This is a genomic window from Actinoplanes subtropicus, assembly GCF_000721705.1.
Classification (GTDB): domain Bacteria; phylum Actinomycetota; class Actinomycetes; order Mycobacteriales; family Micromonosporaceae; genus Actinoplanes; species Actinoplanes subtropicus.
Genome location: NZ_JOJL01000002.1, coordinates 516,197 through 572,628, shown reverse-complemented (window position 1 = coordinate 572,628; position 56,432 = coordinate 516,197). Strand labels below are relative to the sequence as shown.

Annotated in this window: 55 protein-coding genes and 1 pseudogene (1 of these 56 cut by a window edge); 30 read left to right on the top strand and 26 right to left on the bottom strand. The window is 69.2% G+C overall.

The window, feature by feature from the left end:
• From IH26_RS53145 to IH26_RS0104580, 6 genes are all read left to right on the top strand, one after another.
• Positions 1-546: the 3' portion of an alpha/beta fold hydrolase gene (locus IH26_RS53145; protein WP_211268573.1), read on the top strand. It extends 273 nt beyond the left edge of the window; only the last 546 of its 819 coding nucleotides appear in the window; its start codon lies off the left edge, out of view; the stop codon is at positions 544-546.
• Positions 543-2,093: an FAD-dependent monooxygenase gene (locus tag IH26_RS0104600; RefSeq protein WP_030434829.1), complete on the top strand. Its 1,551-nt coding sequence runs from the start codon at positions 543-545 to the stop codon at positions 2,091-2,093. Before IH26_RS53145 ends, IH26_RS0104600 begins: the two co-directional genes overlap by 4 nt.
• On the top strand, positions 2,090-3,514 hold the full coding sequence (locus IH26_RS0104595; RefSeq protein ID WP_051807502.1) for an amidohydrolase family protein: 1,425 nt from the start codon (positions 2,090-2,092) through the stop codon (positions 3,512-3,514). The genes IH26_RS0104600 and IH26_RS0104595 overlap by 4 nt, the downstream gene beginning before the upstream one ends.
• Before the next feature lie 270 nt (positions 3,515-3,784).
• Positions 3,785-4,705 (top strand): ATP-binding cassette domain-containing protein, encoded by a 921-nt coding sequence (locus IH26_RS0104590; protein WP_030434827.1) that lies wholly within the window; start codon positions 3,785-3,787, stop codon positions 4,703-4,705.
• Entirely contained in the window at positions 4,702-5,517 is an 816-nt protein-coding gene (locus tag IH26_RS0104585) for an ABC transporter permease (RefSeq protein ID WP_030434826.1), read from the top strand. The genes IH26_RS0104590 and IH26_RS0104585 overlap by 4 nt, the downstream gene beginning before the upstream one ends.
• A 358-nt stretch (positions 5,518-5,875) precedes the next feature.
• The gene (locus tag IH26_RS0104580) at positions 5,876-6,352 is read left to right on the top strand and encodes a 3-keto-5-aminohexanoate cleavage protein (protein WP_030434825.1); all 477 of its coding nucleotides are present in this window, start codon (positions 5,876-5,878) and stop codon (positions 6,350-6,352) included.
• A 244-nt stretch (positions 6,353-6,596) separates the two neighbouring features.
• Here the strand turns inward: IH26_RS0104580 and IH26_RS0104575 are convergent, their stop codons facing one another.
• From IH26_RS0104575 to IH26_RS0104530, 10 genes are all read right to left on the bottom strand, one after another.
• A complete protein-coding gene (locus tag IH26_RS0104575; protein WP_030434824.1) occupies positions 6,597-9,836 on the bottom strand; it encodes an efflux RND transporter permease subunit in 3,240 nt (1,079 codons plus the stop codon).
• A gap of 91 nt (positions 9,837-9,927) precedes the next feature.
• Positions 9,928-10,635 (bottom strand): response regulator, encoded by a 708-nt coding sequence (locus IH26_RS0104570; protein ID WP_051807500.1) that lies wholly within the window; start codon positions 10,633-10,635, stop codon positions 9,928-9,930.
• Complete coding sequence (locus IH26_RS0104565; RefSeq protein ID WP_030434822.1) at positions 10,632-11,828, bottom strand: sensor histidine kinase; 1,197 nt, start codon at positions 11,826-11,828, stop codon at positions 10,632-10,634. Before IH26_RS0104565 ends, IH26_RS0104570 begins: the two co-directional genes overlap by 4 nt.
• A gap of 122 nt (positions 11,829-11,950) precedes the next feature.
• Entirely contained in the window at positions 11,951-13,435 is a 1,485-nt protein-coding gene (locus IH26_RS0104560) for a carotenoid oxygenase family protein (protein ID WP_034213469.1), read from the bottom strand.
• Between the two features lie 18 nt (positions 13,436-13,453).
• Positions 13,454-14,917 carry an aldehyde dehydrogenase family protein gene (locus IH26_RS0104555; protein ID WP_030434820.1) on the bottom strand — a complete coding sequence of 488 codons (1,464 nt, stop codon included), beginning with the start codon at positions 14,915-14,917 and terminating at the stop codon, positions 13,454-13,456.
• On the bottom strand, positions 14,914-15,711 hold the full coding sequence (locus IH26_RS0104550) for an SDR family NAD(P)-dependent oxidoreductase (RefSeq protein ID WP_034213466.1): 798 nt from the start codon (positions 15,709-15,711) through the stop codon (positions 14,914-14,916). Before IH26_RS0104550 ends, IH26_RS0104555 begins: the two co-directional genes overlap by 4 nt.
• Positions 15,708-16,679, bottom strand: a complete 972-nt coding sequence (locus tag IH26_RS0104545; protein ID WP_030434818.1) for a branched-chain amino acid ABC transporter permease — start codon at positions 16,677-16,679, stop codon at positions 15,708-15,710. Before IH26_RS0104545 ends, IH26_RS0104550 begins: the two co-directional genes overlap by 4 nt.
• On the bottom strand, positions 16,676-17,539 hold the full coding sequence (locus IH26_RS0104540) for a branched-chain amino acid ABC transporter permease (protein WP_030434817.1): 864 nt from the start codon (positions 17,537-17,539) through the stop codon (positions 16,676-16,678). Before IH26_RS0104540 ends, IH26_RS0104545 begins: the two co-directional genes overlap by 4 nt.
• On the bottom strand, positions 17,539-18,720 hold the full coding sequence (locus tag IH26_RS0104535; protein WP_084598610.1) for an ABC transporter substrate-binding protein: 1,182 nt from the start codon (positions 18,718-18,720) through the stop codon (positions 17,539-17,541). Before IH26_RS0104535 ends, IH26_RS0104540 begins: the two co-directional genes overlap by 1 nt.
• A gap of 13 nt (positions 18,721-18,733) precedes the next feature.
• A complete protein-coding gene (locus tag IH26_RS0104530; protein ID WP_063763643.1) occupies positions 18,734-20,212 on the bottom strand; it encodes an ATP-binding cassette domain-containing protein in 1,479 nt (492 codons plus the stop codon).
• A 108-nt stretch (positions 20,213-20,320) separates the two neighbouring features.
• Between IH26_RS0104530 and IH26_RS0104525 the strand changes: the two genes are divergently transcribed.
• The 6 genes from IH26_RS0104525 to IH26_RS0104500 are packed head-to-tail and all read left to right on the top strand — an operon-like array spanning position 20,321 to position 25,393.
• Entirely contained in the window at positions 20,321-21,082 is a 762-nt protein-coding gene (locus IH26_RS0104525) for an SDR family NAD(P)-dependent oxidoreductase (RefSeq protein ID WP_063763642.1), read from the top strand.
• Positions 21,069-21,638 carry a hypothetical protein gene (locus IH26_RS0104520; protein ID WP_211268572.1) on the top strand — a complete coding sequence of 190 codons (570 nt, stop codon included), beginning with the start codon at positions 21,069-21,071 and terminating at the stop codon, positions 21,636-21,638. Before IH26_RS0104525 ends, IH26_RS0104520 begins: the two co-directional genes overlap by 14 nt.
• Before the next feature lie 15 nt (positions 21,639-21,653).
• Positions 21,654-22,148 (top strand): VOC family protein, encoded by a 495-nt coding sequence (locus tag IH26_RS0104515; RefSeq protein WP_030434812.1) that lies wholly within the window; start codon positions 21,654-21,656, stop codon positions 22,146-22,148.
• Positions 22,030-23,763 (top strand): bifunctional 3-(3-hydroxy-phenyl)propionate/3-hydroxycinnamic acid hydroxylase, encoded by a 1,734-nt coding sequence (locus IH26_RS0104510; RefSeq protein ID WP_425394362.1) that lies wholly within the window; start codon positions 22,030-22,032, stop codon positions 23,761-23,763. The genes IH26_RS0104515 and IH26_RS0104510 overlap by 119 nt, the downstream gene beginning before the upstream one ends.
• Positions 23,760-24,593 carry a fumarylacetoacetate hydrolase family protein gene (locus tag IH26_RS0104505; RefSeq protein WP_030434810.1) on the top strand — a complete coding sequence of 278 codons (834 nt, stop codon included), beginning with the start codon at positions 23,760-23,762 and terminating at the stop codon, positions 24,591-24,593. Before IH26_RS0104510 ends, IH26_RS0104505 begins: the two co-directional genes overlap by 4 nt.
• Before the next feature lie 17 nt (positions 24,594-24,610).
• Positions 24,611-25,393, top strand: coding sequence for an IclR family transcriptional regulator (locus IH26_RS0104500; protein ID WP_030434809.1), 783 nt, complete (start codon positions 24,611-24,613; stop codon positions 25,391-25,393).
• A 7-nt stretch (positions 25,394-25,400) separates the two neighbouring features.
• On the opposite strand, the gene IH26_RS0104495 is transcribed toward IH26_RS0104500, so the two are convergent.
• Positions 25,401-26,993: an MDR family MFS transporter gene (locus IH26_RS0104495; protein WP_051807490.1), complete on the bottom strand. Its 1,593-nt coding sequence runs from the start codon at positions 26,991-26,993 to the stop codon at positions 25,401-25,403.
• Positions 26,994-27,110: 117 nt separating this feature from the next.
• Complete coding sequence (locus IH26_RS57005; protein WP_157437045.1) at positions 27,111-27,632, bottom strand: hypothetical protein; 522 nt, start codon at positions 27,630-27,632, stop codon at positions 27,111-27,113.
• A 266-nt stretch (positions 27,633-27,898) separates the two neighbouring features.
• Here IH26_RS57005 and IH26_RS57000 point away from each other — a divergent pair, with 266 nt between their 5' ends.
• The 7 genes from IH26_RS57000 to IH26_RS0104455 all read left to right on the top strand — a co-directional run bounded on the left by IH26_RS57000 (position 27,899) and on the right by IH26_RS0104455 (position 35,205).
• Positions 27,899-29,149, top strand: coding sequence for an efflux RND transporter periplasmic adaptor subunit (locus tag IH26_RS57000; RefSeq protein WP_169789715.1), 1,251 nt, complete (start codon positions 27,899-27,901; stop codon positions 29,147-29,149).
• Positions 29,139-29,861: a response regulator transcription factor gene (locus tag IH26_RS0104480; protein WP_030434805.1), complete on the top strand. Its 723-nt coding sequence runs from the start codon at positions 29,139-29,141 to the stop codon at positions 29,859-29,861. Before IH26_RS57000 ends, IH26_RS0104480 begins: the two co-directional genes overlap by 11 nt.
• Positions 29,851-31,395: a sensor histidine kinase gene (locus IH26_RS53140; RefSeq protein ID WP_051807482.1), complete on the top strand. Its 1,545-nt coding sequence runs from the start codon at positions 29,851-29,853 to the stop codon at positions 31,393-31,395. Before IH26_RS0104480 ends, IH26_RS53140 begins: the two co-directional genes overlap by 11 nt.
• 216 nt (positions 31,396-31,611) lie before the next feature.
• On the top strand, positions 31,612-32,634 hold the full coding sequence (locus IH26_RS0104470) for an efflux RND transporter periplasmic adaptor subunit (protein WP_245664902.1): 1,023 nt from the start codon (positions 31,612-31,614) through the stop codon (positions 32,632-32,634).
• Positions 32,635-32,645: 11 nt separating this feature from the next.
• Positions 32,646-33,377, top strand: a complete 732-nt coding sequence (locus IH26_RS0104465; protein WP_030434803.1) for an ABC transporter ATP-binding protein — start codon at positions 32,646-32,648, stop codon at positions 33,375-33,377.
• Positions 33,374-34,603: an ABC transporter permease gene (locus IH26_RS0104460; RefSeq protein WP_030434802.1), complete on the top strand. Its 1,230-nt coding sequence runs from the start codon at positions 33,374-33,376 to the stop codon at positions 34,601-34,603. Before IH26_RS0104465 ends, IH26_RS0104460 begins: the two co-directional genes overlap by 4 nt.
• Before the next feature lie 8 nt (positions 34,604-34,611).
• On the top strand, positions 34,612-35,205 hold the full coding sequence (locus IH26_RS0104455; RefSeq protein WP_034213463.1) for a hypothetical protein: 594 nt from the start codon (positions 34,612-34,614) through the stop codon (positions 35,203-35,205).
• A gap of 9 nt (positions 35,206-35,214) precedes the next feature.
• On the opposite strand, the gene IH26_RS0104450 is transcribed toward IH26_RS0104455, so the two are convergent.
• The 3 genes from IH26_RS0104450 to IH26_RS0104440 form a co-directional block, all read right to left on the bottom strand.
• Positions 35,215-36,651 (bottom strand): HAMP domain-containing sensor histidine kinase, encoded by a 1,437-nt coding sequence (locus IH26_RS0104450; protein WP_211268571.1) that lies wholly within the window; start codon positions 36,649-36,651, stop codon positions 35,215-35,217.
• Between the two features lie 89 nt (positions 36,652-36,740).
• Complete coding sequence (locus tag IH26_RS0104445; protein ID WP_211268570.1) at positions 36,741-37,508, bottom strand: response regulator transcription factor; 768 nt, start codon at positions 37,506-37,508, stop codon at positions 36,741-36,743.
• Between the two features lie 238 nt (positions 37,509-37,746).
• The gene (locus tag IH26_RS0104440) at positions 37,747-38,424 is read right to left on the bottom strand and encodes a TetR/AcrR family transcriptional regulator (RefSeq protein WP_030434798.1); all 678 of its coding nucleotides are present in this window, start codon (positions 38,422-38,424) and stop codon (positions 37,747-37,749) included.
• Positions 38,425-38,611: 187 nt separating this feature from the next.
• Between IH26_RS0104440 and IH26_RS55475 the strand changes: the two genes are divergently transcribed.
• Together IH26_RS55475 and IH26_RS61160 are read left to right on the top strand one after the other, a co-directional pair.
• The gene (locus tag IH26_RS55475) at positions 38,612-39,652 is read left to right on the top strand and encodes a GGDEF domain-containing protein (protein ID WP_084598608.1); all 1,041 of its coding nucleotides are present in this window, start codon (positions 38,612-38,614) and stop codon (positions 39,650-39,652) included.
• A 317-nt stretch (positions 39,653-39,969) separates the two neighbouring features.
• A complete protein-coding gene (locus IH26_RS61160) occupies positions 39,970-40,278 on the top strand; it encodes an ISAzo13-like element transposase-related protein (RefSeq protein WP_281179685.1) in 309 nt (102 codons plus the stop codon).
• Between the two features lie 188 nt (positions 40,279-40,466).
• On the opposite strand, the gene IH26_RS59525 is transcribed toward IH26_RS61160, so the two are convergent.
• The 4 genes from IH26_RS59525 to IH26_RS61980 all read right to left on the bottom strand — a co-directional run bounded on the left by IH26_RS59525 (position 40,467) and on the right by IH26_RS61980 (position 42,635).
• Positions 40,467-40,643 (bottom strand): Rieske (2Fe-2S) protein, encoded by a 177-nt coding sequence (locus IH26_RS59525; protein ID WP_157437044.1) that lies wholly within the window; start codon positions 40,641-40,643, stop codon positions 40,467-40,469.
• 22 nt (positions 40,644-40,665) lie between these two features.
• Positions 40,666-41,013, bottom strand: a complete 348-nt coding sequence (locus IH26_RS0104420; protein WP_051807478.1) for a hypothetical protein — start codon at positions 41,011-41,013, stop codon at positions 40,666-40,668.
• The gene (locus IH26_RS55470) at positions 41,013-42,221 is read right to left on the bottom strand and encodes an aromatic ring-hydroxylating oxygenase subunit alpha (protein ID WP_051807476.1); all 1,209 of its coding nucleotides are present in this window, start codon (positions 42,219-42,221) and stop codon (positions 41,013-41,015) included. The genes IH26_RS0104420 and IH26_RS55470 overlap by 1 nt, the downstream gene beginning before the upstream one ends.
• A gap of 201 nt (positions 42,222-42,422) precedes the next feature.
• Positions 42,423-42,635 carry a hypothetical protein gene (locus tag IH26_RS61980; RefSeq protein WP_211268569.1) on the bottom strand — a complete coding sequence of 71 codons (213 nt, stop codon included), beginning with the start codon at positions 42,633-42,635 and terminating at the stop codon, positions 42,423-42,425.
• 140 nt (positions 42,636-42,775) lie between these two features.
• On the opposite strand from IH26_RS61980, the gene IH26_RS64425 reads away from it, so the two are divergent.
• Positions 42,776-43,405 (top strand): IclR family transcriptional regulator domain-containing protein, encoded by a 630-nt coding sequence (locus IH26_RS64425; RefSeq protein WP_211268568.1) that lies wholly within the window; start codon positions 42,776-42,778, stop codon positions 43,403-43,405.
• Here the strand turns inward: IH26_RS64425 and IH26_RS0104405 are convergent.
• Positions 43,347-44,270: an alpha/beta hydrolase gene (locus IH26_RS0104405; protein WP_211268567.1), complete on the bottom strand. Its 924-nt coding sequence runs from the start codon at positions 44,268-44,270 to the stop codon at positions 43,347-43,349. The genes IH26_RS64425 and IH26_RS0104405 overlap by 59 nt on opposite strands.
• A gap of 711 nt (positions 44,271-44,981) precedes the next feature.
• Between IH26_RS0104405 and IH26_RS57565 the strand changes: the two genes are divergently transcribed.
• The gene (locus IH26_RS57565) at positions 44,982-45,215 is read left to right on the top strand and encodes an Lsr2 family DNA-binding protein (RefSeq protein ID WP_425394361.1); all 234 of its coding nucleotides are present in this window, start codon (positions 44,982-44,984) and stop codon (positions 45,213-45,215) included.
• 203 nt (positions 45,216-45,418) lie between these two features.
• Positions 45,419-45,598 (top strand): annotated as a pseudogene (locus IH26_RS62635) (hypothetical protein); the annotation flags it as partial.
• 104 nt (positions 45,599-45,702) lie between these two features.
• On the opposite strand, the gene IH26_RS0104400 reads toward IH26_RS62635, so the two are convergent.
• On the bottom strand, positions 45,703-46,383 hold the full coding sequence (locus IH26_RS0104400) for a TetR/AcrR family transcriptional regulator (RefSeq protein ID WP_030434792.1): 681 nt from the start codon (positions 46,381-46,383) through the stop codon (positions 45,703-45,705).
• A gap of 143 nt (positions 46,384-46,526) precedes the next feature.
• Between IH26_RS0104400 and IH26_RS0104395 the strand changes: the two genes are divergently transcribed.
• Complete coding sequence (locus IH26_RS0104395) at positions 46,527-48,029, top strand: MFS transporter (protein WP_030434791.1); 1,503 nt, start codon at positions 46,527-46,529, stop codon at positions 48,027-48,029.
• A gap of 173 nt (positions 48,030-48,202) precedes the next feature.
• On the opposite strand, the gene IH26_RS59515 is transcribed toward IH26_RS0104395, so the two are convergent.
• Positions 48,203-48,454: a hypothetical protein gene (locus IH26_RS59515; protein WP_157437043.1), complete on the bottom strand. Its 252-nt coding sequence runs from the start codon at positions 48,452-48,454 to the stop codon at positions 48,203-48,205.
• A gap of 331 nt (positions 48,455-48,785) precedes the next feature.
• On the opposite strand from IH26_RS59515, the gene IH26_RS0104390 reads away from it, so the two are divergent.
• Positions 48,786-50,228, top strand: coding sequence for a carotenoid oxygenase family protein (locus tag IH26_RS0104390; RefSeq protein WP_030434790.1), 1,443 nt, complete (start codon positions 48,786-48,788; stop codon positions 50,226-50,228).
• A 423-nt stretch (positions 50,229-50,651) separates the two neighbouring features.
• Here the strand turns inward: IH26_RS0104390 and IH26_RS0104385 are convergent, their stop codons facing one another.
• Positions 50,652-51,113: a MarR family winged helix-turn-helix transcriptional regulator gene (locus IH26_RS0104385; protein ID WP_169789714.1), complete on the bottom strand. Its 462-nt coding sequence runs from the start codon at positions 51,111-51,113 to the stop codon at positions 50,652-50,654.
• Positions 51,114-51,279: 166 nt separating this feature from the next.
• Here IH26_RS0104385 and IH26_RS59510 point away from each other — a divergent pair, with 166 nt between their 5' ends.
• From IH26_RS59510 to IH26_RS55460, 3 genes are all read left to right on the top strand, one after another.
• A complete protein-coding gene (locus IH26_RS59510) occupies positions 51,280-51,429 on the top strand; it encodes a hypothetical protein (protein WP_157437042.1) in 150 nt (49 codons plus the stop codon).
• Positions 51,430-51,515: 86 nt separating this feature from the next.
• Complete coding sequence (locus IH26_RS0104375; protein WP_211268566.1) at positions 51,516-51,908, top strand: DUF6069 family protein; 393 nt, start codon at positions 51,516-51,518, stop codon at positions 51,906-51,908.
• A 511-nt stretch (positions 51,909-52,419) separates the two neighbouring features.
• On the top strand, positions 52,420-52,653 hold the full coding sequence (locus IH26_RS55460; RefSeq protein WP_051807471.1) for a TetR/AcrR family transcriptional regulator: 234 nt from the start codon (positions 52,420-52,422) through the stop codon (positions 52,651-52,653).
• Positions 52,654-52,888: 235 nt separating this feature from the next.
• On the opposite strand, the gene IH26_RS0104360 is transcribed toward IH26_RS55460, so the two are convergent.
• The 3 genes from IH26_RS0104360 to IH26_RS0104350 are packed head-to-tail and all read right to left on the bottom strand — an operon-like array spanning position 52,889 to position 55,837.
• Complete coding sequence (locus tag IH26_RS0104360; protein WP_030434786.1) at positions 52,889-54,088, bottom strand: cytochrome P450; 1,200 nt, start codon at positions 54,086-54,088, stop codon at positions 52,889-52,891.
• 9 nt (positions 54,089-54,097) lie between these two features.
• The gene (locus IH26_RS0104355; protein ID WP_051807469.1) at positions 54,098-55,054 is read right to left on the bottom strand and encodes a PDR/VanB family oxidoreductase; all 957 of its coding nucleotides are present in this window, start codon (positions 55,052-55,054) and stop codon (positions 54,098-54,100) included.
• A gap of 48 nt (positions 55,055-55,102) precedes the next feature.
• Positions 55,103-55,837, bottom strand: coding sequence for an IclR family transcriptional regulator (locus tag IH26_RS0104350; protein ID WP_030434784.1), 735 nt, complete (start codon positions 55,835-55,837; stop codon positions 55,103-55,105).
• Positions 55,838-55,961: 124 nt separating this feature from the next.
• Between IH26_RS0104350 and IH26_RS0104345 the strand changes: the two genes are divergently transcribed.
• A complete protein-coding gene (locus IH26_RS0104345) occupies positions 55,962-56,174 on the top strand; it encodes a hypothetical protein (RefSeq protein WP_030434783.1) in 213 nt (70 codons plus the stop codon).
• Positions 56,175-56,432 lie beyond the last annotated feature (258 nt).

The window sequence follows — 56,432 nt, the reverse complement described above, 5'->3', positions numbered from 1 at the left end:
TCCTTGGGCGCCGTCGTGGCCATGGCCCATCTCGGCCGGCGCCCGTCCGCCGCCAGGACACTGACCCTGATCGCGCCCGCCGGCCTGGCCGAGCGACCCGCATTGCCCGCCTGGCCACTGCGCCACGACCGCGTCGCCCGCGCGGTGGGCAGGCGGTTAGGGCACCGAATGCTCCGTCAACACCTCGGCCACAACGTTCGCGACCCGCATCAGGCCGAGCAGCTCGCCGCGATGGTTCTGGACGCCTATCGGTTCGAAGGCTCGATGTACGCCTTGCTGGCCACGTTGCGCGACCTCCGGATGGCCGGCCGCACCGACCTATACCAACAAGCCCGCGGCTCCGAACTGCCCACCATGCTGGCCTGGGGCAGCGAGGACCAGGTCATACCGGCCGACCAACTCGAACTCGCGCGCACGCTGCTCGAACCCGAGGTCTTCCACCTCATCGACCAGAGCGGCCACATGGCCCCGTTCGAACGCCCCCGCGAGGTAGCCGACCTGTTCGTCGCGTTCGCAGCATCCCACCCGGAGAGGATCGGCCCATGACGCAGGAAACCGTCGACGTCCTGATCGCCGGCGCCGGCCCGACCGGCTCGGCACTCGCGATCGACCTGGCCCGCCGTGGACTGACCGTCCGCATCGTCGACAAGGCCGCGCACCCCTTCGACGGCTCCCGCGCCAAGGGACTGCAACCGCGCACCCTGGAGGTTCTCGACGACCTGGGCGCGCTCGACGAGATCCTCGCCGGCAGCGGCGACTACCCCTTGCTCGGGATCCATCTGGGCCCCGTCACTGTGCCGTGGCGGATGTTCCGTCACCGCGATCGCAGCCCGGACGTACCGCTCCCGAACACCCGGCTGATCCCGCAGTACCGCACCGACCGGGCCCTGCACAACCGGCTCGCCCAGCTCGGCCAACAGGTCCAGTTCGGCCACGAGCTCACCGGGCTGACCCAGGACGCCACCTCGGTCACGGCCACCGTCACCACGCCCGCCGGCACCGAACAGATCACCGCCCGCTACCTCGTCGGCGCCGAAGGTGGAGCCAGCACCGTCCGCAAACTCCTCGGAATCCCGTTCATCGGCAGCACCGACGAGCAGGACCGGCTGCTCATCGTCGACGCCGTCACCACCGGCCTGTCCCGCGACCGCTGGCACGTCTGGCCCGCGGCCCGCGGCCGGTTCGTCGGGGCCTGCCCTCTGCCACACAGCGACCTTTTCCAATGGATGGTCCGCCTCGCGCCCGGCGAGGACGCCCCCGACGGCGAGGCCCCGATCAACCGACGGATCCAGGCGCACATCCGAAACTCCCGGGTCCGGCTGCGCGAATTGCAATGGCGCTCGGTATTCCGGCCCAACATCCGCCTCGCCGAGGCCTACCGCAGCGGGCGGGTGTTCATCGCCGGCGACGCCGCGCACGTGCACACCCCGGCCGGCGCACAGGGCCTGAACACCGGCATCCAGGACGCCTACAACCTCGGCTGGAAACTCGCCCAGGTCCTGGCCGGCGCCGACGAGCACCTGCTGGACAGCTACGAAGCCGAACGGCAACCCATCGCCGCGAACGTGCTCGGCCTGTCCACCAAGAAATACCAGGGCATCGCCAAACTCGACCCGTCGAGCCTGCGCCGCGGCAAGGACGAACAACAACTGTCCCTCAGCTACTTCGGCGGGCCCCTGGCCCCGGCCACCCCACCGGCCACCACCACCCTGCGCGCCGGCGACCGCGCTCCCGACGCCGAACTGCGCGACACCACTGGCCGGACCGTACGACTGTTCGACACGTTCCGAGGGCCGCACTTCACCGCGATCGCGTACGGAACCAGCGCCGCCACAGCCCTGGACCGACTCCGGTGGCCGAACTCCGGGGCCGGCCTCACCCGGATCGTGATCGACGGCACCGCACACGCCGACCACACCCTCACCGACACCGCCGGCACCTTCCGCCGCGGCTACGGCCTGACCCAGGACGCCCTGCTGATCATCCGTCCCGACGGCTACCTCGCCCAGATCGCCACCGCCGACGTCGCCGACGCAGCCGCCGCGGCGATCAGCCCGATGACACCATCGGAACAGCCGAGGACACACGCATGAGCCGGACGCTGCTACGCGGCGCGCAGGTGATCACCATGGGCCGGCACCGGCCCGACAGCGAGCACGCCGACCTCCTCATCGACGGCGACACGATCGCCGGGATCGGTCAGAACCTCGGCCCCGTCGACGAGACCATCGACCTCACCGGGCGCATCATCATCCCCGGCCTGGTCAACGCACATCTGCACACCTGGCAAGCCGCATTGCGCGGCGTCGGCGCGGATTGGACACTCGCCGAATACCTCGCCAACATCCACTACGGCATCGCCCGGCACTACCGGCTCGACGACATGCACATCGGTACCCTCGCCGGCGCGCTCAACCAGATCAACTGTGGCACCACCACCCTCGGCGACTGGTGCCACAACAATCCCACGCCCGCACACACCGATGCCGCGATCACCGGGCTGCTTGACTCCGGAATCCGGGCGGTCTTCCTGCACGGCACCCCGTACGGCAACCGGGGCACGACCCACGCCGTGGAAGAAGTCGACCGGCTGCTCAACGGGCCAGCCCACGCGCAGCCCTTGATCACCGTCGGCATGGCGATCCGCGGGCCACAGTTGTCACGGCCTGAAGTCGTGGTCCGCGACATGCGCGCCGCACAGCAGCGCGGCCTGGTCGTCTCCACGCATCAGAGCATGGGAGGCCCCGAGGACGGCTGGGAGGCGGCGCACGCCGCCGGGCTGATCGGGCCGTTGACCAACGTCGTACACGGCTCCGGCCTGCCCGACGACCGGATCCGGGCCCTCACCGACGCCGGCGCCAGCTTCACCTCCACACCCGAGAACGAACTCGGCCAAGGCCACGGCACGCCCGTCACCGCACAGCTACTTCCGCTCGGTGCCGCGCCCTCTCTCGGCACCGACACCGATGCCGTCCTGCCCGGCGACATGCTCACCGCCGCCCGCATCGCCCTGGCCCACCAACGTGGTCTCGACCACGACCGCCACCGCACCAGAACCGGCGCCTTCTCGATGACCGCGACCGTCACGAGCAAACAAGCGCTGAGCTGGGCAACCGTCGAAGGAGCACGCGCGCTCGGGCTCGCCGACCGAGTCGGGCGCATCGAACCGGGCATGCAAGCCGATCTTGCCGTCATCGACATCCGCGCCCTGAACCTGTGGCCCGGTCCTGACCCGAGCGCCGCCGCACTGCACGCCGGTGTCGGCAACATCGAATCAGTCATGATCGCCGGACGATGGCGCAAACGCGAACACGGCCTGCTCGATGCCCACACCGACATGGTGCAAGAAAGACTCCAGCAGTCGAGCGAGCGCCTGCTGCACCGACTCCGCCAGCCCGGACCGCTGCCCGGTTTGCGGCAACGCGTCGTCGGGCTCGTCGTGCGCCACCGCCTACTCCACCAAGGACGTTCGGCACACTCAGCCACCATCCACGGCGGCAATCAGGAGCTCTGAATCGGACCAGCTCCACATGGGCACCGGCGGACCCACCGACCCCGCCGGTACCTTCCGCCGCGCGTACGGCCTGGCCGGAGACACCGTGCTGCTCATCCGCCCCGACGGACACCTCGGCCACATCAGCAACCACGACCTACCCGGCACCATCCGGACCGAAGCCCTCGTCCGGGTCGAGTATCCGCGGGGCCTGGCTACCGCAACGGTGGTAGCCAGACTGTCTGCACGTGGACGACGCGGGAGATGCCCGCCGTTGCCGATAGTTGATGCATGATCGAAGTACAGGAACTCACCAAGCGATACGGCGACAAGACCGCGGTCGACGGGCTCACCTTCACCGTCAAGCCGGGCATCGTGACCGGATTCCTCGGCCCGAACGGCGCGGGCAAGTCCACCACCATGCGCATGATCCTCGGCCTCGACCGGCCGACCTCGGGCACCGCCACCGTCAACGGCCGTCCCTTCGCCGACCACCCCGACCCGCTGTATCAGGCCGGCGCCCTGCTCGACGCCAAGGCCGTACACACCGGCCGCTCCGCCTACCACCACCTGCTCGCCCTCGCCGCCACCACCGGCGTGCCCTCCGCCCGGGTCAACGAAGTGATCGACCTCGTCGGACTACGCCAGGTCGCCCGCAAGCGGGTCGGCGGCTTCTCCCTCGGCATGGGCCAGCGCCTCGGCATCGCCTCCGCCCTGCTCGCCGACCCGCAGATCGTCATCCTCGACGAACCGACCAACGGCCTCGACCCCGAGGGCGTGCTCTGGATCCGCAACCTGATGCGCGACCTCGCCGCCCGGGGCCGGACCGTCTTCGTCTCCTCCCACCTGATGAGCGAGATGGCGCTGACCGCCGAACACCTCATCGTCATCGGCAAGGGCCGGCTGATCGCCGACGTCTCGATGAACGAATTCATCGACCAGGCCGCCCGCGACAGCGTCCGCGTCCGCTCCCCCCACACCAGCCAACTGCGCAGCCTGGTCTCCGGACCCGACGTGACGACCCTCAGCGCCGAACCCGGCGTCCTCGAGATCACCGGCCGGCCCGCCGCCGAGATCGGCGAGATCGCCGCCCGCGCCGGAATCACGCTGCACGAACTGACCACCGTGCGGCCCTCCCTCGAGGAAGCCTTCATGGAACTGACCAAAGACACCGTCGAATACCACGCCACCCTGACCGGAGCCACCCGATGAGCACCCTCGCCCCCGCCCCTGCCCACGCCCTCGTCCCCCACCGGCGCGTCACCCCGGCCCGAGTCGTCAGAAGCGAATGGATCAAATTCTGGTCGCTGCGCTCGACCATCACCACGCTCGCCGTCGCCGTCGCCCTGCTCGTCGGCGTCGGCCTGATCGCCGCATCCGTCTACACCGGCCAAGCCAGCACCAACCCCGGCCAAAACGGCGCCACCGACCCCGTATCGGCCAGCCTGACCGGCATGACCTTCGCCCAACTCGCCTTCGGCGCCCTCGGCGTCCTGTTCATGTCCGGCGAATACGGCACCGGCCAGATCCGCTCCACCCTGTCCGCCGTCCCCAAACGCCTCCCCGTCCTCTGGGCCAAGATCGCCGTCTTCGCCGGCGTGGTCTTCACGATCTCCCTGGCCGCCGCCGCCATCACCTTCACCGCCGGCCAAGCCCTCATCGGCGACGCCGGCGCCTCCTGGGGCGACACCGGCGTGATCCGCGCCGTCATCGGCACCGCCGTCGTCCTGACCGGCTCCGGCATCCTCGGCATCGCCCTCGGCGCCCTGCTGCGCTCCACCCCCGCAGCGATCACCGCCCTGTTCGGCGTCCTGTTCCTGCTCACCGGCGTCGTCGAGCTCCTGCTCCCGGACAGCTGGAGCAACGTGCTGCAATACCTGCCCTCCAACGTCACCAGTGCCATCACCGCAGTCACCCACGCATCCGGCTCCCTCACCCCCGCCGCCGGCCTGGCAGTCTTCCTCGGCTACCTCGCCGCCGTCACCGGCGGCGCCGCCTGGCGCCTCAAGCGCTCCGACGTATGAACCCGGCAAGCCGGTCGTGACTACCGACGACCGAGATGCCGGCACCGCACCGGCTGCTCGACCACCACCACCCTCGCACCGTGACGACAGCAAGAAACCGGACCACCACGGCCGGGCGACAAAGCCGACAATCGGCCAGCCGCCCGGCCGTTCCGCTCGATCGAACCTCTCGAGGCCGCAGCCGGCCGACGTTCGACTTCGGCGACCTGCCGCTCGCGAACGAGTACGCGATTGCCTCAGCCAAGGGAAGGCCTCGGTGTGCTGCATCCGGACCCACGGAGATGACGGCGTTGGTGACTCCGATCCCCGACGAGCAGGGCCACCGCCCCGAGCCGAGGAACAGGCCATTGAGCGTGGAATGGGCCACGGTGCGAGCGTCCGGGGCGGCTTCGGGTTGGCGGACGTCGACCTCGCCGACCGCGAAAAGCTGGTCGAGCTGCGCCCCCGGATGGCGAAGCTCAACCCGTGCAGCATGAGCTTCGGTCCGGGCGAGTTCCGCAACCCGCCCGCGGGCGTACGCCGGCTGGCCGCCCGCATGCGCGACCTGGACGTCAAGCCCGAGTTGGAGATCTACGGCACCGGCCACCTCGACGCCTGCCTGCGGTTGTACGGCGAGGGCCTGCTCGACCGGATCGGCCGGGACGGGGTGGACTTCGACCGGGAGGAGCACACCGACGGCATCTGCGCGGTCGCCGCGGTGGTCGACCCGCACGACCCGTCGCCGATGGCGGTCAGCGTGCCGATACCCGCCCAGCGGTTCCACGGGCGGGCGGAGGAACTGGCCCGCGCACGGCTGACGACCTGCGCGCAGATCCGCGCCGAGTCGACCGGCTGAGGGCCCGCGGGCGCCCGGCCCGCCCCGGGGCGGCGTTGTCTGCCGGTCAGTTGAGCGCGCAGCGCGAGGCGCGGGCGCCCCGCCCGCCCCGGACGGCGTCGCCTGCCGGTCAGTTGAGCGCGCAGCGCGAGGCGCGGACGGCCGGCCCAGGCCCGGCGGCGGCGAGCCGCGCATGACCGGCGCGGGGAGCCGAACCGGCCGGCGTGACGGAGGCAGCATCACGCCGGCCGGAATCGGCTGTCGGTCAGGTCACCGGCACCGGCTCAGAGTCGGCCGACGGGATGTCGTCCGGATCAGGGTCGGGGCGGAGCCTGCGGGCCGCGCGCTTCTCCCGGCGGGTCTCGACCATGGTGTAGAGGACCGGGATCAGTACGAGGGTCAGCATTGTCGAGGTGATCAGGCCGCCGATCACCACGACGGCGAGCGGTTTGGAGATGAAGCCGCCGGCGCCGGTGATGCCCAGCGCCATCGGCAGCAGTGCGAAGATCGTGGCGAGGGCGGTCATCAGGATGGGCCGCAGCCGGCGCCGGCCACCCTCGACGACGGCCTCGGTGACGCCCATGCCTTGTGTGCGGTACTGATTGACCAGGTCCATCAGGACGACGGCGTTGGTGACCACGATGCCGATGAGCATGAGGATGCCGATGAGGGCGGCGACGCCGAGCGGGGTGTCGGTCACCAGCAGCAGGAGGAAGGCGCCGGTGAAGGCGAACGGGATGCTGACGAGCAGGATGAACGTCTGCCGGATGCTGCGGAAGACCGCGACCAGGACCAGGAAGACCAGCGCCACGGCGACCAGCATGGCCAGGATGAGCTGGGAGAACGCGTCGCCCTGGTCGGCGGTGACGCCGCCGATCTCATAGCTCGCGCCGGCCGGGAGGCTGAGGTCGTTCAGGGCGGTGCGTACGGCGGTGCTGGCCGCGCCGGTGTCGTCGCCGACGGGGGTGGCGGTGACGGTGTTGGTCCGGGCGCCGTCGACGCGGGTGCGCTGGACCGGGCCGTTCACCTGAGTGACGGTGGCGAGCTTGTCGAGCCGGACCTGGCCGGCGGAGGTACCGATGGTAAGTGCCTTGACCTTGGCAAGGCTGTCCGGTGCGGTGCTGGTAGTCTTCACGATGACGTCGTGCTGGACGCCGTCGAGGGTCACCTGGGCCATCGTGGCGCCCTGCACCGCCTGGCGCAGCGCCGAGGTGATGGCCGACTCAGTCACGCCGTAGCGGGCGGCGGTCTCACCCTTGGCGACGATGCTGATCTGCGGGGCGCTTTCGCTGAGGTCGCTGCGGACGTCCGTGACGTCGCCGGCCTGCGCGATCGCCTGCTGGATCTGCTGGGTGGCCTTGGCCAGGGTGGTGTCGTCACCGGCTTTGACGGACACTTCGATGTCGCTGCTCGCGCCGAAGCCGCTGCCGTTGCTCACGGTGAACTTCCCAGCCCCGCTGAGCGTGCCGAGCCGGGCGCGCAGGCTCTCCTTGACAGTGTTCGCGTCGGCGCCGTCGGCCAGTTCGACGGTGAAGGAGACGGTGTTGGCGCCGCTGGTCGAGCCGAAGAAGCCACCGGAGGAGCCGATCACCACCTGGTACGAGTCGATGCCGGCGATCCCGGCGAGGGCTTTCTCCGCCTCCTCGGCGGCGGCATCGGTCGTAGCCAGGTCGGTGCCGGCCGGCAGTTCCTGGCTGACCCGCAGGCTGTCCTGGCCGGAGTCGCCGATGAAGCTGGTCTTCAGCGTGCCGGCGAGGCCCACCGAGCCGACCAACAGCGCGACCGCCAGGGCGAGCACGGTCTTGTGGCGCCGGACCGCCCAGGTGATCACCGGCAGGTAGATCCGGGGCAGCAGCCCGTGCCGCTCCTTCTCCTCGACCTGGGCCCGGTAGACCTCCGGCGGCACGCCCGCGGCGTCCCTGGGCGCCTTCAGGAACCAGTAGGCCAGCACCGGGACGATCGTCAGCGACACCAGAAGCGAGGCGACCATGGCGACCGCGACCGTGATCGAAAACGAGCCGAACAGCTCGCCGACGAAGCCGCTGACGAAGGCGATCGGCAGGAAGACCGCGACCGTGGTGAGGGTCGAGGAGGTGACCGCCGTGGCGACCTCGCGGACTGCCGTGATGATCGCGGTGCGCCTCTCCTCGCCGTACCCGAGATGGCGTTTGATGTTCTCCAGAACCACGATCGAGTCGTCGACCACCCGGCCGACGGCGATGGTGAGGCCGCCCAGGGTAAGGATGTTCAGCGAATAGTCGCGCAACCAGAGCACGCCGAGGGCGATGAGCAGCGACAACGGGATCGATACCGCGGTGACGAGGGTGGACCGCGCGGAGCGCAGGAACAGCACGATGACCAGGATCGCCATGACCAGGCCGAGGGCGCCCTCCTCCACCAGGCCGTCAACCGAATCTTTGACCTGGGGTCCGTTGTCCGACACGACGGTGAGTTTCGCGTTGTTGCCCAACGACTTCTCGAGGTCGGGCAGCTTGGCGCGGACGTCGTCGGAGATGGAGGAGGAGCTGCCGTCGTGGTCCATCGTGATCGAGATGCCGAGGCTTGGTTTGCCGTCGGTTCGGGTGATCGAGGTGGTCGCCGCGTCGGTCAGCTGCACAGTAGCGACGTCGGACAGCTGCACCGGGTCGGAGGTCCCGGCTCCGGTGGACGACGTGGCGCCCCGCCCGGCGGCCGAGCCGGCAGACGGCCCGGCGGGCGTGCCCGTCGCGGTTCCCTGGGTGGAGGCGCCACCGGTGGAGGCCGCGGCCGGGGTCAACCACAGGTCCTTGATCTGTTGCAACGAGGAGACCGGCTCGCCCACGGCGAGGCTGAGGTCTTTCCCGCTCGCGGTGATCGATCCCGCCGAGGAGGTGCCGGTCAGCGAGCTGAGCGCGTTGATGACCGACTGGCTGGTCAGTCCGTGTGCGGTCAGCTTTTCGTCGTCCGGCGTCACGGTGACCACCTGGTCGCGGGTGCCGGAGATGGAGACGTCGTTGACCCCGTCCACCGCCTGCAACTCGGGCACGACCTTGTCGTCCAGGTCGGCGGCCAGGGCTCGCTGGCCGCTGTCGGAGGTGGCGGCCAGCACGATGGTCGGCTGATCGCTCGTGCTGCCGGTGAGCACCTGCGGGTCGACGCCCGACGGCAGCGACGAGGTGATCTTCGACAGTGCCTGCTGCACGTCCGAGGAGGCGGTGTCGATGTCGGTGTCGAAGTTGAACGAGAGCAGGACCGTGACCGAGCCTTGCTTCGAGGTCGAGGTGGTGCTCTCGACGCCGTCCAGATCCTTGACGGCGTTCTCGATCGGGACGGTGACCTGCTCCTCCACTACCTCCGGTGCGGCGCCGGGGTAGGCGGCCACCACGGTGACTGCCGGGAACGACAGATCGGGCAGCAGCTGCTGCTTGAGCGAACTGGTCGCATACACGCCGAAGGCGACCACGATCACGGCGACCAGGGCCACCAGTTTTCGATTCGCCAGGCTGATGCGGGACAGGAAGGACACGGGCGACCCCGTTCGGGACGTTGTTGGTCGGTCGGTGCCCAGTCTCTGAACCGAGCGCCTCGCCCGCGTCGTCCAACGGCAGTTCGCTCGGCTACTCCAACCGTGGTAGATGTGGGGCTGCCGTACCGCGAACGACGTCCGGAGCCAGGACCAGGCCGCTCTGGTAGGCCACCACCACCAACTGCGCCCGGTCGCGCACGCCCAGCTTGGTCATCGCCCGGTTGACGTGCGTCTTGACGGTCAGCGGGGACAGGACCAGCCGCTCGGCGATCTCGTCGTTCGACAGCCCGCGTGCCACCAGCACGACCAACTCGCGTTCCCGGTCCGTCAGCGTTTCGAGCGACACCGGCGTCGCCGTCGGGGTTTCCGGCTGGCTGCGCAGGTGGCTGAACAACCCGCGGGCCGCCTTCGGAGACAGCATCGCGTCACCGGCGGCCACCACCCGCACCGCGTGGATCAGCTCCTCCGAGCCGACGTTCTTGCCGAGGAAACCGCTGGCGCCGGCCCGAACCGCGAGCATGACGTTGTCGTCGTTCTCGAACGTGGTGAGAACCAGGATGCGCACGCCCGCCAGGTCGTCGTCGGCGGCGATGCGCCGGGTCGCCTCGAGCCCGTCCACGCCGGGCATCCGGATGTCCATGAGGACCACGTCGGCGCGCGCCGACCGGGCGAGGCTGACCGCCTCGCGCCCGTCGATCGCCTCACCGACGATCTCGATGTCCGGCTCCGAGTCGAGAATCATGCGATAGCCGGCGCGGATCAGTGCCTGGTCGTCGGCGAGCAGCACACGGATCGTCATCGGGACTCCTCGAGAGCGGGTGTGTGGCGGGCGGGCAGCACGGCGTGCACGGTGAACCTTCCATCGGGGCTCGCGTACGCGTCGAACCTGCCCTCGGCCGCGGCGGCGCGTTCCCGCATGCCGACCAGGCCGTAGCCGGATCCGGCGGTGGAGACGCCGGCGGCGATGGAGTTGACGACGTTGATGCCGACGCCGGTCGGCGTGTAGGCGATGGTCAGCCCGGCGACGCCCCGGCCGTGCTTGTGCGCGTTGGTCAACGCCTCCTGCACGATGCGGTAGGCAGCAAGATCGACCAGAGCGGGTAGTTGCCGCGGAGCGCCGGTCTGCTGGTAGTGAACCGTCAGGCCGGCCGCCGCCGCCGCGTCCAGCAGTTCGGGCAGCCGGGCCAGGCCGCGGGCGGGTTCGGTGGTGCTGTCCGCGTCGTCGGACTGGCGGAGCACCCCGATGATCGAGGCGAGTTCCTGCAGAACGGTGTCGCCGGCCTGGCGGATGTGGTCGAGGGCCGGGCGGACCTGGCTGGGCCGCCGGTCGAGCAGGTGGTTGGCGGCGTTGGCCTGTACGTTGATCACCGCGATGTGGTGTGCGATGACGTCGTGCAGCTCTCGCGCGATGCGCAGCCGCTCCTGGATGACCCGTCGCTGGGCTTCCTCCTCCCGGGTCTGCTCGGCGCGGCGGGCTCGCTCCTCCACCTCGGCGAGGTAGGCCTTCCGGCTACGGGTGGCGTCCCCGACAGCCGTCGCCATGCCGACGAAGGCCAGCATGGGTACGACCTCCGCGGGCCAGTAACTTCGGTGCAGCAGCAGAGTGTTGCCGAGGTAGAGGGCCGCCGCGCAACCGGCCGCGAGCCGCCAGGTGGTGCGCCGGTCGGTGGACAGCGCCATCGTGTACGCGGCCAGGCCCTCGGTGAGGACCAGCAGTGGGTGGATCTCGCCGGTGAAGCCGAGATGCGCCACCTGGGCGGCGACGACGGCGAACAGCGTGCCGCGGGGCAGGCGCCGCCGCAGGGTGATGGCGACGACCGCGATGACGATGGCCGCCGCGTCGGCCACGGTGAGCGGCCGTCCCTGGGCGCGGCCCGGTCCGACGACGATCGCGAGGCTCGACGCTCCCACGAGCAGCGCGGCCAACAGGGCGTCCACGCTGACCGGATGCCGCGACGCCCACCGGCGCAGACGGTCGGCAGGACTCACCATGCGGCGATGACCAGGGAAAACAGCGGCGTGATCACGGGAACCACGGTACTGGCCGGCGCGCGGTCGCGGCGTCGTCCGGCCGTGGTAGCCGCCCGACGCCGCGTACGGCGGACGAAGTAGCGTCACGCCGGGCGGTGTGCCGCGACGGCAGCCTCCAAGGCAGCGCGGTCGGCCCAGTTGCCGTGGAAACCGAACGGGATCCGGGCGGGCAGCTTGACCCGGGCCAGTGGTTCCCGGCGCAGGTCGGCGGCGTCGTGGATGAGCAGTTCGCTGCGGTCGGTCGCCCGGTTCCACCAGATGGTGAGCAGGTAGCCGTCCTCCTCGGCGCGGGCGGCCGCTCGAGCGACGAAGACCGGTTCGCTGGGATTGGTCAGCCCATCCGGGCCCTCCACGACAGTCGTCGTGTCCAGCAGGTAGTCGTGCCGGGCCAGGCCGTCGGTCATGGTGTCGGCGGCCAGGCCCCGGGTGGTGACGAAGTAACCGTAGCGGTGCCGGCGGCCGGTGTACGCGTCGTTGATCCGGGGGAACTCGCCGGCGATGCCGCTGACCGGTTCCTCGCTCGCCCGGCCGGTACGCAGGTCGATGCGCCACCGGTAGGGAAGCGCGGGCGGGAACCACTCGTGCGAGCCGAGCGGCGCGTCGAGCCGGCCGGTGGGGGTGCCGAGACGGGTGATCCGATGGCCGTCGATGATCAATTCGCCGGCCTGCTCGTAGGCGTTGAAGAAGTGTGTGTTGGCGAACTGTCCGCCGACGTCGTGCCAGGTGACCTGGTGGGTGCGGCGGTCCAGCAGGACGATGCGTACGCCGTCGGGGGTGGCGCTCTCGTCCCAGACCACGCCGGGGCGGCCCTGGCCGACCAGATCGAGGCGGAACTGCGCCGGTGTGACGAAGAAGATCGCGTAGGTCTCGCTCATCGCGAAGTCGTGCATGAGCACGGGTACGCCGATGTCGACGGCGTGCGAGTCGATGACGTGTCCGGTCTTCGCGTCGGCCCGGTACCAGGTGACGACCGGTCCGGTCGCCGCGAAGAACAGCATGTCACCGGAGTCGGGGTCGATCTTGAAGTGGGCGGTGCACAGCACGTCGATGCCGCCGTGGAAATTGTACGTGCCCAGGGTTTCCAAGGTCTCCGGGTGCAGGTGGTGGGGCAGGCCGCCCTCGTAGTAGACGATCAGGTGGTCGTCGAACAGACCCACGTTGGTGTTGGCGACGTTCTTCGCCGGCGGGGCGCCCTCGGGCAGCCGGCCCGCCGTGCCGCCGTTGACGAACCCGCTGTAGATCGCCTCCCCGGCCCCCACCTCGACCCGCATCGACGCCGTCTCGACCCAGCGGCTGCGGTACGCGGCCTTGCCGTCGCGCAGGTAGACGCCGCAGACCATGCCGTCGCCCTCCCACCAGTGGTAGCGGTCGGTGTTGCGGGGCTGGAACCTCGGGTTGGCGGAGACCCGGAACAGCGCACCGGCCAGGTCGGCCGGGATCTGTCCGGCCACGTCCAGGTCGTACGCGTCGTCCTCGGCCGCCCAGGGCGCGAACGGCCCGTTGAGGAATTTGTTCGCCGTAGGCCACGGACGCGCATCCGGCGCCCCGGCGGGATAGCTGTTGATCATCAGTTTCTCCTCGACGTGTCAGAACGGGTACGTGGGCAGGTCGCCGCGCAGGGTCACCCATTGCTGCTCGGTGAACGCCTCCAGGTTGGCCGCATTGCCGCCGTGCCGGGCGCCGTTGCCGGAATCGCCGACGCCGCCGAACGGGGCGGCGGGTTCGTCGTTGACGGTCTGGTCGTTGATGTGGACCAGGCCGCTGGGGATCCGCTCGGCCAGCGCGAGTCCTTTCATCGGATCCCGGGTCAGGATGCCCAGCGACAGCCCGTAGGGCGTCCCGGCGGCCAGGCGGGCGGCCTCGTCGAGGTTGCGGAACGTCGTCACCGGAGCGACCGGGCCGAAGATCTCCTCGGCGTAGGCGCGGGCGGTGACCGGCACGTCGGCGAGCACGGTGGGGCGGTAGAACAGATCGTCGTAGGTGCCGCCCGCGGCCAGCCGGGCCCCGGCGTCGACGGTGTCGGTGACCAGGCGGTGGATGCGGTCACGCTGCCCACGGTCGATGACCGGCCCGAGCGCGACGTTCTCCCCGGTGGGATCGCCGACCGTCAGCCGGTCGGCGTGCCCGGCGAGCAGTTCGGCGTAGTCGTCGGCGATCGAGGCGTGCACCAGGTGGCGGCTGCTGGCCATGCAGATCTGCCCGGCGTGCACGAACGATCCCCAGGCGCCGGCCGAGACGGCCCTCTCCAGGTCGGCATCATCCATGATCACGAGCGCGGAGTTGCCGCCCAGCTCGAGGTGGACCCGTTTGAGCCGGGCGGCCGCCGCGGTCGCGATGGCCCGGCCGCCCTCGGTGGAGCCGGTGAACGCGATGACCGGGATGAGCGGGTCGGCCACCACCGCGGCGCCCACCTCGGCGCCCCCCGGCAGCACGTGCAGCAGGCCGGCGGGCAGGCCGGCCTCCTCGAAGACGCGGGCGATGGCCACGCCGCCGGAGACCGCGGTGCGCGGGTCGGGCTTGAGGATCACCGCGTTGCCCAGTGCCAGCGCCGGGGCCACGGCCCGCATGGCGAGGATGATCGGTACATTGAACGGGGCGACGACCCCGACGACACCGACGGGAAGGCGGCGGGCGAACGAGAAGCGGTGCTGCTGTGAGCGGAGCACCTCCCCGTACGGCGCCGCGGCGAGCGCGGCGGCCTCGTAGCACTCCTCGACTCCCCCGTTGACCACCTGCAACTGCGCGAACGGCCGGATCGCGCCGGATTCGCGCATCAACCAGTTCTCGATCTCGGTCTGGTGCCGCTCGAACAGGCCGGCGGCACGGCGCAGGACGGCGGCCCGCCGGTCGTACGGCAGTGCCGCCCAGTCCCGTTGCGCCTGTGCCGCGCGCTCGGCGCCCTTGTGCACGTCGTCCGGCGTGGCCGTGCCGATCCGGCCGAGTACGGCGCCGGTGGCCGGTTCGACGACGTCGCGGGGTTCGCCGGAGCCTTGGGCCCACTCCCCGGTGAAGATCCGGTTCGTCCACGTGTCGCTGTCGAGCAAGCTCATGGCTGTTTCCCATCGGTGGCAGAGTCGGTCAATGCGGTAAGGCTCATGTCGACGGCGGAGACGCCACAGTCGGCCATCAGTACGGCGCCGGTGACGACCGCCGAGCGTGGCCCGGCGAGGAAGGCGATGACCTCGGCGATCTGGTCGGGTTCGGCGGGGCGGCGCAGCGGGTAGAGCGCGGCGGCGTTCTCGTAGCTATGGCCGGGGCCGAGGGTGTCCAGGACGGCGTCGGCCATCGGCGTGCGCACCAACGCTGGGCAGACGGCGTTGGCGCGTACCCCGTGCGGGCCGAAGTCGGCGGCCAGCGACCGGACCAGGCCGATCACCGCGTGTTTCGCCGTGACATATGCGGCCGAGCCTGGCGCCCCCAGCCGCCCGGCGAGTGAGGAGACCAGCACGATGGTCCCGGTGGTGCGGATCAGCTGTGGCAGGCAGCTGCGCGCGGCGACGTACGCGGTGTCCAGGTTGGCCCGCAGCGAGCGGTGCCAGTCCGTCTCGCCGGTGTCGAGCACGGTGCCGAAGGTTCCCACGCCGGCACAGCCGATCAGCGTGTCGAGCCGTCCCCAGCGCTGGAGGGCGACGGCGACCGCGGCGTCGCAGTCGGCCGGCTGGGCGGCGTCGCCGGTCACCGCCACCGCGCCGGTGGCGGAGCAGATGTCCCGCAGCGCCGCGGCGTCCGGGCCGAGGACGACCACCTCGGCCCCGAGGCGGCGGAGCAGAGCGGCGGTGGCCGCACCGATGCCGCTGCCGCCGCCGGTGACCAGCGCGACCTTCCCGGCGAGCTCGGCGTTCATGCCGGCTCGGTCCCGGCCGCCGGGAGGGTGGCGGCCCTCCGCAGCGGCCGGGCCGCCCTAGTGAGCAGAGCCAACACCCCGGCCGGCGCGAACCTCACGATCAGCACCAGCAGGGTCCCTTCGACCAGCAGGGAGAGCACCTGGAAGTCCTCGAGCATCCGGGTGAGCCCGTAGTAGACGATCGTCGTCCCGAGCACCGGGCCGATCAGGGAGCCGGCGCCGCCGACGAGTGCCATGAGCACGGCGTCGAGGCTCCAGTTGACGCTGGCCACGCCGGACGGCGAGACGGCGACGTACTGGTAGGCGACAACCGCGCCCGCCATTCCGGTCAGCACGCTGGAGCCGACCCAGGTGGCGAACCGGTGGCCGTACACGGCGACGCCCAGGCCGGCGGCGGCCGGCTCGTTGTCGCGTAGCGCGCCCAGGCGCAGGCCGAAGGCGCTGTACCGGACGTAGGCGGTCAACCCCATGGCGGCGGCGGCGACCACCACGGCGAGCCGGAGCAGGGTCGTGCCGGCGGGAATCCGATCGATCGGCAGGGTCAGTCCGCTGGCCCCGCCCGCCCAGTTCCAGTTGGTGAGCAGGGCTTGTACCGCGATCGAGGCGGCCAGAGTGCCGATGGTGAAGTAGTCACCACGAAGGCGCAGCAGGGGCACGGCCAGCATCGCCGCGATCAGCCCGGCGATGGCGCCGGCCAACGCCACCGCGGCGGCCCAGCCGATCGAGGTGTGCGCCAGCGCCAGGCCCGCGGTGTAGGCGCCGGTCGCCACGAACGCCGCCGCGCCGAGCGACACCTGCCCGGCGAAACCGGCCAGGATGTTCCACGCCTGCGCCACGGTGAGATAAACGAGCAACGTGGTGCCGAGGTCCTGGACACCCGGCTCGAGCCCGGGCGCGACCGCGAGGCCGACAACGGCGGCGACCAGCAATGCCGCGCCGGCGGTGGTGGCGTCCTTGCGGCCCGTCATGCGTGCGCCACCCGTCGGAACAGGCCGGTGGGGCGGAACGAGAGGGCGAGGAAGAAGACGGTGTAGACGACGAAGTTGCGCCATCCGCCGCCGAAATAGGCGGTGCTGAGCGACTGGAGCAGGCCGAGGGTGATGCCGCCGAGGAGCACGCCGCCGACGCTGCCGATGCCGGCCAGCGCCATCACGGCGAATCCGGTGAGCAGCAGGGGCAGGCCGGCGCTCGGGGTGAAGCTCTGGGCCACGCCGGTCATCACCCCGGCGGCCGCGGCCAACGCCGCGGAGCCGGCCAGCGTCAGCGCATAGACCCGGCCGACGTTGATGCCGAGCATCGACGCGGTCGTCGGATCGGCTGCGGCGGCGCGCACCGCGCTGCCCGCCCGGGTGCGGCTGAGAACCAGATGGGTGACGCCGCAGAGCACCACGGTGAGCGCGAACGAGATGGCGTAGACGGCCTGGACGCGGACGCCGAGCACGGTGAAGCCCGCTTGGGCGTACGGCGCGGACAGCGCCCGCGGGTCCGTGCCGAATGCCGCCTGCAGCGCTGCCTGCGCCACCAGCGACAGCCCGAAGGTAGCCACCATCGGGGCGCTGCCGTTGGCCCGCAGCAGGCCGGTCAGCAGATAGCGCTGCAGCGGGTAGGCGATCAGCGCTACGCCGAGCATGGCGAACGGCAGCGCGACCAGCGGGTCGAAGCCGGCCGACCCGACCAGCAGAGCGGCCAGGTAGGCCCCGCCGAGGACCAGCTCGCCGTGCATCAGATTCATCACCTTCAGCACGCCGAAGACCAGCGAGATACCCAGGCCGATCAGGGCGTACAGCCCACCGGAGAGCAGGCCCGCGACCAGGACGTCGGCGGACATCAGGCCAGTCCGGACAGCGACTTGAGTGCGGACGCGCCCTGCTTGGGCCAGACCTGGGTGATGGTCCCGTCGGCGTTCCACTGCCCGACGAAGCTCGGTGTGGCGCTCTTGCCACCGGCGAAGCTCACCTTGCCCAAGGCCGAGCTGAGGTCGGTCTGCCCGATCGCCGCGTTGACCTTCTCGTGGTCGGTGGAACCGGCCTTGGTGATCGCGGCGAGCAGGATGGTGGCCTCGTGGTAGCCGAGCGCGACCGAGGAGAGGTCGTTGTCGTTCGGATACTTCGCGGAGTACTTCGAGACCACTTCGTCGGCCTTGGGCAGTCCGGAGGTGCGGATCCAGGACATCTGGACGAGCGTGCCGGCGCCCACCGCGCCCAGCGAGGCCCAGCCGGGTGTCTGCGCGCACTGCAGGCCGATCGCGAGTTTGGGGGTGTAGGCGAGCGCCTTCATCTGCTTCCACATGGCGAAGCAGTCCGGAGGTGTCATTGAGGCGATGACCACCTCGGCGCCCGCCGCCTTGGCCTTGCCGATGGCGTCGGAGTAGTCGGTGGTGCCGGCCGGCGCGTCGGTGCTGACGGCGACGGTGAAGCCGGCCTTGCCGGCGAGCCCTTTGTAGAGGTCGGCGGTGGATTTGCCCTGGCTGTCGTTGTTGGTGATGAGCAGGATCTTCTTGTTGGTGCCGGCCGTGGCGGCAACCTGGAAGAAGCCGCCCGCACCGTCGACGAGCGACTGGAACGAGTCCCAGACGTAGCCCTTGCCGTCCGGCCGGAGCTCGATCGGCAGGGCGCCCATGACCAGCGGAGTCTTCAAGGAGTCCGCTTGCGCGGACATGTCGATGTTCTGCTGGCAGCAGGAGCCGAGCAGGGCCGCCGCTTTGTCCTGCAGGGCAAGACTTCTGACCTGCTGGACCATGGTGTTGGTGTCACCGCGGTTGTCGAGAATCTTCAGGGTGACTTTGCGTTTGGCGCCACCGACGTCGATGCCGCCGGCGGCGTTGGCCTCGTCGACCGCCCACTGGTAGCCGTCGCGAATGGTTTCCAGGTTGGTCTGGCCGCTGAGCATCATGCTCGCGCCGATGACAACGGCGTCCGTGCTCCCCTCGGACGAGGAGTTGCTGCCGCACGCGGTCAGGCCGACGGTGGTGGTGACGGCCAGTGCGGTCGCCACGATCCTTCGAATCATCTTGTGCCCCTAGCTACGTAGTGGTTTCGTGGTCGTCCGACGTGCCGAAATACGCCTCGTCGAGCCGGTCGTCGTGCAGCAGGTCCGCCGCCGGTCCGGCGTAGGACAGCCGGCCCCGGGACAGCACGCACGCGCGGTCGGCCAGGGCGAGGCAGCGGTGGACGTTCTGCTCGACGAGCAGGATCGCCACGCCGCGGTCGTTGATCTGGGTGAGTGCCCGATAGAGGGTGTCGACGGCGACCGGTGCCAGGCCCAGGGAGATCTCGTCGCAGATCAGCAGCCGGGGACGGCTCATCAGCGCCCGGCCGACGGCGAGCATCTGCTGCTGCCCGCCGGAGAGGGTGCCGGCCAGCTGGGCTCCTCGCTCGGCCAGCACCGGGAAGATGTCGTACACCTCGGCAAGGCGCTCGCGCAGTTGTTGGGGGGCCAGCCGGAGCGGTGCGCCGAGCTGAAGGTTTTCGCGGACCGTGAGCTCGGCGAAGACGCGACGTCCCTCCGGGCAGTAAGCCATGCCGAGGCCGGCCCGGCGGTACGGCGGCGCGGTGGTGATCTCGGTCCCGCCGACCCGCACGCTGCCGCCGCGGACCCGCACCGCGCCCATGATCGATCCGCACAGGGTGGACTTTCCGGCGCCGTTCGCGCCGAGCACAGCGACGATCTCGCCGGGGCGGACGTCGAGCGAGACGTCGCGCAACGCCACCAGGTCGCCGTAGCCGGCGGTGAGTCCGTGCACCGCAAGCAACGGCTCCGACGCGGGCGGCGGCGCCGGGCGGCGGGACGACGTCGTCGCTGAGCCGTCACCCAGATAGACCTCGCGTACCCGGTTGTCGCGGGCGATCTCGTCCGGGGTGCCCTCGGCGATCGGCTTGCCCCAGTCCAGGACGAGGACCCGGCCCACGATCTCGCGGACCACGCGCTCGATGTGCTCGACGAGCAGCAGGCTGCGTCCGGTCGCGTGGATCCGGCGGATGAGCGCGATGGCCTCGTCGAGCTCACGCCCGGCCAGGCCGGCGGCCACCTCGTCGAGCATCAGCACGGTGGGATCGGTCGCGAGGGCGCGGGCCACCTCGAGGCGTTTGAGATCGAGGACCGCGAGGGAGGCGGCCGGGCGGTCGGCCTTGGTGTCGAGTTCACACAGCGTCAGGACCTGTTCGACGGTGGCGCCGTGACCGCGTGCCATCGCCGCGACCCGTACGTTGTCGCGCACCGTGAGTTGGGGGAACGGCCTGGGCACCTGGTGTGCCAGGGCGACGCCGCTGCGAGTGATCCGGTGCGGCGGCAGCCGGTCGAGCCGATCGGGCCCCAGCCAGACCTCGCCCCGGTCCGGCCGGTGGCCGCCGGCGATCGTCTTGAGCAGCGTGCTCTTGCCGGCCCCGTTCGGCCCGATCACGGCGACCGCCTCGCCCGGCGCGACGAGCAGGTCGACCCCGCCCAGCGCCTGCACGCCACCAAAACGTTTGTGCAGGTCACGGACTGCCAGCTGACCGCTCATGGGTACTCCCGCGATGTTTGACGTCACGTTGACGGTAGGTTTCGGCGAGCGTACAGTCCCCTTTTACAGGACGCTAGTCCTAGTTTGCAGGACGTAAGGAGGGTCTTCATGCGGGGACTTTCCGGCGGGGTGGGAGTGGTCACCGGCGCCGGCAGCGGGATCGGTGCGGCCGTCGCCCGCCGTCTGAGCGTGGAGGGCATGCGCGTGGTCCTGGTGGATCGCGAGTTCATCGCGCCGGCCCGGCTGCCGGGCGAGACGTTGGCGGTGACTGCGGACGTCTCCCGCCCGGAGGGCGTCGAGGCGTTCATGGCCGCCGCGGTCGATCGTTTCGGCCGGGTCGACTGCGTGCACCTCAACGCCGGCGTCTCCGGCCCGCATGCGAGCTTCGCCGACCTCGACGTCGCCGACTACGACCACACCGTCGAGGTCAACCAGCGCAGCGTCTTCCTCGGCCTGCGTGCCGCGCTGGCCCAGTTCGCCGCCCAGGGCGGCGGCGGGTCCGTCGTCGTCACGTCCTCGCTGGCCGGCCTCCGGCCGAGCGCGACCATCGCGCCGTACGTCGCGTCCAAGCACGCCGCGATCGGGCTGGCCCGCAGCGCCGCGCTCGCCGGCGCCGCGAACGGCGTGCGGGTCAACGTGGTCGCGCCCGGCCTCATCGATACGCCGATGCAAGCGTCCCAACCTGATCCGGAAACCCTGCACGCCCGCAGCCCGCTGGGCCGGATGGGCACACCGGACGAGTTGGCCTCCGCCGTGGTCTTCCTCCTCAGCGCCGAGGCCAGCTACCTGACCGGCGCCGTCCTGGTGGTCGACGGCGGTCTCGACATCGTCGATCCGGTCGCTTCAAGGAGCATGAGTGCGCACATTTGACGTACGAGATGTGGTGAAAGCCCCCGATGAGCTGCTGGCCCGCACCGACAACCCGCGGCACCGGGCGATCCTCACCAACTTCCGCCGGCACGCCCTGCTGGAGGTCGCCGGCCGCTGGCGAGAGATCCTCACGCCGTCGATGGTGGTGGCTCGGCCGTTCTACCGGATCAACGAGAACGGCAAGTCGACGCACCTGACCGGGCTCGACGAGATCGGCGCGTTCTACGGCGAGATCGCCGAGCAGGGGCTCAACGTCTTCGGTCCGATCGAGGACCGGATCGCGGTCGCGGACTGGGGCCTGGCGATCGAGTCGCTGTTCGGCAACTACCTCCCCGGGCACGTCCTGGCCGCCCAGGGCGAGGACATCGATGATCCCGACGCGTGGTACCTGCTGACCCACTATGTGGCCTCCTTCTGGCCCTACGACGACCGGTGCCTGCTCCTCGGCGAGCACATCTACGAGGACAGCGCCAGCCGGACCATCGAGAAGCTGCGCCCCGACCAGGTCGTCACCGCGGCCATGGCCGCCGAGATCCTCAACCCCCTGATCGACTGAGAACTAGGAGACGACATGGCAATCACCGGACTGGGCCACACCGGATTCTGGGTCACCGACCTGGCGAAGATGCGCGACTTCTACGAGCGGGTGCTGGGACTCACCGTCACCGACGAGGACGAGGAACTCGGCATCGTCTTCTTCTCCTCGTGCCCGGAGCAGGAGCACCACGAGTTCGTGCTGCAGAAGGGCCGCACCGCGCCGCCGGGGTCCAAGCTCACCCACCAGGTCTCCTGGCGGGTCGACTCGATCGAGACCATCCTCGAGTACCACCGCCGGTTCCGCGCCGAAGGCATCGCCGTTCAGCAGGAGGTCACCCACGGCAACGCGATCGGTATCTACTTCTTCGACCCGGAGGGCAACCGCAACGAGGTCTACCTGCGCGTGGAGCGTGACATCCGGCAGCCGTTCCGCAAGACCATCAACCTCGACCAGGACCCGGCCGCCGTGCTTGCCGAGGCCGAACGGCTGCTGGACGACGGCGGCCCGGCCTACCAGCCGGTCCAGTAGCGTGGCGCACCTTCCGGTACTGGTGGTCGGCGCCGGTCCCACCGGCCTCACCGCCGCGGCCCTGCTGGGTTCGATGGGCGTCCAGGTGCTGCTGGTGGAGCAGAACGCCACCACCAGCGACGAGGCCAAGGCGATCAGCCTCGACGACGAGTCCCTGCGCATCCTTCAACTCGCCGGCCTCGACAAGGCGATCTACCCGATCATCGTCCCGGGCACCGGCACCCGGTACTTCGGCATCGGCGGCCGCCCGCTCGTGCATGCCCGGGGCGCTGGCGACCACCGCTTCGGTCACCCGTTCAAGAACCCGTTCGCGCAGCCCGACCTCGAGCGGGTGCTGCACGCCGAGTTGCACCGCTTCGCCGGGGTCGTTCAGCGTTTCGGGACACGTCTGACGGGACTCGAGCAGAAACCCGATCGGGTACGGGTGGAGCTGCGCGCCGGCGACGAGCGACCCGAGACGGTCGATGTGGCGTACGTGCTCGGTTGCGACGGCGGTCGCAGCACGGTCCGCGAATTGCTCGGCATTCCGATGCAGGGACGCAGCTTCCCCGAGGTGTGGCTGGTCGCCGACACCGTTGAGGATCCGCACGACCAGCGGTTCGGGATGCATTACGGCGATCCGCGCCGGCCGCACGTGGTCGTGCCCGGCCGCGACCGCCGGTGCCGCTACGAGTTCCTGCTGCGGCCCGGCGAGTGCGAGCCCGGGGAGCGACCACCGTTCGAGTTGCTGCGCGAGCTGCTGCTGCGCTATCGGGACATCTCGCCGGGCCAGGTCGAGCGCGCCGTCGCGTACCGGTTCCACGCGCTGCTCGCCGACCGGCTGCGCGACCGGCGCTGCTTCCTGCTCGGCGACGCCGCGCACATGATGCCGCCGTTCGCCGGGCAGGGCCTCAACTCCGGCCTGCGGGACGCGGCCAACCTGAGCTGGAAGCTGGCCGAGGCGCTCGACGGCCGGGCCGGCGACACACTGCTGGACACCTACGACGCCGAGCGCCGCCCGCACGCCCGCGCCATGATCGACTTGTCGGTGCGTCTCGGCCGCATCGTCATGACCACCGACCGGCGCCGGGCGTGGCTGCGCGATCTGGCCGTCCGCGGCGCGATGCGTACCCGGCGCGGGCGCCGCTACTTCACCGAGATGCGCTTCCGGCCACGCACCCCGATCAGCTCCGGCGCGGTGGTGCGGCTGGATGGCCGGGCCCATCTCCTGGTCGGCACGCTGCTGCCGCAGCCTCGGGTGCTGTTCGGGCCGGAACTCACGCCGGCCCGCCTGGACGACGTGCTCGGCGCGCGGTGGAGCCTGCTCGGCGTGGATGTGGCCGACGACGGCTGGCTCGCCGCCGGGCTGGCCGGGCTGCCCGAGGTCGTCGAGGTCGACGTTGCCCTCGACGACCGTGCTCCCCGGCGGCGAGCCGGCCGCGCCGGTGTCGCGGACGCCGACGGGCGGCTGCAGGCGCTCTTCGGCGATCTGGCCGGCCAGTTCCTCCTCGTTCGTCCCGACCGCCTGGTCGCGGCGGTTTTCCCGCCCGCGCAGGCCGAGCGGATCGGCGCGGCCCTGCGCGCGGTCCGGGCGGCGGACACCACCGCACCGTCAACCGAAGGAGTACGCCCATGAGGCTCAGCACCGTCCGGATCGGCAACCGGACCGTCGCCGCCCGGCAGGACGGCGACGGTCTCGTGCTGCTACCGCACGCCGACGTGGTTGCCTTGCTCACCACCGGCGACGACTGGCCGGCCCGGGCCGCCGCGGCCACCGGCGAACGGATACCCCTCGCCGGCGCATCGCTCGCGCCCGTCGTCCCCCACCCCAACAAGATCATCTGCCTGGGCTTGAACTACGCCACCCACATCGCCGAGATGGGCCGGCCCACTCCCGAGTACCCGACCCTGTTCGCCAAGTACGACGGCGCGCTCGTCGGCGCCCGCGACCCGATCCACGCGCCCGCGGTCAGCGACCAGCTGGACTGGGAGGCCGAGCTCGGGGTGGTGATCGGCCGGCCCGGCCGCCACGTGCCGCGCGAGCGCGCACTCGACCACGTCGCCGGCTACACCGTGGTCAACGACGTGACCGTCCGCGACTGGCAGCACCGCACCCGCGAGTTCCTCTCCGGCAAGACCTTCGAGGCCACCACGCCGGTCGGGCCGGCCCTCGTCACCCCCGACGAGCTGCCCGCCGGTGGCGCCGGTCTGGCCATCAGCTGCGCCGTCGACGGCCGCACCATGCAGAAGTCCACGACAGCGGACCTGCTCTTCGACGTGGCCGCCATCATCGCGTACGTCAGCCGGATCATCACCCTGCAGCCCGGCGATCTGATCTGCACCGGCACGCCGGGCGGCGTCGGCGCCGGGCGAGACCCCGAGGTGTTCCTGCAGCCCGGGCAGGAGTTGGTCACCACCGTCGAAGGCATCGGCGAGCTACGCAACGTCGTGGTCAAAGACCGATAGACGGTATGTTGTCACCCATGTCTCTGCCCAGCGGTTACCGCGAACGCAACTCGACGGCGGACCGTGCGCTGGACATCCTCATGATGTTCACCGAGACCCAGCCGGTCATCTCCGGCAACGCCGTAGCCGAGCGGCTCGGCGTGGCCCGTTCCACCGCGTACCGATACCTGCAGAGCCTGGTGACCAGCCGGTTCCTGGAGGAAGCCCCCGAGAGCGGGTACCGGCTCGGCCTGGGCGTGCTGGAGCTCGGCAGGCTCGCCCGGCGCAGCTATGGTCTCTCCGAGGCGGCCATGCCGCAGATGACGGCATTGGCCGAGGCGGTCGGGGAGACCGTGCTGCTGACCCGCCGCACCGGTGATCTGGTGGTGTGTGTCGACCGCGCCGAGGCGGACATCCGGGCCGTGCGGATCTCCTACGAACGCGGCAGCTCGCTGCCGATCAACGCGGGCGCGTCGGCGTTGGTGCTGCTCGCCTGGAGCCCACCCGAGGAGGCCCGGCGGCTGCTGGACGCGGTCGAACTGCGCCGGTTCACCTCCTCCACGCTCACCGAGGTGGACGCCGTCATGCGGCGGCTGGAGGAGATCCGGCGGGCCGGTTACTCGATCACCCGGGCCGAGCTGGACCCGGACGTCGTGGGTATCGCCGCTCCGGTACGCGATGAGCGCGGCCAGGTGGTCGCCGCCGTCAGCGTCGTCGCGCTCGAGTCGCGGGTGGACGCCGCCGCCGAGGCCGAGATAGTGGCCCGGCTGCTGGCCACCGCCGGTGAGATCAGTGACCGTCTGGCCATGGTTGCCAGCTGATCCGCCGTCAGTTCTGAGCCGCCTGCGCCGGCTGTGGCCGGTCGGCCGGAGTCTCGGCGCCCATCTCGGCGTGGGTGCCGGCGAGTTTCCGCTCGGGGAGCAGCAGGGCCAGAACCAGGCCGAAGGCGAACAGCGGCACCATGTACCCGAAGACCGGGGTCAGTGCGTGCTGGTACGCGGCGATGACCGAGTCCCGGACCGAGGTGGGTAGCGAGCGCACCAGCGACGGCGTGAGCGAGTTTGTGCCGCCGATCGACGCGATAGTGTCGCCGGAGAGCCGGGCGGCGAGTTGGTCGGTGAGCCGGGCGGTGAAGATCGCTCCGACGGCGGCGGTGCCAAGGGTGGCGCCGATCTCGCGGAAGAAATTGTTCGCCGAGGTAGCGGTGCCGACCGCGGTGGCGGGGAAGGCGTTCTGCACGGCGAGCACAAGGTTCTGCATGATCAGGCCGACGCCGGCGCCGAGAAGGAAGACGTAGCAGCACACCACCCAGACGGGCGTGGTGACCGTCAGCGTGGACAGCAGCAGCGCGGTGATGCCGACCACGATCGTGCCGATGATCGGATAGGGCTTGTAGCGGCCGGTCCGGCTGATCAGCTGTGCGGAGGGCATCGCGGTGCCGATAAGGCCGACGACCATGGGGATGAGCAGCAGACCGGACTCGGTCGCGCTCATGCCGTACACCATCTGCAGGTAGGTCGGCAGGTAACCGATCACCGCGAACATGCCGAGGCCGACGACGATGAGCCCGAGCAGGGTGCCCAGGTTGAAGATCCGGCTGCGGAACAGCCAGAGCGGGATGATCGGTTCGGCGGCTCGGCGCTGGGACAGGAAGAACAGCACCCAGCCGAGCGCGGCGCCGCCGGCCAGGCCGAGGATCACCGGGTCGGTCCAGCCGTACTCGCTGCCACCCCACGCGGCCACCAGCACCGTGGCGGCGACGGATGCCGCCATCAGCGTGATGCCGAGGTAGTCGATCGAGACCTTGACCGGCTTGCGGGGCAGGCGGAGCGCGAAAGCGCTGATCCCCAGGGCGGTGGCGCCCACCGGCAGATTGATCCAGAAGGCCCAGCGCCAGTCGGCGCTGTCGGTGAACCAACCGCCCAGCAGCGGCCCGACCACGGAGGACAGGCCGAACACCGCACCCATGGGCGCCATGTACCGGGCGCGTTGCCGGGGCGGGAGGAGGTCGGCGACGATGGCCTGCGACGTGATCATGAGGCCGCCCCCACCCAGCCCCTGCACCGCCCAGCCGACGATGAGCATGGTCATGCCGGACGCGGCGCCGGCGACGAGCGAACCGGCGAGGAAAATGCCGATACCGCCGAGGAACAGAAACTTACGCCCGATCAGGTCGCCGAACCGGCCGTACAGTGGCATGCCGATCGTGGCCGCCATGATGTAAGCGGTGGTCACCCAGGCCATGTGGCGCACGCCATGCAACTCGCCGACGATCGTGGGCAGCGCGGTCGACACGATCGTCTGATCGAGGGACGAGAGCAACATCGTCGCCATCAGGCCCGCGAAGATCAGGCCGAATCGCGGCGGCAGGGTGAACGTGTCGCGTTCCCCTATCGCCGCGTCGGAGGCGGGGTCGGTCAAGGGTGGCTCCAAGGAGAGGCGTGGGCGTGTGGCGCAGGGGGCAGCCGGACCACAAGGGGCAATCACGGTTCCGGCGCCCCGGCCCTGGCCGGCGGCCCGCACGCCGAACGATGCGGGCTAGCCGCCGGACGGCATGCCGCTGGGACGTAGCGCAACGCATGCCTGCTGCGCGGCCGATACGGTCGGGTCGGCCGTGTTGAGAGCCTGCGGCTGAGCCGACGCGCTCACGCCGTGGTTCGACAAGCAGTTGAGGTAAGCGCTGATCGCCCCGTTGTCCTGCGTCATGCCGGGGCCGAAACTCGGCATGACCGACGCACAGGCGGCCTGAGCCTTCTGCCAGGTGGCGTCATCGACCCCGGCCGGCTTCTGGAGCATGCCGCCACCGGGCATTCCGGACGGCGGCGCTCCCGGCGCACCGGACGGGAACCCGCCACCGGGCATCCCGGACGGCATCGTCATTTCGACACCATTTTTGCTCAGGCAACTCTGAAAAGCCTGGAAACCGCCGCCGTTCCCCGAATTGCCACCGCCCGTCGAACTGGACGAGCCATTATCCGAATCGTCTCCGCAGGCAGCGGTGAATGCCGCCGCGGAGGCGATGCACAGCGCCGCTGTGACCACGCGTGTCCAGATTTTCACCGTTCGGACCCTGCCCTTTGCGAGTCGGCTGATTCGGATCGAAGCACAACAAGGCATCGATACTAGGGCTCGCGCATCTCGTCGTACCTCAGATGTAGGTCAAAGACCGCTGGGAATGGTGTGAGGAACAATCTCCAAGGCGATTTCTAGCTGATGCCGATATGTTCGGAAGAAGCGATGAGGCAGACTCCGCCGACATGAGATTCCGGCTTCATGCGCCACCGGCGATGGCGCGACGCGGCCCGGTTCTGTGGGGAAGCGTCGCGGTGGCCGTAGTGGCACTGCTGGCGATGGGCTCGTTCGCCTACCTCCATCGGGACCGGATGGCCGGGGGAATCGCCGAACAGTCGTTGGTACAGGTGGGGCGGGGTACGGTCACCGTGTCCGCGGCGGCAGCCGGGACGGTCGAGGCGACCGACACACGCGGATTGAGCTTCACCGTGTCCGGCACGGTCACGACGATCGCGGTCCAGCCTGGTGACATGGTGACCGCCGGCAAGGTCCTCGCCCGCATCGACGACACGGATCAGCGGGACGCGGTCTCCTCCGCCCAGTCGAGCGTGACGAACGCGGAGAACACCCTCTCCCAGGCCAAGAGCACGGCATCGGCCACCGCCGGCACCAGCACCAGTGGGTGCCAGGTGGCCGCCGCGTACCGGACGTCCGCATCCCCGACATCGACACCGTCGCCGACCGCCTCGCCGACCGGCTCCCCCACATCGACAGCGTCACCGCCGGCCTCGACCGTGCCGTCGGCGCCACCCCGGTCGTCGGCGATCGCGTCGCAGCCGGCCCCGGGCGGGACGATGCCGACGACACCGGGCGCCGGGCCCACCGGCGGCACCGGTACCTGCGCCGGCACCCAGGCCGGTTCCGGTGCGCGGGCGGGCAGCGGTACGGACAGCGTCTACTCCGCGGAACAGTCACTGAACAACGCCCAGCTCCAACTGGAGCAGGCCGAGTCGAATCTGGCGGGCACGGTCATCACCGCGCCTATCGACGGGCGGGTGCTGTCGGTCAACGGCACCGCGGGGACATCGGAGTCGCCGGGCAGCTCGGCCTTCATCACCATCGGCGATGTCTCCGACACGCAGGTACAGGCGGAGTTCTCCGAGGCGGACGTCGCGTCGCTGGCCGTCGGCCAGAAGGCAACGATCACCCTGGGCAGCCGCACGGAAACACTCAGCGGGAAGGTTTCGCAGATCTCGCCGAGCGGCACGTCCTCGGGCCAGCTGGTGCAGTACAGCGTGATGATCGCGTTCGACGACCCGCCGGCCGACCTGCTGTACGGGCAGAGCGCGAACGTGGTCGTGACCACCGGTTCGGCCGCGAACGTGCTGTACGTGGCCTCCACGGCGGTGACGATCGGACCCGGATCGACGGCAACCGTGACGGTGAGCGCCCACGGCCGCACCGAGCAGCGCTCGGTTCGGATCGGACTCAGCGGCGACCAATACACCGAAATCAGGTCGGGGCTGTCCGAGGGCGACAAGGTGGTGGTTTCCGGTGGCGGATGAGTCCGGCCTGCTGGGGGCCCGGGTCCTCGTCGTCGACGACGAGCCCAACATCGGCGCCCTGCTGACTGCCGCCCTGCGCCTGGCCGGCCTGCAGACCCGCATCGCCACCTCCGGCGAGGAGGCGTTGACGATCGCCGAGGAGTTCCGGCCCGACCTCATCGTGCTGGACGTGTTGTTGCCAGACCTCAACGGTTTCGAGGTGGCACAGCGGCTGCGAGGAGCCGGCAGCCCGGTTCGGGTGCTGTTTCTGAGCGCCCGGGACGCCGTGGAGGACCGGATTTCCGGCCTGTCCGCCGGCGGTGACGACTACGTGAGCAAACCGTTCAGCCTGGAGGAGGTCATTCTGCGCATCCGCGCGCTGCTCCGCCGGGGCGACCTCGAACAACCCGACGATGCCGGCGGTGTGCTGCGCTACGCAGACCTGGAGATGGACGAGCACGCGCACGAGGTCCGCCGGGCCGGCCGCCGGGTGGAGCTGTCGCCGACCGAGTTCAACCTGCTGCGATACCTGCTGAGCAACGCCGGCCGGGCGGTCAGCAAGGCGCAGATCCTCTCCGACGTCTGGAACTACGATTTCGGCGGCGACGGCCAGATCGTGGAGTCGTACGTCTATTACCTGCGCAAGAAGATCGATCAGACCGAGCCGCAGCTGATTCACACCGTGCGCGGTTTCGGCTACGCGCTCCGGCTGGCCCTCACCGATGACGCTTAGGCGCCTGCCGGACAGGTTCTCCCACCATTGGCGGCACCGCACGTTGCGCACCCGGATGATGATCGCCATTGCCGCGCTCGCGGCGCTGGGACTGGTGGTCAGCAACGCGGCCGGCGTGCTGCTTCTGCGCCGGCAACTCGTCCGGCAGGTCGACGAGCGGATCAACGCCATCGGCGATGCCCCGCTCGCGCTGCGGGCCCCGCAGACGCCCCCACCGGACGTCCTCGGCCAGCCTCCGAACTCGGGCCTGCCGATCAAGATCATGCGTTTCGACGCGGCCGGCGCACGGCTCGCGACGGGCGACTCCGACACGGACGCGGGCGAGTCACCGGCGATGGGCAGCGCCGCCGACCTGGCGGACCACGCCCGGTCGCAACGGCCCTACACGATCTCCGGCCCACACGGCGCGATCTGGCGGGTGGCCGTGGTCCGGCGCGCGGACGGCAGCGGGTATGACGTGCTCACGGTCTCACTGCGGTACATCGACGGTATCGAGAACGAGTTGCTGGCCATCGACGCGGCGGTCGTCGCCGTGGTGCTGCTGCTCGTCGCGCTCGCCGCCGCCCGGGTGGTGCGGGTGGGGCTGCGCCCGCTCACCCGCATGGAGCAGGCCGCCGCCGCCATCGCCGCCGGCGACCTGTCCCGGCGGGTCGAGGACGCCGACCCACACACCGAGTCGGGGCGGCTCGGCCAGGCGCTGAACGTGATGCTGGCGCAGATCGAGGGCGCGTTACAGGTCCGCACCGCCTCGGAGGGGCGAATGCGGCAGTTCCTCGCCGACGCGTCGCACGAGCTCCGCACGCCGCTCACCTCGATTCAGGGGTTCGCCGAGCTCTACCGGCGCGGCGGCGCGCCGCCCGGTCCCGCACTCGACGACGCGATGGGCCGGATCGAGGCCGAGGTCGGGCGGATGCGGCTACTCGTCAACGACCTGCTCCTACTGGCCCGAATGGACGAGGAACGCCCGCTGGCCCTGCACCCGGTGGACCTGCTCGAGGTGGCGGCGGATGCGGTGACGGCGGCGCACGTGCGGCTGCCGCACCGGTTCGTGCTGCTGGAAGGGATCGGGCGGCTCGAACCGGTCACGGTCCGGGCCGACGACCAACGCATCCGCCAGGTCGTCAGCAACTTGCTGGCCAACGCTCTGCAACACACTCCCGACGAGGCCCAGATCATCGTCCGGGTGGGCAGCACCACGCCGGCGGACAGCCCGGCGCCGGTGGCCGAGGTGGGGCACCGGCCGCAACCGGGTGAGTCGTACGCCGTGGTCGACGTGGCCGACGCCGGCCCCGGCATCGACGCCGCGGACGCGTCCCGGGTCTTCGAGCGGCTGTACCGCGCCGACCACAGCCGGGCCCGCGGCCGAGGCGGCGGAGCCGGTCTCGGCCTGGCCATCGTCGCCGCGATCGTGACCGCGCACGGCGGCGCGGTTCAACTGTGGACGGCTCCCGCTCGGGGCGCCCGGTTCCGGGTGCTGCTGCCGCTGAACCGGTCCGCCGAGGTGCTCCACCCACAACTCCAAGCCGGCTCTTAGCCAACCCGAGGCCGGTTTCCAGTACGCTCAGTGAGGATACATAACATGCGAATATCGTATAAATCGCTTCCGAGCCGGCCGACTCTGGCGCTGAACGTGGCGCTCGGCTTGTTCGTTCTCGCCGGTGGGGGTTGGGCCTACCGGACGGTGACGGTCAGCGATGCGCCCGCCTCCGATACGGCAACTCAGCAAACGGCCACGGTCACGACCGGCGCGGTGACCCAAAGCGTGTCCGCCTCCGGCAGCGTGAGCAGCGCCAATACCGCCAACCTCAGCTTCGTCACCAGCGGGACGGTCACCGAGATCGACGTGAAGGTCGGTGACGTGGTCAAGAAGGGCCAGGTGCTCGCGAAGGTCGATCCGTCCTCGGCCGAGGACAACCTCGCCACCGCGAAGGCCAATCTCCAGGCGGCCGAAGACGCCCTCGACCGCGTCAACGACGACGACAGCTCCGACTCGGCCACCATCTCCAGCGCCGAGTCGCAGGTCACCTCCGCCCGGACGACAGTCAATTCCGACCAGAAGGCGCTGGACGGCACCGTTCTCAAGGCCACGATGGCGGGCACCGTGACCGCCGTCAACGGCACGGTCGGCAACTCCAGCGCGGCATCCGGGAGCGGCTCGACCGGCGGGTCCGCCACCGGTTCGGCGAGTAGTACCTCCAGCACCTCCTCGACGTCGTCCACGAGCAGCGGTTTCGTCCAACTCGCCGACGTGTCTCGGATCCAGGCGACAGCCGATTTCGCGGAGGCGGACGCGACCAAGCTCAAGGTCGGCCAGCCAGTCTCGGTCACCTGGTCGGCGCTGTCCGGCGCGACCGCCACGGGCAAGGTCAAATTGATCTCACCCACGGCGACGACCTCCAACAACGTCAACTCCTATCAGGTGACCGTCACCATCACCTCGGTGCCCAAAGGGGCCCGCATCGGCCAGACCGTCGCCGTCAAGGTGACCACCGCATCGGCCGGCAATGTCCTGCGTGTTCCCACCGCCGCGGTCCGTGCCGCCGGCGGTCTCTACACGGTCCAGACCCGAAGCGGCGACCAGACGCAAACGGCGACGGTCCAGGTCGGTGTGGCCGGCGACTCGTACTACGAGATCAAGTCCGGCCTGACCGCCGGTCAGACCGTGGTGTTGCAGCAGCAGACGTCGGCCAGTGGCAGCGGCGGCATCCCGAACTTCCCGGCCGGAGGCTTCCCCGGTGGGGGCAGCCTTGGCGGCGGCCTCGGCGGCCGGTGAGGGAGACGACGATGAGCGAACATCTTCATCCGGTACTGGATGTCCGGAAACTGGTCAAGACCTACGGCCAGGGCGAGGCCACCGTCCATGCGCTACGTGGCGCGTCCCTGACGGTGGAGCGGGGCGACTACGTGGCCATCATGGGGTCGTCGGGCTCCGGCAAGTCGACCTTGATGAACATTTTGGGCTGCCTTGACATCCCTACCTCGGGCAGATACCTGCTCGACGGTGTGGACGTGAGCCGGCTCTCCGACAACCAGCTCGCGCTGGTCCGCAACCGGCGCATCGGATTCGTGTTCCAGTCGTTCAACCTCATCCCGCGAACCAGCGCGCTCGCCAATGTGGAGCTGCCGCTCGCGTACGCCGGTCTGAAGGCGCGCGAACGTCGTCGTCGCGCCCGGGCCGCCCTCGACCTGGTGGGCTTGGCCCAGCGGGCCGGCCACGAGCCCAATCAGCTCTCCGGCGGCCAGCAGCAGCGGGTCGCGGTGGCCAGGGCGCTGGTCACCGCGCCGGCGCTGGTGCTCGCGGACGAGCCGACCGGCAACCTCGACACACAGTCCACCGCCGACGTCCTCAGTGTGCTCGACCGGCTCAACCGATCCGGACGCACGATCGTGCTGATCACCCATGAACCCGACGTGGCCGCACACACCAAGCGCCTGATCCGGCTCGTCGACGGCGCCATCGTCGAGGACGTCCGGCAGCGGCCGATCAACGACCACGAGCGGGCGGTACTCCGGTGAACACCTTCGAAACCATCCGGTTCGCCATCCGTGGGGTGTCAGCCAACAAGCTGCGCTCCGCATTGACCGTCCTCGGCATGATGATCGGCGTCGCTGCGGTCATCATTCTCGTGGCCGTCGGCAACGGCTCGGCGAAGTCCGTCCAGTCGCAGATCTCCGCCCTGGGCACCACCACCCTGACCGTCAGCAGCGGCAGTGGCCTGTTCGGTGGTACCGACACCAGCAGCACGACCAAGACTCAGGACACGTCACTGACCCTGGACGTCGCCTCCGCGCTCGAGGATCCGCAGAGCGCGCCGCATGTCAAGTCGGTCTCGCCGGTGGCGAGCGGCAGTTCCCAGAACGCCACGTACGCGGGGAGCAGTCACAGCATCAGCCAGTTCGTCGGTACTTTTCCGAGCTACCTCAGCGCCGAGAGTTACTCGCTCGCCTCCGGTACCGGATTCACCCGGCAGGACGTCAACCAGGGCCGCAAGGTGGCGGTCCTCGGAAAGACCGTCGCCGACGACCTGTTCGGCAGCGTGAACGCGGTCAACAAGCAGATCACCGTCAACGGAAACCTCTTCACCGTGGTCGGGGTGCTGAAGAGCAAGGACAGTTCGGGTTTCATGGACCAGAACGACGTGGCGATCGCGCCGATCACCGCGGTCCAGGAGTCGATCACCGGATACGGCGCGCTCAGCCAGATCATCGTCGAGGCCACCGACGAGAACACGGTGACCGACGCGCAGAACGAGGTCACCGCGATCCTGAACAACAAGCTGAAGGTGTCCGATCCCACGGACGAGCCGTTCTCGGTACGCACCGCCTCGCAACTGCTGTCCACCACTCAATCCACCTCGGACACCTTTACCGTGCTGCTCGGCGCGGTCGCCGGAATCAGCCTGCTGGTCGGCGGCATCGGCATCACCAACATCATGCTCGTGAGCGTCACCGAACGGACCCGGGAGATCGGCATCCGCAAAGCGCTCGGTGCGCCCAAACGCGTGGTGCTCACCCAGTTTCTCGTGGAAGCCACCGTGCTGAGCCTGCTCGGAGGTCTGCTCGGCGTCGTCGTCGGTGTGGTCGGCAGCCAATTCACGATCGTCGGCATCAGGCCGGTCCTCGCGGGTTACTCGATTTTCCTGGCCGTGGGCGTGTCCCTCGTCATTGGCCTGTTCTTCGGCAGCTATCCGGCAAGCCGGGCCGCCTCTCTCCGCCCCATCGAAGCCCTTCGCTACGAATAGGATCCATCATGACGACACACGGCCGCCCCGCCGATGACGACACCGCCGAGGTCTCCGACCGCGGCTCAACCGACCACGTCGACCTCGACGGCGACCCGTTCGCCGACGACCTCTCTGATCAACTGGCAGAACGGGCACCGCGGCGCATCGTCACCCGCACCACCATCGCGCTCGGCGTCCTCGCCCTGCTCGTCGCCGGGTTCGTCGGCGGCACGCAGGTCCAGAAACGGTGGGGTGAAAGCTCGACCTCCGCGCAGAGCAACCCCTTCGCCGGCCTGGGCAGCGGCTTCCCGCAGATCGGCGCCAGCGGCATTCCGGGCGGGTTCCCCACGGGCACCGGCACCGGACAGCAGACGGACACCGGCAGCCAGGGGACCGGCGGCGGCACCACCGGGAAGGTGAAACTCATCGACGGGAACACCGTCTACATCGTGACCACGGACGGCCAGACGATCACCGTCAAAACCGGCACCGGCACAGCCGTCCAGATCCCCAAGAAGGGCTCTGTCAAGGACCTGAAAACCGGCTCCACCGTGACGGTGGACGGCACGACGGGCTCCGACGGCACGGTCGCCGCTACCAAGATCACCAAGTCGGATTAGGCGGCGCGCTCAGGCACCGTCCATACCGGACTGCCCACCGTCCACCGCGGGTAACACCAGGCGGAAGGTGCAGCCGTTTCCGGGCGCGGTGTCGACCTCGACGCGACCGCCATGCCGTTCGGCGATGGCGGTCGCGATGGCGAGCCCCAGTCCCGATCCGCCCTGATCGCGCGTGCGTGACCGGTCGACGCGATAGAACCGCTCGAAGACCTTGGCGGCCTCCGCGCTGGTCAAGCCCGGGCCATGGTCGGCCACCTCGAGAATGTGCACGACGACGCCGTCGGGCAGGGGTGGAAGAGCGCTGGCCCGTCCGGGCCGGTCGGTGCCGCCGACGGCAGTTCCGGATCGGGCCGTGCCGACGCGTACCTCGATGACGGCCTCGGATGGCGTGTGCATGAGAGCGTTCGCCAGCAGGTTGTCCGCGACCTGGCGCAGCCGGAGCGGATCACCGATCGTCTCGACCGGTTCCAGATCGTCGACGCTGAGCAACGGGCCAAGCCTCAGCGGGCGTCCATCCAGCTGGGGCGCCACCGCGCTGACCGTCTCCGCGGCCAGGGCCAGCAGGTCGACCGGCTCCCGGCGGTAGACCGGCTCCCGGTCGAGCTTGGCGAGCAGCAGCAGATCGTTGACCAGCAGGCTCATCCGCTCGGCGTTCTGGGCGATGAGCCGGTCCGCCTCGTCGAGTTCCGCCGCGGGCGACTCGCGGCGGCGCAGCGCCAGCTGGGCAAAGCCCTGGATGGTCGTCAGCGGCGTGCGCAGTTCATGTCCCGCGTCGGAGACGAAACGCCGTAGCCGCTCCTCCGAGCGTTCACGTTCCCGCAGCGCCTCGTGGATCCGGTCGAGCATGGTGTTGAGCACGGTGCCGAGGCGACCGACCTCGGTGCGTTGGTCGGTGTCCCGGACGCGCAGGTCGGAATCGCCGGCCGCGATGTCCCGGGCCGTCTCCTCCATGCTGCTCAGCGGCCGCAATCCCAGCCCGACGACCCACCGGCTGAGGACGATGAGTGCGACGGCGGTGACCACGAGGACCACGGCGTTGAGCCACATGAGCTTCGACGTCGCGCCGTCGAACGTGTCCAGCGGGAGCGCCACGACGTACGTCGACCCGTCTGGTCCGTCCCCCCGTTTCACCCGCCAGTGGCCGTCGCCGGTGACAGCCTCGACCGTCATCGGTGTGCCACGAGGCAACGTCGTTCCCACAATCTCCTCGGGGAGGCGCGGCCCCGGCGGAGAGCCGGCGCCGATGGCCGGCGTGCGCCGCCCGGCGTGGTCGTAGATGGTCAACCGGAAGTCGGAGGGCAGAACGATCGAGCCGGTCGCCGTCACGGCCGGCGGTGGCAGAGCGGCGAGGGCCGGTGTCGGCGTCGGAAATCCGGCCAGTTGCTGATCCACCTGGCCCAGTAGCCAGGAACGAAGCACCAGCACGCCGATGATCTGAACGGTCAAGACCGCCGCCGTACACAGCACCGCGGCGCCCCACACCAGGCGAGCGCGCAACGACTTCGGGCGCGCCGGCCACGCAAGACGACGAGCGATCATCCCGGTGACCCCGGCGCGTCCTCAGCGGGAGGCAGGCGCAGGCAGTAGCCGACGCCACGGACACTGTGCAGCAACGGCGGGAAGAAGCAATCGACCTTGCGGCGTAGTGACTTCATGTACGTGTCGACGATGCGGATGCCACCGGCGAACTCACCGCCCCAGACGGTCTCGACGATGACCCTTTTGCTCACGGCCTGCTTCGGGTGGGTCATCAGGAAGGCGAGCAGCTTGAACTCGGTGGGCGTCAGCGAGACTATCCGCCCGGCTCGCCGCACCTCGCCCGTCCGCCTGTCGAGGAACAGATCGGCAAAGCCCAACATGTCGGCCTGATCATCCTCGCCGATCGGATCTCCGGGATGCAGCCGACCGAGAATTGCGCGAATACGCAGCAGCAACTCGTCGACATTGAACGGCTTGGTGACATAGTCGTCGCCGCCGGAACGCAGGCCGGCGACGACGTCTTCCTCATCGGTGCGGGCCGTCAAGAAAACGATTGGGATCGCCACACCCAAGGTGCGCAGGACCCGAGCAATCTCCAATCCATCAATGTCCGGAAGCATGACATCGACGACCATCAGGTCGGGGCGGAACTCATCCACCGAGACCAGCGCCTCCTGACCCGTCGACGTGCACTCGGTCTCGTATCCGGAGTGGCGCAAGATCGAGCCCAGCATCGTCCGGATGCCCGGATCATCCTCGATGACGAGGATGCGGCGGCGGGTCCCCCTCGCCGGCGGCGCCACCGCATGCGGCCCTGCCATCATCGGGTGCCCTTTCCATCGGCGCTCGCACGACACGGCGCACGCGAAATGCGGATCACCAGCGCCTCCATCGTAACGGGGTCGCCGCGCCGCAGGTCCGGGCGGCATTGCGGCTGGACGACGCGGCCAAGTCACGACTCGAGCCATCCTGGTCGTCGGCACGAACGCCCGCCACCACCACCGGCGCTCCGGAGCGGAGCCCGGCTGGATCGGCACGGCGCCCTGCCGTGTGCCGGCCGGGCTATCGGCTGTGGGGGTGCCAGGACCGCATCGCGCGATCGACCTGATCTTCGTCAAGCGGGGCGACCGGCAGGGGCGTCCCATCGACACGACTGGCGGCGATGCCATCGATCAAAATGGTGAGGTAGCGGCGCCAGACGTCCGCATTCACCTCGCGGGCATAGTCGGCGACAGCGTTCACCATGGCCGCGAGCAGCGGAACGTCGGTTCCGGCGAAGTCGGCCCGAAGCCGGCCGCCGGCGTGGGCACGGGCGACAAGTTCGGCCACGATCGGTTGAAAGCTGTCACGTACGCGTGCCACCCGGTCGTTTCCGTACCGAGCGCCGAGCATGACCTCGCGCAGCCCGCGGTCGCCGGCCTGCTGGGCGCACGCACCGTCGATGAAAGTGATCAGTCCGCGCCATGGGTCCGGATCGGCCAGTGCTTGCTGCCCGATCTCGACGACCTCCTGTAGTCGTCGTTCGAAAAGCTCCTCCACCAACGCTTCTTTGGTGGGAAACCGCCGGTAGACAGTGCCGACGCCGACATCGGCGCGCTGGGCGATCTCGTCGAGGGACACGTCGAGTCCGCGTTCGGCGAACACCCGGTGAGCGGTCCGCAGTATCCGCTGACGGTTGCGTTCCGCGTCGCGCCGCAGCGGCCGATCCGCGCGGTCGCGGCCAGTGCCGGTAAGGGTCATGTGATCAGGCTATCACCAACTTGAGGCAACGCCTCCAGTTAGCGATCTACCATGGGATCGGAGGCCACCGCACGGCCGGGCCGGCCGCGCCCGAAGTAACCAGCCGGCGACCGGACTCCGGATTCGCTCCCGAACGGAACCCGTGGGACGCCTCATCCGGGTCGCGGAGAGACCGATCGTCGCAGGTGTGAAGTTCAGAGCGGATCCGCATTTTCGGCGGCGGCAAACGATCGAGTTGGCCAACCTCGTCTGTCGCGCTGCGGGCGCCGGCGGCAACCTGGCCTTTCTCGTGAGCCTGATGGATCCGGGGCGCGGGCCACAGCCGTCATGGCTACCCGCCATCTGTGCGATCAACGTCCTGATAATGACCGGTACCTGCGCCCTGACCGTGATCAACTTCGCCAGACCGGACGGGCCGCGCTATCGCCTCTACGGCATCCTGCAAGTTGCCGTCGACACGGCCGCGACCTGTGGCGGCGTTCTCTGGCTCGAAATGCACGGCGACCAGATTGCCTGGCCGCTGGTGATCATTCCGGTCGTGGTCGCCGCCCAGCGGCTACTCCTGCGCAGCACCCTCGTCGTCGGGGCCATCGCCGCGGGCGTGGTGTTGGCAGGGATATTGACGTCCGCTCGGCTCCTGACCGAGGGAGGGACGACACCAGTCGCCATTCCGGTCATCTTGATCGTGGCCGCCCTGTGCGGTGCCCAATCCAATGCCTCGGCCCGGCAGGTCGCCCAGCTTCAGCAGGCTCACCAGCAGCTGGAGCATCAGGCCGGTCATGATGCGCTCACCGGCCTGCCGAACCGTTCATCAGTAGAGCGGTACGCCGCAAGCCTCGACGGCCGCGGTATGGCGGTGCTGCTGCTCGACCTCGACGGCTTCAAACAGGTCAACGACTCACTCGGCCACGCCGCGGGCGACGCGGTACTCATCCAGACGGGCCGGCGGATGAAGGGTCTGCTGCGCGGTACCGACATGCCGGGCCGGCTCGGTGGGGACGAGTTCATCGTTTTGCTGCCGGACGCCGACGCGGCGGCCGCCGAAGTCTTGGCGCAACGACTACGAGCCAGTATCTGCCAGCCCGTCGACGTCGGAGCAGAGGTGGTGCAGGTGGGTGTCAGCATCGGCGTGGCCTGCAGAGCGTCCGGGAATCCGGCCGGCGTCGAACAGCTGACCGCGGCCGCGGATGTGGCGATGTATCGGGACAAGCACCCTGTCCGACCATGATCGGCAGGCGCTGTTCAATCCCGACGTGCTTGACGCCGGGCCGCCACCCCGGTGACGGTGCGTCACATGTCAGGGAAGCCAGTCATGATCCGGTGACCACGCGATGCCAGCAGCCTCGTCGGCGGGCGGTTCGCACTCACGTAAGGCGTGGCCCGTGAATCACCGGCGCGGCGGGTGCCAGGTCCGCATGGCTTGGTCGACTTGGTCGTCCTCATGCACTGAACCATTTTCATCGTGAACGCAACGACCTGACCGGCCTCACCACCGACCGGTTCAGCGGCCACTGGCCCGGCGACGCCGCCTGCCCAAACCCCGACGTGGCCAAGGTCATTTTCCGGTCAGATAGAGCACAAGATGTTCCCGTTCATCTCCATCAACTGGCGGGTCGGCCGTTGACCGACTACCAGACGATCCTGGAGCTGATCGCGCACACCACGACCGAGACCGGGCTGACCGTGTCGGCGTGTCTGGACGACGGCGTCTACCCGACCGGGGTCAAGGTTACCGACAACGAGTGGGCGGCCGTTCCCCTTGCCCCGCACGACTTTCACGGCGAACGGAACCACGGCATCGGTTGTGGACGGACGCGGAAACTCGGTCTGAGCAACAAATCAAAGATCAAATGACTGAGTAGGTCCGCGCTGAGCCCTAAGGGACAAAACGGTCAGCCGAAAACATTACCGAGGGATCAATACCTTCTGACGGATCGAGGCTGGTTGCGAACGGCAGACGCAAGCACCGATCGCAACCCCCTCATCGGCCGCAGCGGGAAGCGGCTTCCACGGCGCAACCCCCTTGACGATCAGTCGCGCGGCTAGCCCTGGGTGTCGCGAAAGCCGACCAGCCGCTCCCCGCGTGCCATCAGCCGGATCGGTTCCCCGTCGGCTTCGAACTCCGAGGACTTGGCCACCGGAAGCCTGATCTGCCGGAACAGGTCGCCGGCCGGAGTGTCCGGTCCCACTCTGGTCAGCACGCCGAACTTGTCACTCATGACGTCACATCACTTCGGCTGGTCACCAGGCTTGAGACGGCCCGACCAGGTCGATCCGCTCGGCCGGGAACAGGTCGCTCACGTCAGCCGACCGCCACTCCAGGTCCACCGGGTGGGCGACCTCGGCGAAGGTCAGGGCGAGGTCGAACAGCGCCCGCTCCTGGGGGGGCATGTCGTCCACCGGAAACTGGTTCAGATGGGCGATGATCGCGTCGATGCGCGGCAGCACGGCGTCGTAGAAGGTCCGCAGCTCCGGCATGTCGGCGGCGGCCATCGCACGCATCCTGGACTGCTGGCCGATCAGCCGCCACCGGTCCAGGAACGGCGCAAGGTCGGAGAATCCGTCGGGAAGCTCGCTGTGGAGTTTCATTACCGCGCTCCGATCAGTTCGTCGATGATGGCGTAGCGGTTCTGCAGGCTGAACTCCTGCAGGGAGAGGTTGATGCTGTCGATGGCGCCCGAGTCCAGGCCGCGCTGTACGTCCTCCATGGCCGACAGGTCCTCACGGGCGACGGTGTACTGCAACCCGCGCGTGTAGGCCTGGGCCAGCCGGTCTCCCGCATGCCGGGTCTTGCGGGCATAGAGATCGAAGTGCAACCGCGTGTTCTCCCGGTCGATGGGCCAGACGGTGACCACGCTGTACCAGTGCGGGCCGTTGAGGATGCTGACGTTGGGGAAGTGCCCGACAATGTCGAAGAACCACGGCTGAAAGCGCGTCCGGTTCACCGCGGGCGGCAGCAGGCTGAAGTCGGTCTCCACCGCGGGCGAGAGCTTGCGGCCATGCGCGTACAGGGCTCGTTCGGCAGGCGGCCCCAGGTACTCGGAATTTGCCGGGGTGCCGACGCGGACGTGCCGGTCGTAGACGTCGATAAGGGGCGCATGGCGCATCGGGTTGTCCTTGCCGACCAGCTTGGGCTGGGTGCGCCGGTGCAGGAAGATGGTGTGATAGCCCTCCGAGAAGGAGTCCATCGCGATGTTCCAGTTGGCCCGGACGTCGGCGGAGAAGGTGCCGATCTTCTCCATCTCGGTGTAGTAGCCCTCGAATCCGTCGGCGAGTTCGCCCAGCCACTCGGTGAGCCCGACCCCGTCCTCGCCGCCGAAGTACACGAAGATCAGTCCCGCCCACACCTCGGTCCGTACCGGGACCAGCCCGTTCTTCGCCTTGTCCATGCTGAAAAACTGATTCTCGTCAGGAACCGACCGCAACGAGCCGTCGGCGCTGTAGGACCAGCCGTGGAACCAGCAGGTGTGCGAGCTTGAGGTGCCTTCGGCCCACCCGCACTCGGTGGGCACGACCTTCTTGCCGCGATGCCGGCACACGTTGTGGAAGCTCCGGATCACCCCGTCCTTGCCGCGCTTGACCAGCACAGAGGTGCGGAAGGTGGGGATATCGCGGACGAAGAAGCTTCCCGGCTTCGGCAGCTCGTTGGCGTTGCCGATCAGGAACCAGGACGGCCGGAAGACCTTCTCCAGTACCGCGTCGTGGTAGCCCTGGGTCAGCTTGTCCCGGACCGTCACCACGTCACGGAGCTCGCGCGGCGCAGTGCCAGGGTCGGAGCTGACGAAAACATCGGACATGCTCGCTCCTGTAAAATAGGATTCACGTCTCTACTAGCAGGACACTACTGCGGAGCCGTAGGGGTGACAAGATCTGAAGGGCCCTCCACCGCCGAGCGGGGGATCGGGTCGGGTAAATCCAACTGTTAGGTGTCCCGCATAGCAGGTAAGGGACTTCACGACCGGATATCGTGATAGCAACTCCAGTGCGGACCGCGTGCGCTACGAAAGACCGCCGACCAGCGAAAGACCGCCGACCAGCGTGATGGCGTCCACCTCGGGCTGTGGCAGCCAGGCGAGCGGCACGAAGGCTGAGGCGCCGGCGTTGATCGGCAGGATCTGGCCCCGTTCATAGGAGATCCGTACGACTCGGACATCGGCGTCCTCGCGTTCGAGGCAGAGGACGCCCGCCCCCGCCAAGCGGGTGAGCAACACGGTTCGCCGGTGCCGGCGGCCAGGCGCCTCATCCCTGGCCGGGCGAGTGCGGACAGTCCCATGCCGCGGCGGGCCAGGCGGGCCAGTTCCAGCACTCTGCGGCCCAGCCGGTATTCGCCGTCCCCAGCCTCTTCGACGAAATGCGACCTGGTCAGGCTCTGCAGGTACCGGTATGCGGTGGATCGGGCCTCGACGGCGCGCACTTCGAGTCGTTCACCGAACGCACGCCGACCACGAAACCGGACATCCTGAACCGGCTGCAGGACACCCGTAAGCGCGGCTACGCGCTCAGCCGCGGCGAACTGGACCGCGACGTCCTCGGGGTGGCTGCTCCCCTGCGCGACAAGGCCGGGGACGTCGTCGCCGCCATCAGCGTCGCCGCCGTCTCCGTTCGCCAGCGGTTTCCCGCCAGAGCTGGCCGCACGCTCCTATGCCACGCTGGCCCGCTACGTTCTGGGGCTGGCGATGCAGCGCGGCGGCCACGGCGACACGGCGCAGTTCGGATCCCCCGGCTGGCCCGGCGCAGCTACTGCCTCACAGAGACAGCCCTGCTCCCGATGCAGGAACTGGCGTTCGGATCGGCGCAGGTACCGCCAGTTTCGACGTCCCCATGGCGTGCCGCATCACCCGTGCAGCGCCAGCCTGCGGCGGCTTGGTCTCGACTCCGTCGACCAGCCCGCTGCGGTCCCCCGTGTCGAGAATCGATACGGGTTACCCGATCCGGCGGAGAAAGGCTTCGATGCGGTCGTTCGCCTGATTCGCGAGGCTGATGGGGAATGCGGTGAAAACATGCCCGCCGCCGGGGTATACCGCCAGCTCGGCCGGGTTGCCGGCTGCGATCCAGCGGGCATGCATGAACAACGTGTCGTCCAGGAACGGATCCAGGGTGCCGACCGTGAACAGCGCCGGCGGGAGATCCCGCAGATCGGCGTACAGGGGCGACAGATCCGGGTCCTGGCGTTTTTCGGTCTCAGGCGCGACCGCGTCGGTGCACGCTCGGATGGCGTCCAACGAAACTGGTACCGCGTCGGCGCCGAGCAGCGTTTGACTCGGGGTCATCGAGAGGTCGAAATTGCCGAAGACCAGGTTCGCCGCCTGGAACCCGGTGGAGCCACGCCGCTCGCGTAGCCGGACAAGGACGGAGGCCGCGAGTGTCGCGCCCGCCGACACTCCTCCGATCGCGAGCGCATCGGTTCCGAACTCCGACTGGGCATTTTCGATCAGCCACATCGCCGCGGCTTCGGCGTCGTCCCAGGCCGCCGGGTAAGGGTGCTCGGGCGCCAGCCGGTAGTCCACGTCGATGCAGGCGAAGTCTGTGTTCCGTGCGATCCGCTCCAGTTCCTGATCCGACTGCGTTGCGCTGCCACTGACGAAACCGCCGCCGTGGAAGTTCAGGTAGACGCCCTCGGGGCGGTCCGGAGCGATGACCCGCAGAGCCAGTTCGTGACCGCCTTGTCCCGTGATCAGGATGGTGCGTGCACGCTCCGAAGGCTCCTCGGGAGGCATCGGAAGGCCGCCGGGGCCCGCCTCACCGCCAGGACTGCTCTTCAGCAGCGCGCGAAGTTGCAGGTTGAAGCCGGCTGTTTCGGGATCGATCGCCGCGGCCTGAAACAACTTCTCGTCAAGTCCGCCCACGTTGTCCAGCCCTGATGTCGTCAACGGAGCCCCGATTCGCCGGCGACCGTCGAGGATTGCGCCAAGTCGGTGGTGGGGGGCGCGGGCCACCTCTCGATCTCCGGCAACCAGTCCGAACGCTCGTGCAATCCCGAGACCGATGCCGCGCCCGCTCCGGTAACGACCGCGACCTTGTCTGCAACGTCTCTCATCGCGCATGACCTCCTCGCCAGGCACCACAGGTTGTCCCGAATATTCGGACCGCAATACTGCTCTGCAGGACAGAGTAAAACGGAGCGGTGATGACTCGTCAAGCGTGAGTGTCCGTTGGGCTGGACAACGCCGTCCCGCACACCGGCCGGCGTGGTGGCTCCACCTCGGGAGGACAGCAGACGCCGAGCGTCGTCCTGTCCGGTGTCGCCGCGTCCGCTAGCAATCTCCAAAACGTCAGCTCACAACCATGCACGGAGTTTTGGCGCGGTACAGGCCAGCAACAGCCGGAACCAACCCGAAGGCATAACCAGCCTCGGCGGCGGCCCTAGGACCATCCCAATCTGTAACCGTCCTAGGAACCTGGGTTTACAAGTCATTGCGTCAAGTGTTTGAATCCGCCCGGCTGCCGACCACGATAGAAAGCACGAAATATCGCCCACAAATTTTATTGATGCAGCCGAATATTGCGAGGTCCGCGTCGATCGCAAGGCGACGCGCGACACCCGTGCTGCGGCTCCTGTGAACAGCCGGGAGAAAAATCAGGCGATCCGTGATTGGGCGAATGGGAACGGTCACCCGGTCTCTGAGCGGGGGCGGCTCCCTGGCCCGGTCGTGGAGCGTTTGAGGCTGCTCACTAATCCGCGCGGCGCGAAGATGGCATGTTGTCGTGCTGCGCGAGGGCACCGCTGTGGGTTCGCTGCCGGAAGAACGCGCAGGGGTGCCCTCGGCACGTTAGAGAAGAGCATTGCCTGAGCTAGGAATATGTTGGCCGGCGGCCTCCTCAGTCTCGGCGCCTCAGTTGTGCGTGGGTCGCACGTAGGGCGTCGACGTCTCGGTCCGCCCCGGCCGGGCGGAGGCGTCGATGACGTCCCATGCCTCGTCCAGCGCCTGGAGCAGCGTGGCGGCACGCGCGGAATGCTGCCGACGCAAATCGAGCCGGATGGTCTCGAGTCGACGCCAATGCCACCCTCAAGACCTGGAAGGTTCTGGCCAAGCTGCGCTGCTGCCCGCGCCGGGCGACCGCGATCGTGCAGGCCACCCGAGTCCTACACGAGGTCGAGAACCCGACCTATCGAGGTCGAAAGGGCTCGCTGTTCATCCCTGACGTGCTTGACGCCGGGCCGCCACCCCGGTGACGGAGCGTCACATATCAGGGAAGCCAGTCATGATCCGGTGACCACGCGATGCCAGCAGCCTCGTCGGCGGCCGGTTCGCACTCACGTAAGGCGTGGCCCGTGAATCACCGGCGCGGAGGGTGCCAGGTCCGCATGGCTTGGTCGACTTGGTCGTCGGTCAGCGGGCCGAACGGTAGGGGTGTCGTATCGGCGCGGCCGGTGCTCAGGCCGTCGATGACGATGGTGATGTAGCGGCGGAAGGCGTCCGGGTGCGCGTGGTGGGTGTAGTCCGCGACGGCGGCGACCATGAGGCTGAGCAGGGGAAGGTCGGTGGCGGACAGGTCGGCGCGGAGCCGGCCGTCGGCCTGGGCTTTGGCAACGAGTTCGGTGGCGATCGGCTGAAGGCTCTCGCGTAAGTCGGAGACGTGCTCGCGTCCGTATCGGGTGCCGAGCGTGACCTCGCGCAGGCCGCGGTCATTGGCCAACATGTCGCTGACGCGTTCGAAGAAGGTGAGCAGTCCGCGCCAGGGGTCCGGGTCGGTCAGTGCTTGCTGCCCGATCTCGACGACCGCCTGCAGCCGTTGTTCGAACAGTGCCTCCACCAGCGCTTCTTTGGTGGGGAACCGCCGGTACACGGTGCCGACGCCAACGCCGGCCTGCTGGGCGATCTCGTCGAGGGACACGTCGAGTCCGCGGTCGGCGAACACCCGGTGAGCGGTCTGCAGGATGAGCTGACGGTTGCGTTCGGCGTCGCGCCGCAGCGGACGATCCGCGCCGCTCGCGCCGACGGTGCCGGTGACTGACATGTGACCAGCATATCAATAACTAGAGGACAGACCTCCGGTTAGTGCTACGCTGCCGAAATGGAGGCCCTACCTCCAACTGGAATAGAGGCCTCAAGTTCCTCTACCAGGCCGCACTTCTCGATTACGTTCGAAAGGCTGTACTCATGACCGCCACCGCCAGCACTGCCGGCGAGAGCGAGGCTCCCGCCGCCGTATCGGACAATCCGCACCACCGGCGCCGGTGGCTGATCCTCGGTGTCATCGGCATCGCCCAGCTCATGGTCGTGCTCGACTCCACCATCGTGAATATCGCGCTCCCGAGCGCCCAACACGACCTCGGCTTCTCCGACAGCAACCGGCAATGGATCGTCACCGCGTACTCCCTCGCCTTCGGCAGCCTGCTGCTGCTCGGCGGCCGCATCGCCGACGTGTTCGGCCGCAAACGCGTCTTCCTGGTCGGCCTGATCGGCTTCGCCGCCGCCTCCGCCCTCGGCGGTGCGGCCGGATCCTTCGAGATCCTCGTCGCCGCCCGCGCCCTGCAAGGCATCTTCGGCGCCCTGCTGACCCCCGCCGCGCTGTCGCTGCTGACCACCACCTTCACCAACCCGTCCGAACGCGGAAAAGCATTCGGCGTGTACGGCGCCATCGCCGGCGCCGGCGGCGCCGTCGGCCTGCTGCTCGGCGGCGTGCTCACCGAATACCTCGACTGGCGGTGGTGCCTGTACGTCAACGTCGCCTTCGCCGCCATCGCCACCATCGGCGGCATCCTGCTGCTGCACCACCGCCAGGCCGCCACCCGCCCCCGCCTCGACTGGCCCGGCATCATCACCGTCTCCGCCGGAATGTTCGCCCTCGTCTACGGCTTCTCCAACGCCGAGACCTACGCCTGGAGCGACCCGATGAGCTGGGGCTTCCTGGCCGCCGGCGGGGTACTGCTGGCCGTCTTCGTGTTCCTGCAGACCCGGGCGGCCAACCCCCTGCTGCCCCTACGGGTGATCCTCGACCGCAACCGCGCCGGCTCATTCCTGGCCGTCTTCTTCTCCGGCGCCGGCATGTTCGGAGTATTCCTGTTCCTCACCTACTATCTGCAGACCTCATTGCACTACAGCCCGGTCAAGACCGGGCTGGCGTTCCTGCCCATGATCGGCGGTTTGATGATCTCCTCCATCACCGCCACCAGCACACTGATCCCCCGGGTCGGCCCCAAACCGCTGGTCGCCGCCGGCATGATCGTCGCCGCCGCGGGCATGATCTGGATGACCCGCCTGGACCTGGACAGCAGCTACGCCGCCAACATCCTGCCCCCACTGATCACCGTCGGCCTCGGCTTCGGACTGATCATCGGGCCAGCCATGAGCGTAGGCACCCTCGGCGTCCAAGCCGTCGACGCGGGAGTCGCCTCGGCCACCCTCAACACCAGCCAGCAGATCGGCGGCTCCATCGGCACCGCCCTGCTCAACACCCTCGCCGCCAGCGCCGCCACCAACTACCTGACCACTCACAAGTCCGAACCCAACGCCGTCGTCCAATCCATGCTGCACAGCTACACCACCGCCTACTGGTGGTCCGCCGCCATCCTCACGACCGGCGCCATCGTCTGCGGCCTACTCCTACGCCGCGGCATACCACAACAACAACCCACCACCGAACCCGTCCTCATGCACTGAACCACGCCACCCACCCCGTGGGCACGCGGCCGCTGTAAGTTCCGCGCTTGGGCTAGCAATTCCGGATGACCTTGAGCAGTGCGTGAGCATTTGCCCGATGGCCACCGCTGCGGCCTGGCCGGCGGTCCGGTTCTGCATCTCTCCAGCGGTGATCGTGCCGATTGGTTCCAGGGCTATCGGCGTGATTGTTCGGGGCACGTCTCCATGGTTTGGGGTTGCCTGTTCCAGGTTTGAATACCTTCGGTGGCCATGTGGTGTTGCTGCTTGTCCAGCACCGAGCGCAGGGTTCCCTCACCGGGCACGTCCAGGACGAAATAACTGCCTTGCTTCGGCGCGTCGTTAACCTTTCCGACAAAGAACCAGGACGGAAGACCTTTCTCGATGGCTGCGTGATACTCCTGCGTCAGTTTGCCCTTGACGGACACGACATCCCGCAGGCCGGCGAACGGAGTGGGACACGACAAGGTCTCGCCAGGGGTGCGGAAGCAGCGCTGACATTGGCATCAGTCATAGGGACTCCACAGATTAGGACGATGATCCTGCCATGAGTGACGGGTAGCCCAGAAAGAGGCCCCTGAAATAGGCGCGGCTACACGGCTCACACTCATCGGAATTACTCACTCCACCTCGAAATTGGCGCCTGCGCAGGGATTGACCTTTTCCAAGTACCGGCAATACGATCACCGGGAGTCCCAAGTATTAGAGATCCAGTCCTGAATTACAGGACAACTTCGGTAATGACAAGGAGGGGTGTCCATGTGGGACCCCAACAACATGTTTCTCAACGGGCCTTACACACCCTGGCGAGAAGAGGGTGAGGCCTTCGATCTGGAGATCGAAGGCCGGCTCCCGGACGAGCTGAACGGTGCGCTGTACCGGGTGGGCGCGAACCCGATGTACCGGCCCAAGGATCCGAGCCGCTACCACTGGTTCGAGGGTGACGGCATGGTCCACGCCCTCTTCCTGCGCGACGGCAGGGCGAGCTACCGCAACCGCTACGTGAAGACCGTCGGCCTGCAGCGGGAGAGGGAGGTGGGGCACTCCCTCTACAGCGGTTTCATGAACCCCAGTGCCGTCCCGCTGGCGCCCGGTAACTTTCCGAAGAACCTCGCCAACACGCACGTGACCCTCTTCGACAGCCGCCTGCTGGTCTTCTGCGAGGCCGACGTTCCGCACGAGCTTCGGCCGGACACATTGGAGACGGTCAGCCAGCGCTACGACTTCCACGGTGGGTTCACCGGACCCCCGCTGACGGCCCACCACAAGATCGATCCGGCCAACGGCGACATCCTCACCTTCGGCAACCGGGGGGGCGTGGTCACGTGGTTCCGGGCCGACCGTAACGGGCAGGTCATCGACCTTCACACGGTCGACCTGGGCGTCCCCACCTTCACCCATGACTACGCCGTCACCACCGACTACGCGATCTTCCTGGTAAATCCGGCGATGGTCCGCTTCGAGCACTATTTCCAGGGAGTCCCGTCGACGGTTTGGGAGCCGGAGACACTGGACACGTGCCGCTGGGCTGTCCTGCATCGCAGGACAGGCGAGGTAACGTGGTTCGAGGCGCCCGACGCCTTCACCGAGACTCACTTCCTCAACGCCTACCAGGACGGCTCCAAGATCGTCGTCGACGGGCACCGTACCCCCCGTTTCGGCCCCACCTGGAAGGAGCTGGAGTCACCGCCGCCGGGCGGCGACTGGAACTATTGGTTCAAGAGCATTGTCGCCACCCCCTGGCGCTGGGAGCTCGACCTCGCCACCGGGAAGACGACGGACAGCCAGGTCAGCGACATCCTCGGTGAGTTCCCCCGGATCAACGATCAGCGGACCGGCCAGTCCCACCGATACGGCTACTACGTGACGACCCGGGGAACCGGTGCCTGGTTCATCGACGGCCTGGCCAAGCACGACTACCTCACCGGCGAGACGTCGATGCAGACAGCCGACGGTGTGCTGACCTCCCCCGGCGAACCTGAGTTCGTGCCCCGCCCCGAAGCCACGGCCGAGGACGACGGCTGGCTGCTGTCGACCTGGTGGGACCCCACCACCGACCGCAGCGAGGTCATCATTCAGGAAGCCCAGGACTTCACCGGCACGCCCATCGCCCGGATCAAGCTCAACCACCGAATTCCCCTGACAACCCACGGCAGCTGGTCGGACGCAGCCGACCTCGACGCCGCCATAAACGGCTCCTGAATCCCCGGCATCCACTGGCCGGCGGGGCGACGAAGCGTCCCGCCGGCCAGTGGATGCCCCACCCACCGCCGCCCCGGTCGCCGGATCAAGCTGAACCATCGTGTCCCGCTGAGATCAACGGCAACTGGCCGGACGCTGCCGAGTTCGACGCCGCTCTGTTCTCGGCACCGCCTGAGGCGCGGCGACATCCAGTACGCCCCGTCGCCGCGGTCAGCGGCGGCCGGCGCGGACACCATCGCCGGCGCCGTCGGTGCCGGTTCGCAGGAACGCCCCGATGGCCGTAGCGCGTCGAGGTAGCGGGACCGCCGGGCCGGTCGCGGCGGCCCGGCCCGCTTGATCAGGTAGGCCCGGCCGGAGATCGTTTTATTAGTTCCCGGGCGGTTGCTGAACCTGTCGCAAAGTGACGGAGCACCAGCGCAGACCTCAACGCTCGCAAGCCGACGGCGTGACCGGAATGCCGGAGGTCAGTGCGACCAGGATTCGGTGAAGGTGCCCGCGGTCCGCGTCGCTCAGGGATCCGAACAGCGCGTCGCTGATGCGGTCGATCGAGGAGTGCACCTCCGCGACCGCGGCTCTGCCCTGCTCGGAGATGGTGACGATGTGTCGGCGGCGGTCGGCGGGATCGCGGCGTCGCTTCACCATGCCGTCGCCCTCCAGGTCGTTGAGCAGGCCTACCAGCACGCTCGCGTCGACATTGAGCCGCTCCAGAAGATCCTGCTGCCCGGCCGCGCCGGTGTGCTCAAGAAACAGCAGGACGTGCGCGTGCCGTGGGCGCAGGCGCGAAGACGCGAGCTGGCGTTGCAGGAGCTCCCGGGCTAGTTCGCCGGCCTGCGAGAGCAGTACCGGCAACGGGATGCCTCGGTCAGGGCTCGGAAGGGAGGTCACGACCATAATCTATCATCTCGCCGATCATTTAGTGACCAATATAGTTGACAGCCACAAACGATCTGATAGCTTCAACGAAGGTGTTCCTCGTTGCCGTAGGAGGCGGCCGAGACGCAGGAGCATCGCTCGCGATGCCCGTGACCACCGCAGCCGTGAAGACTTCTCGGTGGGCCTCCAGCAGGTAACCGCCGACCATCCGGGTGCGACCTACTACGCGTCCGTAGTGCCGCAGTTCATCGCGGAGACCAGCGCCACGCTGAAGGATCTCGGCTTCAGCGGCCAGCAGCTCCGTAACGACAACTTCCGCGGCTACTGACCACCATTGCCGGTCAACCCCGTTTCGACTGTTTGGAGTAGACGATGTCCGATGTCCTTTCCCGCCACCGCCGGCCGGGCCCACTGGTGATCACGGGCGGCCTCGTGGTCGCGATGATCGGCGCTATCGCGCTCAACGGCGCCGTGGCCGCGATCGCGCACGCCGGCGGCGCGTCGCACGACTACGTACCCCTGCAAGTGGGGACCTACAGCTTCTTCACGATCATCGGCATCCTCGCCGGCGCGGTGGGCTGGGCGATCATCCGCGCCCGCGCCGCCAACCCGCGAGCGACGCTGCGTATCCTCGTGCCCGCCGTCCTGGTGGTCAGCCTGGTGCCAGACGTGCTTGTCGGCGTGGCCGGTCAGATGGCCGGCACCAGTTGGGGTGCCGTCGCCGCGCTGATGGTCATGCACGTCGTCGTCGCCGCCGTCGCCGTCCCGGTCTACGCGCGCATCCTGCCCCTGCAAAGCTCACGATGACCCACCGCGCGGCGAACCGGTGAACGCCGCGCAACCGCCTCCGATCCAGGCGATCGATCTCCGCGGCGATCCTGCGGCGCGGTGGTGCCCGATCATCAGCCTCGACTACACGAACCCGGCGTACGAGTGCGTCGTGCTCGACCGGTACACGGAACCCATTGCAGAGCAGCGCCTCGGTCCAGGGGCAGCTGACCATCGCGGACCGGCAGCGGACATCTCCCGAGCGACGGGAGGTGCTCAGTCTCTCGGGCCACTGGGCCCGCGCCCGGTCCCTCGGGCCGCGCGAACGCCTCATGCAGGAACGACAGGGCCTTCTCGCACTCCTCTTGGAGAGAGCCACGCATGCCTGATTCGAGCAAGAACGTGACGGCGACACGCATCGCGTCCGTGACGGCGTGCGTGAGCACGTGCGCCCGCAGTTCGGCATCGTGGGTCCTGGGGCCGTCGGAGAGCAGGGCCGCCACGAAATGCTCCTGGCCCCCGCGCCTGAAGAGCCCTCAACCCTGATGCGATGCCACGACGACGTACCGGAAGCTGTGCGGTCGGCCGCCAGAAGCGTGCGCAGATCCTGATATCGGCCGCGGAACGCTTCGCCGCCGGCGGCTACCACCGCACGCCGATGGCGCAGATCGCCGCCGACGTGGGGCTCACCGAAGGCGGGCTGCTCTACCACTTTCCGTCGAAGAAGCACCTGCTCCTCGCCGTGGCGCAGCACCGCCTGGACGTCGCGTCCGCATGGTGGTAGCAGCCGGACGTCGAGAGGCGGGTATCGAAGGTGTCCTCGCCGAAATGGTTCACGCCACCGAGCGACATCTGGCCCAGCCGGGTCTGATTGAGCTGTTCGTGCTCGTCTCGGCGGAGGCCGCTGACCGCAGCAGCCCCCACTCCCTGTTCGAACAGCGTTATCCAGCCGCACCGATGCGACGTGCGCCGGCACTTCCGGGCCATCGAAGCTCTACACGCCACACGGTGATCCCCGCTCAGACGGCGATCCGGATCGGCAGTGACGCCCAGGCTCGCATGGTGTTGTTGTGGTGGCGGACCGGCTCGGCGGCGAGTTCGACTGTGCGGGCCCGGCGGGCCAGGACGGTAAGCAGCGCCTGCGCTTCGAGGCGGGCGACGTGCTGGCCGACGCACTGGTGCAGGCCCATGCCGAAGCCGACGTGGCCGGACGGGTCGCGGTCGAGATCAAAAACCTCCGGGTACGCCCAACGGCGCGGGTCGCGGTTGGCGGCGCCGAGGAACATCAGGATCTTCTTGCCGTCCGGGATGACAGCTCCGTCGACGGTCACGTCGGTGGTGGCGGTGCGGAAGAACGTCTGCACGGGGGATTCCCAGCGGACGGCCTCGTCGAACGCGACGCGGGCCAGGCCCGGGTCGGTGCGCAGGCGTTGCCAGGCGCCGGGCGTGGTGGCCAGGGCGTAGAGGACGGCGGTGAGTCCGTTGACGGTGGTGTCGACGCCGGCCGACAGCAGAGAACGGACGACCAGCGGCGCCTGGTCGTGGGTGATGTCGCCGTGGTCGGCGGCGGCCCAGATCCGGGCGCCGAAGCCGTCCGGGGTGAGCGCGTCGCGGGCGCACTGGGCGTTGACCCAGGCGGACAGCTCGGCGATCCGCGGCGCTCCCTTGGCGACGAGGTCGTTCGCGGGGCCGAACGCGTTGAAGAGGTGATCGCCGTACGGAAGAAGGTGTTCTCGACCTTCCCGGGCGATGCCGACCGCGTCGGGGAAGACGCGCAAGGGGAACGCCTCGGCCAGGGCGGGAACGGCGTCGAAGGTGGGGCCGGCGGCGAGGACTTCGTCGACGAGGGCCTCGGCGTCCCGAATCCACTGCTCGTGCAGGCGGCGGATGGCTCGTTGACTGAGGATCTTGCTGACGACGGCCCGGGGCGCGTCGTGGGCCGGCGGGTCGGCCTCCAGCAGCAGGCTCGGGGGCCGCCAGGGCTTCTCGTAGCGGAAGTTGGACAGTCCGACGCCGGCGCCGGACTGGAAGGCCTGCCAGTCGGTCAGGGCGGCGTGCACGTGCTGGTAGCGGCCCATCGCGTACAGGTCGTAGCGCTCGAGATGGACCACCGGGCCGGCGTCGCGCAGCTCGGCGTGGAACGCGGTGGGGTCTTCCAGGATGTCGTGGCCGAAGGGGTCGGCGTCCGAGCGCGGCAGGGCCGGGAGGGTGGCGGTCATCGTCGGCTCCTACAGGTCGAGGACGAGGCGGGAAGTACGGGCGCGGGAGACGCAGACGAACATGCAGGTGTTGTCGGAGCGTTCCTGCTCGTCGAGCAGGCTGTCGCGGTGGTCGACGTCGCCGTCCAGCACGGCGACCTCGCAGGTGCCGCACAGCCCCTGCCGGCAGGACGACAGAACCGGGACGCCGCAACCGCGCAGGGCGTCCAGCACGCTGTCGCCGGCCGCTACCGTGACGCTCATTCCGGAGTGCGCCAAGACGATCTCGAAGGCGGCATCCCGGGCCGCACCGGTCGTGGCGGCCACGAACCGCTCGGTGCGCAGATAGCCGGCAGGTTTGTCCGCGCAGAGCCGCTCGACGGCGTCGAGTAGGGGCGCCGGGCCGCAGCAGTACAGCCGGGTCCCGTCCAATACAGAAGGGAGGTCGAGCAGGCCGTACTCGTCCTGCGGACGGACGGTTACCCGGTCGCCGTAGCGTTCCAGCGCGTCGAGGAAGGCCATCGAGCCACGGGTACGCCCGCCGTACAGCAACCGCCAGTCGGCGCCGATCGCCTGCGCCTGCGCGATCATCGGCAGCAGCGGCGTGATGCCGATGCCACCGGCTACGAAGCGATAGCGGTCGGCCGGCACCAGCGGAAAGTTGTTGCGCGGCCCGCCGAGGCCGACAAGATCACCAACCTTCAAGACCTCGTGGACGTACGCTGATCCGCCGCGCCCCGCCGGCTCACGCAACACCCCGATCCGATACCGGTACGGGTCGAAGCGGTCGCCGCACAGCGAGTACTGCCGGGTGATCCCGTTCGGCAGCACCAGATCGATGTGCGCGCCGGGCGCCCACGGCGGGAGCCGGCGACCGTCCGGGTCCTCGAGGACGACGGTCTGGACGTCGGCGGCCACCGTGGTCTTGCTGGCGACGCGCAGCCGGACGGTGGTGGCGGTGTCCACGAGCGGGGTCAGGGCGTACATGCCGGAAGGATGACCTGGGTCACACGTTCGAAAGAAGAGCGCTATCACTCAGTGAGAGGAGAGGCTGCGCGAGATGCCGCGCGCCGTGGTCTGGAGCACGCCAATGGTGGCCCGCGCGGCGGCGTCGTTGGGCACGATCACCGACACGGCCGCCACGACCTGTCCGGCGCCGTCGCGCACCGGCACGGCCACTCCGGTGGCATCGGGGTGAAGGTGGCCGGCGTTGAACGCGTACCCCTGCCGTCGCACCTCGGCCAAAACCCGCCGCAACCGGCGCGGGTCGGTGATGGTGTCCGGCGTGTACGCCGGCATCGAGGCCGCCAGAACCTGCTCCTGCAGCTCGGCGGGCGCGCAGGCCAGCAGCACCAGCCCTGACGATGAGGCGTGCAGCGGCAGCCGCCCGGCGACCTGGGAGTAATTGATCACCGCACCCGGGCTGCTGAGCCGCTCGACGAACAGCACCTCGGCACCCTCCCGGATGGCGAGCTGTGCATGGTGGCCGACGACCGCGTGCAAGTCCTCCAGGAACGGCATCGCAGCCTCGCGCAGCCCGCGGGTCGGCGCGGCCCGGGCGGCGAGCTCCCACAGCCGTACGCCGATCCGCACGCGGCCGTCCGCGTCGCGGGCCAGCAGCGCGTGCTCGGTCAGTTGCCGCACGAGCCGGGACGTGGTCGCTAGGTGTAGCCCGGTGCGGGCCGACAGCTGGGTGACGGTCAGCGCCGGCTCGTCGGTGCTGAACGCGGCCAGGATGCGCACCACCCGGTCGAGCACCGACTCCGCCATGGTCTCAGTGTGCCGTTCCGCCGAGCGCCGCGCGTTGACCGCCTTCAAGACATCCTGACCCATGCCGGAGACAGCCACGGGAGACGGATGTCGGACCCGCCGGAGCCGCCGACGGGGCCGGATCGTGGCCACCCTGCACCTGCTACGCGACTCCGCGTCCATGACGGTGCGCGCCGATGGCGCCTATCGGCTGACCGGAGACGTGGCATCCGGCGTCTGGTGGGCTGTCGGCCCCAACCGCTTCCGGATCGACGAACTCGCCCGGCACATCAGCGACCCGCGGCCCCTCGCCGCCGACGAGCCGCTCCTGCCACCAGATCTGTTACGGCCCCACTGATTGCACCCACCGTCGCAAGGTGATACGCATGGCCGGTGAGCCCAGACGCGGACGGGAAACTGCTGCGTAACACGGTGGTCGCCTTCGTGGGTCACCGTGTCCCGTGATGCCGGCCGGCTGCACGTGGCCGTGCAGGACGGCGTCCGCGAATTTCCGCGTCCGCGGTGGCCGGCCGTCGTCAGCCCGCCACCGTCCTTGCACCCTCGGGGACGCGGCTTGCTGCTGGTACACGCGCTTGCTGCCGCGTGGGGCGCCATG

Bases quoted from the DNA above. Each gene is read 5' to 3' on its own strand.
- IH26_RS0104600 (WP_030434829.1), top strand. From the start codon at position 543: ATGACGCAGGAAACCGTCGACGTCCTGATCGCCGGCGCCGGCCCGACC.
- IH26_RS0104595 (WP_051807502.1), top strand. From the start codon at position 2,090: ATGAGCCGGACGCTGCTACGCGGCGCGCAGGTGATCACCATGGGCCGG.
- IH26_RS0104590 (WP_030434827.1), top strand. From the start codon at position 3,785: ATGATCGAAGTACAGGAACTCACCAAGCGATACGGCGACAAGACCGCG.
- IH26_RS0104585 (WP_030434826.1), top strand. From the start codon at position 4,702: ATGAGCACCCTCGCCCCCGCCCCTGCCCACGCCCTCGTCCCCCACCGG.
- IH26_RS0104580 (WP_030434825.1), top strand. From the start codon at position 5,876: ATGGGCCACGGTGCGAGCGTCCGGGGCGGCTTCGGGTTGGCGGACGTC.
- IH26_RS0104570 (WP_051807500.1), bottom strand. From the start codon at position 10,635: ATGACGATCCGTGTGCTGCTCGCCGACGACCAGGCACTGATCCGCGCC.
- IH26_RS0104565 (WP_030434822.1), bottom strand. From the start codon at position 11,828: ATGGTGAGTCCTGCCGACCGTCTGCGCCGGTGGGCGTCGCGGCATCCG.
- IH26_RS0104560 (WP_034213469.1), bottom strand. From the start codon at position 13,435: ATGATCAACAGCTATCCCGCCGGGGCGCCGGATGCGCGTCCGTGGCCT.
- IH26_RS0104555 (WP_030434820.1), bottom strand. From the start codon at position 14,917: ATGAGCTTGCTCGACAGCGACACGTGGACGAACCGGATCTTCACCGGG.
- IH26_RS0104550 (WP_034213466.1), bottom strand. From the start codon at position 15,711: ATGAACGCCGAGCTCGCCGGGAAGGTCGCGCTGGTCACCGGCGGCGGC.
- IH26_RS0104545 (WP_030434818.1), bottom strand. From the start codon at position 16,679: ATGACGGGCCGCAAGGACGCCACCACCGCCGGCGCGGCATTGCTGGTC.
- IH26_RS0104540 (WP_030434817.1), bottom strand. From the start codon at position 17,539: ATGTCCGCCGACGTCCTGGTCGCGGGCCTGCTCTCCGGTGGGCTGTAC.
- IH26_RS0104535 (WP_084598610.1), bottom strand. From the start codon at position 18,720: ATGATTCGAAGGATCGTGGCGACCGCACTGGCCGTCACCACCACCGTC.
- IH26_RS0104530 (WP_063763643.1), bottom strand. From the start codon at position 20,212: ATGAGCGGTCAGCTGGCAGTCCGTGACCTGCACAAACGTTTTGGTGGC.
- IH26_RS0104525 (WP_063763642.1), top strand. From the start codon at position 20,321: ATGCGGGGACTTTCCGGCGGGGTGGGAGTGGTCACCGGCGCCGGCAGC.
- IH26_RS0104515 (WP_030434812.1), top strand. From the start codon at position 21,654: ATGGCAATCACCGGACTGGGCCACACCGGATTCTGGGTCACCGACCTG.
- IH26_RS0104505 (WP_030434810.1), top strand. From the start codon at position 23,760: ATGAGGCTCAGCACCGTCCGGATCGGCAACCGGACCGTCGCCGCCCGG.
- IH26_RS0104500 (WP_030434809.1), top strand. From the start codon at position 24,611: ATGTCTCTGCCCAGCGGTTACCGCGAACGCAACTCGACGGCGGACCGT.
- IH26_RS53140 (WP_051807482.1), top strand. From the start codon at position 29,851: ATGACGCTTAGGCGCCTGCCGGACAGGTTCTCCCACCATTGGCGGCAC.
- IH26_RS0104465 (WP_030434803.1), top strand. From the start codon at position 32,646: ATGAGCGAACATCTTCATCCGGTACTGGATGTCCGGAAACTGGTCAAG.
- IH26_RS0104455 (WP_034213463.1), top strand. From the start codon at position 34,612: ATGACGACACACGGCCGCCCCGCCGATGACGACACCGCCGAGGTCTCC.
- IH26_RS0104445 (WP_211268570.1), bottom strand. From the start codon at position 37,508: ATGATGGCAGGGCCGCATGCGGTGGCGCCGCCGGCGAGGGGGACCCGC.
- IH26_RS0104440 (WP_030434798.1), bottom strand. From the start codon at position 38,424: ATGACCCTTACCGGCACTGGCCGCGACCGCGCGGATCGGCCGCTGCGG.
- IH26_RS59525 (WP_157437044.1), bottom strand. From the start codon at position 40,643: ATGAGTGACAAGTTCGGCGTGCTGACCAGAGTGGGACCGGACACTCCG.
- IH26_RS0104420 (WP_051807478.1), bottom strand. From the start codon at position 41,013: ATGAAACTCCACAGCGAGCTTCCCGACGGATTCTCCGACCTTGCGCCG.
- IH26_RS55470 (WP_051807476.1), bottom strand. From the start codon at position 42,221: ATGTCCGATGTTTTCGTCAGCTCCGACCCTGGCACTGCGCCGCGCGAG.
- IH26_RS64425 (WP_211268568.1), top strand. From the start codon at position 42,776: ATGCGACCTGGTCAGGCTCTGCAGGTACCGGTATGCGGTGGATCGGGC.
- IH26_RS0104400 (WP_030434792.1), bottom strand. From the start codon at position 46,383: ATGTCAGTCACCGGCACCGTCGGCGCGAGCGGCGCGGATCGTCCGCTG.
- IH26_RS0104395 (WP_030434791.1), top strand. From the start codon at position 46,527: ATGACCGCCACCGCCAGCACTGCCGGCGAGAGCGAGGCTCCCGCCGCC.
- IH26_RS0104390 (WP_030434790.1), top strand. From the start codon at position 48,786: ATGTGGGACCCCAACAACATGTTTCTCAACGGGCCTTACACACCCTGG.
- IH26_RS55460 (WP_051807471.1), top strand. From the start codon at position 52,420: ATGCCACGACGACGTACCGGAAGCTGTGCGGTCGGCCGCCAGAAGCGT.
- IH26_RS0104360 (WP_030434786.1), bottom strand. From the start codon at position 54,088: ATGACCGCCACCCTCCCGGCCCTGCCGCGCTCGGACGCCGACCCCTTC.
- IH26_RS0104355 (WP_051807469.1), bottom strand. From the start codon at position 55,054: ATGTACGCCCTGACCCCGCTCGTGGACACCGCCACCACCGTCCGGCTG.
- IH26_RS0104350 (WP_030434784.1), bottom strand. From the start codon at position 55,837: ATGGCGGAGTCGGTGCTCGACCGGGTGGTGCGCATCCTGGCCGCGTTC.